Source organism: Paracidovorax wautersii (genome assembly GCF_900113035.1).
GTDB classification, from domain to species: domain Bacteria; phylum Pseudomonadota; class Gammaproteobacteria; order Burkholderiales; family Burkholderiaceae_C; genus Paracidovorax; species Paracidovorax wautersii.
Window position 1 is genome coordinate 36,978 of the sequence record NZ_FONX01000013.1, and the last position, 55,928, is coordinate 92,905.

Consider the following 55,928-nt stretch of genomic DNA (forward strand, 5'->3'; position numbering starts at 1 on the left):
AAGGCTGCTGCAACGACCAAGAAGGCCGCTGCCGCTCCGGTGAAGAAGGCTGCTGCCGCTCCGGCCAAGGCCGCCGCTGCGCCCGCCAAGAAGGCCGCTCCTGCCAAGAAGGCCGCAGCCGCTCCCGCGAAGAAGGCCGCCGCTCCTGCAGCGAAAAAGGCCGCTCCGGCCAAGAAGGCCGCCAAGGCACCGGCTGCATCCGCATCCGCATCCGCGCCCACCCCGCACACCACGCTGAACCCGCAGGCAGCCTGGCCCTTTCCCACCGGCGGCAAGCCGTAACTCCACCTTTCAAGACGTTCGCGTCTTTGGTGACCAACCCGGTGCAGTGCCTGCACCGGGTTTTTTTATGCCTGCGCCTCGACGGCCCCACACAGGCCGACTGCAGCGCGCACCGGCCTTCCGATCAGCGCTCGATCAGGCGGGCGACCATTCCGACACGTTGAAATCGAGCACGTAGTTCTGCGGGCCGCGCTGCGCGATCTTCAAGGCGCCCAGGCGGTTGCCAAGGGCCGCGCATTGGGCCAGCGGCCAGCCGCGCTCCAGCCCGAACAGCAGGGCGCCGCGCCATGCATCGCCGCAGCCCGTGGGATCGACGACGGCGGCAGGCTGCACCGGAGCCACTGCGGTGCGCTCGCCCTGCTCCCAGACCTCGCAGCCCTGGTCGCCCAGCGTGACGATCAGGCCACGCACCTTGCGGGAAATCTCCGCCAGGCTCCAGCCCGTGCGGTCGCAGAGCATCTTGCCTTCGTAGTCGTTGACGGCCACCCAGCTGGCCTGCTCGACGAAGCGACGCAGCTCTTCGCCATTGAACATGGGCAAGCCCTGGCCCGGATCGAACACGAAGGGGATGCCGGCCTGCACCAGTTGCTCGGCATGCTGCAGCATGGCGTCACGGCCGTCGGGCGCGATGATGGCGAGCTTCACGGACGGATCGGCCTCGATGCGCTGGCCGTGCGCCTGCATCATGGCGCCCGGATGGAAGGCCGTGATCTGGTTGTTGTCGCGGTCGGTCATGATCAGGGCCTGCGCGGTGTAGATGTCGCCCGTCTGGCCGACATGGCGCGTGTCGATGCCCAGGCCGCGCAGCCGCTCCAGGTAGTCGGCACCGTCGGTGCCCAGCATGGCCATGGGGCGGGCCTCGCCGCCCAGCAGCTGCAGCGCATAGGCGATGTTGCCGGCGCAGCCGCCGAAATCGCGGCGCAGCGAGGGCACGAGGAAAGAGACGTTCAGGATGTGCAGCTGCTCCGGCAGGATCTGCTCGGCAAAGCGGCCCTCGAAAGTCATGATGGTGTCGAACGCCAGGGAACCGCAGATCAGGGCAGCCATAGGGGGTGAATTCCAGTCAGAAAAGAAGAAGAAGAGGAAGGAAGAAGGAAGGAAGGGAAGGAAAGCGGGCGGCGCAAGGCTCAGGGATAGAAGGCCAGCACACGGTAGCCCGTGACGCGGTCCGCGCCAGTGCTCACGCTCAGCGGCACCGTGCCGCTCCACTCGCCCTGGGAAGGCAATGTCTCGGGCGCGCCGACCTCATCAGGCCGCAGCACGCGGCGCACGACGGGCTGGTCCTTGGCGTCGGTCAGCGTCAACTCCACGGCGGGCATGGCGAGCACCGTGGAGCCACGGTTCTTGAGCGTCAATTGCAGCTGGAAGCCCCCCTCCCGCGCCTTGGCGAAAGACGACCCGTCGATGACCACGTCGGCGATGTGCCGCAGGGGCGCCACCTCGCAGCCGAGCGCGCGGCACACGGCCTGCAACGCAGGCCGCATGGCCGGATGCTGGGCCGCGATCAGATCGCGCTCGCGCCAGGCGACCTGCACCACGAGGCCGGCCAGCAGGACCAGGGACGCCACCGCCAGCACGGCCTGCACGGTGCGGCTCTGCCAGAAGGCCTGCCGCCGGGCCGCGCGCACGAAACCAGGTTCCTCGGTATCCGCCGCAGCGAAAGCGCCGCGGGAAAAAGCCGTTCGCGCCTCGCCACCGCGCTCTGCATGTCGCAAGGAATCCGGGCCCTGCGCCTCCCACCCCCGATCGCCTGCGGAAAACTCCGGCAAAGCATCGTGCTCGCTGCTCTCATCGGCCTTGCGCAGCAGGCCGCCAGGCACCTCCGGGGACCAGGAGACGGCCGGCGCCGGCCCAGCTTCGGCGATGGCGTGTGCCTCCAGGCCGACCATGGCATCCAGCGGATCGGCCGCCCAGGACGCCTCGCCGCCCTCCAGGGCCGATGCGAGATCCGCATCGTCATCCTCAGCATCCTGCGCCGCCGCCTCGCCGCGGCCGGCATCGCCCTCATCAGGCGGGGCGTCGTCTTCCAGGCCCTCGATATCGTCGGGCCAGCCGGAATCGCGCAGCTCCGCGAAGGGCAGTTCGTAGCCGCCGGAGTCCGGGGCCGGTTCGCGCTCGAGGTATGGCTCTGCGACGGCCGGTGCCGAGGGGGCGGAATGCGATGGCTGCGCATCGTCGTCGAACGATGCGGTGCGCGCCCCATCGCCCTCATCATCGTCTCCGTCCTGGAGTGGCGGAGCCTGCAGCGTTGACGCCGCAGCCGCAGCCTGCCGCGGGCTGCTCCATACATCCGCGACATTGCGCGAGGCGATCGCCGGCTCGGCCGCAGGTTCAGGTGTGGGCGCAAGATCGGCCGCAGCGGATGCGAGCGGCTCCGGTACAGGCGGCTCCGGCGCCAGAGGCTGCGCAAGGCCCGGCTCCATGCCTGCAGCTTCGGCCGCCGGCGATGCATCGGCCACCGGCGCGGGCGCCGGGCGCGGCGCCGGCATCTCCAGCAGGTTGGAGGCGGCGTGGAAGACTTCCTTGCATTGGCCGCAGCGCACCCAGCCATCGGAAATGCGCAGCTGGTCCGCCACGACCTTGAAGGTGGTTGCGCAGGCGGGGCAGCGGGTGATCTGGCTCATCGGCTGGGCATTGTAGGTGCGCCCTGCCGGCGCGCCGCCGGGCTCGCGTCACGGCGGCGGCGCGGGGCGCGTCAGCGCCGTGCGGTCATCAGGATCCAGCCGTCTTCCTGGTCGGAGACTTCCAGCGCGAGATACGGCGCATAGGCGGCCTTGAGCTCGTCGGCCTGGCGCTCCAGGATGCCGGCCAGCACCAGGTGGCCGCCCTCGGCCACGTGGCCGCACAGCAGCGGCGCCAGCACCTTGAGCGGCGTGGCCAGGATGTTGGCCAGCACGGTCTGGTAGCTGCCCTGGGCCCGGTCGGGCAGGCCGGCCGTCAGCTGCACGCCGTTGGCCTCGGCGTTCTGCAGGGTCGAATCGACGGCGGCCTGGTCGATGTCCACCGCATCGACGCTGCCGGCGCCGAACTTGGCCGCGCCGATGGCCAGGATGCCGGAGCCGCAGCCGTAGTCGAGCACGCGGCCCAGGCCGGCGCCGCCCGCCGTCTCGGCGGCCGCGCCGTGCCGCGCGATCCAGCGCAGGCACATGCGGGTGGTGGGGTGCGTGCCGGTACCGAAGGCCAGGCCCGGGTCCAGCCGGATGTGGCGCACGGCGGCGGCGGGCAGCTCATGCCAGGTGGGCACGATCCAGAAATCCGGCGTGATATCGACCGGCGCGAACTGCGACTGCGTCAGGCGCACCCAGTCCTGGTCCTGCACGGCCGTGATGCCCAGCACGCGGCAGCCGTCGAAGAAGTCCTGCACCTGCAGCAGTTCGCGCGCCTCTTCGGCCAGGGCTTCGGTCGAGAACAGCGCCACCATGCGGCTGCGCTGCCAGCCGTCCTTCGGGGGCGGCATGCCGGGCTCGCCGAAGAGCGCCTGCTCCGCATCGGTCTGCGCGTCGGCGTCTTCCACGGAGACGCTGAGCGCCTCCAGCGCATCGAAGGCATCGCTCAAGGCTTCGACCCGGTCTTCCGGGCACATCAGGCTCAGTTCAAACATCTCGGCTCTCCAGGTTCCGGCGCCGCGGCGCACCGGCCGCCCACCCAACAAAAAACAATGCTGGCCTCCGTCGCCGGAGGCCAGCATGCAGACTCTTCAACAGCGCATCAGCGCCCGGGCATCAGCGCTTGTGATGCGTCAGCCACTCTTCCAGGTAGTGGATGTTGGTGCCGCCGGCCATGAACTTGGCGTCCACCATCAGCTCGCGGTGCAGCGGGATGTTGGTGTTGATGCCTTCGATCACGGTCTCGGACAGCGCCGTGCGCATGCGCGCCAGCGCCTCTTCGCGCGTGTCGCCGTGGACGATGATCTTGCCGATCATGGAGTCGTAGTTCGGCGGCACGTAGTAGTTGGTGTAGGCGTGGGAATCCACCCGCACGCCCGGGCCACCCGGCGCGTGCCACATGGTGATGCGGCCCGGCGAGGGCGTGAACTTGTACGGATCTTCGGCGTTCACGCGGCATTCGATGGCATGGCCGCGGATCTCGATCTGGCGCTGGGTGAACGGCAGCTTCTCGCCGGCGGCCACCATGATCTGCGTCTTGACGATGTCCACGCCCGTGATCCACTCGGTCACCGGGTGTTCCACCTGCACGCGGGTGTTCATCTCGATGAAGTAGAACTCGCCGTTTTCGTACAGGAACTCGAACGTGCCCGCACCGCGGTAGCCGATCTTCTTGCAGGCGGCGACGCAGCGTTCGCCGATGCGCTCGATCAGCTTGCGCGGAATGCCCGGAGCCGGCGCCTCTTCGATCACCTTCTGGTGGCGACGCTGCATGGAGCAGTCGCGCTCGCCCAGATACACGGCGTTGCGGTGCTTGTCGGCCAGCACCTGGATCTCGATGTGGCGCGGGTTCTGGAGGAACTTCTCCATGTAGACGGCCGGATTGCCGAACGCGGCGCCCGCCTCGGCCTTGGTCATCTGCACGGCGTTGATCAGGGCCGCTTCGGTATGCACCACGCGCATGCCGCGGCCACCGCCACCGCCTGCCGCCTTGATGATGACGGGGTAGCCGATGGTCTTGGCGATGCGGCGGATCTGCACCGGATCGTCGGGCAGCTCGCCCTCGGAGCCGGGCACGCAGGGCACGCCCGCGCGGATCATGGCCTGCTTGGCCGAGACCTTGTCGCCCATGATGCGGATCGACTCGGGCGAGGGGCCGATGAACTGGAAGCCGCTCTTTTCCACGCGCTCGGCGAAGTCGGCGTTCTCGGACAGGAAGCCGTAGCCGGGGTGGATGGCTTCGGCGTCGGTCACCTCGGCGGCCGAGATGATGGCCGGCATGTTGAGGTAGGACAGCGGCGAGGGCGCCGGGCCGATGCAGACGGCCTCTTCGGCCAGCTTGACGTACTTGGCGTCGCGGTCGGCCTCGGAATACACCATGACGGCCTTGACGCCCAGTTCACGGCACGCGCGCTGAATGCGCAGAGCGATCTCTCCGCGATTCGCAACCAGAATCTTCTTGAACATGCGGCGCTTACTCGATGACGAAGAGCGGCTGACCGTATTCGACTGCCTGGCCGTTCTCGCCCAGGATGCGCGTGATCGTGCCGGACTTGTCGGCTTCGATCTCGTTGAGGATCTTCATCGCTTCGATGATGCAGATGGTCTCGCCTTCCTTGACCTGGCTGCCGACTTCGACGAATGCCTTGGCGCCGGGGCTGGAGGCACGGTAGAAGGTGCCGACCATGGGCGACTTGACCACGTGGCCGGTCTGGGCGGGTGCGGCTTCCGGCGCAGGCGCGGCAGCGGCGGGCGCAGCGGCCACGGGGGCGGCGGCCTGCATGGGGGCGGCCACGTATTGCTGGACGACGGCGCCGCCGCTCTTGACGATGCGGACCTTGCCCTCGGCTTCGGTGATCTCCAGTTCAGACACGTTCGACTCGGATACGAGGTCGATCAGGGTCTTGAGTTTTCGCAAATCCATGAGGGCTCCAGCGGCTAAAAACGAAAGAGGCGCGAATTTACCCGAATTTCAGCCTAATTCCGCGAATCTTCCGCAAATGTCATCTTCTGAAGTTGGGAAATGACTTGCGTCAGCCCAGTTGCGCCCAGGCCTTGAGGTCGTCCGCCGTCACCTGGCCCATTTTACGGTGCAAGATGTTGCCATCTGCACCGAACACCACGGTAAAAGGCAGCCCGCCGGCGAGGTTGCCGAGCGAGCGGGCCATGTCGGTCCCGCCCAGCCCACCCAGCGCGATCGGAAAATCGAGCGGCAGGCGCTGCAGGAACTGCCGCACCGCCGTCGGCTGGTCGATGGCCAGACCCACCACTTGCCAGCCGCGAGCCTTCTGTTCGCGGTAGAAGCCGTTGAGCAAGGGCAGCTCTTCCACGCAGGGCGGGCACCAGGTGGCCCAGAAGTTCAGCACCAGCGGCTTGCCGCGAAAGCTCTGCATGGCGACCGCATCGCCGGCCGGCGCATTGAAGCCCGAGGCCCAGAAGGCGGTTTCGGTTTCGGAGAGCGCCGCAGGCGCGGCATGCGGCTGCAGCCGCTGCCATGCCAGCCCGGCGCCGGCCACGGCAGCCGCTGCGCCCACGCCGGCCGCGAGCCAGCGGCGGCGCGACGTCGTCGCAGAGGGAACGGGAGCGGGCGAAGGGGATGGGGTTGGAGAGTTCATGCGGCGGTATCGGTATCCGTATGGGATGAAGGGGCGGCGGAGGCCGCCAGCAGCTGACGCACGGCCTGGGCGTCGCCCCGGGGCGTGCGCCCGCGCGCGTCGGGCTTGAGGGCGCCGCGCAGGTCGTCCAGGTCATAAACCATGAGATGCACGCCCACGTTCTCGCCCAGCTGGGGCGCGAGGCTGCTGAGGCTCAGCGCCTCCACGGGCTCGCCGCGGAAGCCGGTGACGGTGCGCGGTTCGTAATCGACATGGTGGTCGATCAGCGCGATCTCGGCCGATTTGCAGTCATCGCAGAAGAGCTGCAGATAGATGTCGGAGAGCCGCGTCGCCGTGCCGTGCCAGACCGCGCCCGCCAAGTAGGGGCGGAACTGCGCCATGCGCTCCATCCAGACCAGGGCCAGCTCGCGCAGGGCGCGCAGCTCGGCGGGCTGGGTGTCGGCGCAGAAGAGGCCGATGTATTCGCGCACGGCGTCTTCGACCAGGTCGTTGTCGGGCAGCGGCGTGCGGGTGGGCAGGCCCAGGTCGCGCACGGCGCGGCGCTTGGCGGGGCCCCATTCCAGCCCCTCTTCGACGACCAGTCGGGCGGCGGCGCTGGCGATCTCGGTGGCGAGTGCGTTTTCCATGGCGTGCATCCGGTTGAAGAAGAAGAAAGAAGAAGCGGGAAGCTGTGGAAGGCGATTGTCGCGCCAAGCCTCGCGCCGGGCCCTGACGCCGGCATGACGGCCGGACAGACCTGGGGGATTTGCGCAGCGGCCAGCCCGCCTTCGCTACGCTTTCGATAGCTGCCAGCGCTTGCCAGGCAAGCGCCAGCGGCCTGCAGGGCGGCAAACGTAGAATCGGCGCCCATGCATATTCACATACTGGGCATCTGCGGCACGTTCATGGGCGGGCTGGCCGCGCTGGCACGCGAGGCGGGCCACAAGGTCACGGGCTGCGATGCGGGCGTCTATCCGCCGATGAGCGACCAGCTACGCGCCCTGGGCATCGAGCTGATCGAGGGCTACGGCGCCGACCAGATGGCCCTCGGCCCTGACCTCTACGTCATCGGCAACGTGGTAAGCCGCGCCCGGCTGGCGGACGGCAGCCCCAAGTTTCCGCTGATGGAGGCCATTCTGGATGCAGGCGCCCCCTACACCAGCGGCCCGCAGTGGCTGTCCGAACATGTGCTGCAGGGCCGGCACGTGCTGGCCGTGGCCGGCACGCACGGCAAGACGACCACCACGTCGATGCTGGCCTGGGTGCTGGAATGCGCCGGGCTGCAGCCGGGCTTTCTGGTGGGCGGCGTACCGCTGGATTTCGGCGTCTCGGCCCGGCTGGGCGCGGCCCGGCGGCCGGTGGCCGGATCGGGCCCGGCGGGCGAAGCGCCCGTCTTCGTGATCGAGGCGGACGAGTACGACACCGCCTTTTTCGACAAGCGCAGCAAGTTCGTCCACTACCGGCCGCGCACCGCCGTGCTGAACAACCTCGAGTTCGACCACGCGGACATCTTCGACGACCTAGCGGCCATCGAGCGCCAGTTCCACCATCTGGTGCGCACGGTGCCGCCTTCGGGCCGCGTGGTGGTCAACGGCCTCGAAGAGAGCCTGGCGCGCGTGCTGCACGCGGGTTGCTGGAGCGAGGTGGCGAGCTTCGGCGCGGCGGTGAGCGACTTCACCGCGCAGGGCGAGCCGCATGCCTTCGACGTGCTGCACCGCGGCCAGACGGTGGGCCGCGTGGAATGGGAACTGGGCGGCCTGCACAACCAGCTCAACGCGCTGGCCGCGATCGCCGCAGCGCAGCATGTGGGCGTGGCGCCGGCCGATGCCGCCGCGGCCCTCGCGCGCTTTCGCAACGTCAAGCGGCGCATGGAGCTGCGCGGCACGGCGGGCGGCGTCGCCGTCTATGACGACTTCGCCCACCACCCGACCGCGCTGCGCACCACGCTGGACGGCCTGCGCCGCCGCGCGGGGCCGGGCGCGCGCATCCTCGCAGCCTTCGAGCCGCGCAGCAACACCATGAAGCTGGGCACCATGAAGGCGCAGCTGCCCTGGGCGCTGGAGGCGGCCGACCTGTCGTTCTGCCACACGGCCGGCCTGGACTGGGACGCGCGAGCCGCGCTGGCGCCGCTGGGCGAGCGGGCCACCACCGCCGCCAGCGTGCCCGAACTGGTCGCGCAGATCACCCAGGCGGCGCGCCCGGGCGACCATGTGGTCTGCATGAGCAACGGCAGCTTCGGCGGCATCCACGCGCTGCTGCTCGAATCGCTATCGAAAAAATAGCGCCATACCCAGGCGGGACCTGGGCTACAGCCACTTTCGACTCAGAAACTGACGGCCATCGCGGTCAGATCGACATGCACGATGGGCCGGGCCAGCGCAGCGCTGGCGGCGCGGGCGAAGGTGGTGAACCACTCCCGATCGCCCAGCAGCATGGGGCCGGCGGCCTGGGCCACGACGAGCACCTTGTCGGCCAGCAGCACCTTGCCGCTGGCGCGCAGGGGCTCGCATTCCAGGCGGATGAATTCGTCGTCCAGCCACCGGCGCGCGGCCTCGTGGGCCATGGGCTCGGCGCTCTTGAGGTCGCAGCGGAACTGCTGCCGGGGCGTCAGGGTGACCAGGACTTCGCTGTGCATGGGTGGCTCTTTCAGGGGCGGGGAACGGAAAAGGGGCAGGTTACACCGCCCCTTCCCATCGGCAACCCGGGTTTTCAGCGAGCGCGCCGCGCCGCCACGGAGGCCGACAGCTCGGCCAGCGTTTCCAGGGAATCGTCCCAGCCCAGGCAGGCGTCGGTGATGCTCTTGCCGTATTCGAGTGCGCCGGGCTGGTCCTTGCCGGGCGTGAACTTCTGCGCGCCGCCGGTGAGGTGGCTCTCGATCATCACGCCGAAGACGCTGCGCGAGCCGCCCGCGATCTGCGCGCCGATGTCGCGCGCCACGTCGCGCTGCTTCTCGTGCTGCTTGCTGCTGTTGGCGTGGCTGCAGTCCACCATCAGCGTGGGCGGCAGGCCGGACTTCTCCAGGTCGGCGCAGGCGGCCTGCACGCTGGCGGCGTCGTAGTTGGGCGCCTTGCCGCCGCGCAGGATGACGTGGCAGTCCTGGTTGCCGCTGGTGTGGACGATGGCGACCTGGCCGTTCTTGTGCACGGACAGGAAGTGGTGGCCCCGGCTGGCGGACTGGATGGCGTCGGTGGCGATGCGGATGTTGCCGTCGGTGCCGTTCTTGAAGCCGATGGGCGCCGACAGGCCCGAGGCCAGCTCGCGGTGGACCTGGCTCTCGGTGGTGCGCGCGCCGATGGCGCCCCAGCTGATGAGGTCGCCGATGTACTGGGGCGAGATCACGTCGAGGAATTCGCTGCCGGCCGGCACGCCCAGGCGGTTGATGTCGATGAGCAGCTGGCGCGCGATGCGCAGGCCTTCGTCGATGCGGTAGCTCTCGTCGAGGTAGGGGTCGTTGATGAGGCCCTTCCAGCCCACGGTGGTGCGGGGCTTCTCGAAATAGACGCGCATCACGATCTCCAGCGTGTCCTTGTACTGCTCGCGCACGGCCTTCAGGCGGCGGGCGTAGTCCAGCGCGGCGGCCGGGTCATGGATGGAGCAGGGGCCGATCACCACCAGCAGGCGGTCGTCCTGGCCGGCCATGATGCGGTGGATGGTCTGGCGCGTGCCGCTGATGAGCGATTCCACCGCCGTCCCGTGGATCGGGAAGAAGCGGATCAGATGGTCCGGAGGGGGCAACACGGTGATGTCCTTGATACGTTCGTCGTCGGTCTGGCTGGTTTTCTCGACGTCGCGGTACCAGGTATCGCTGGCGGTGTGGGCAGGAGCCGTCATGGTTGCTTCCTCGTGGATCTGTGAAATGGAACGAAAGGGTGAAAGGAAAAAGGGAGAGGGAAAAAACGGTCGCGGAAAACAAAAAACCGCCGGGCTTTTCAGCTTCGGCGGTTGTCTGGGAGTGGAGCTCGGTCGGGGTGCGCGCTTACCTCTCATCCGCCTGGGATAAGAACCAAAACCAAAAGTAAAACGCGCTTCGGACTTGCATGCGGATCAATGTAACACGTCTTTTCCCGCCGCACGCCGCACCGTTGCCGGCGAGCGACAGGCACGCATTCCGCAGGCACAGCCCCTGCGCCGGGCAGCCGCGGCACCCGGGCGCCCTTGTCCTACGGTTACTTGCTGCATCGGCAGACGCGCCCGGTTACATGATGTTCTTAGGCTACGAAGGCATCCGGCCATCGCGCCCGCGGCGGTCCGGACCGCCCGGACCCGTGTCCGGTCAATCGCGGGAGTGCAGCCCTTGCGGCGAGCCCCGAGCACCGATCCACCCAGAGAGAGAGAGCCGACCATGTCCATCCACACCACCGCCACTGCCTATGAAGAGCGCTCCTGGCTGCCACCCGTTTCCTGGGGTGCCGTCTTCGCGGGCCTCGTCCTTTCGCTGATCGTCTATCTGGTGCTCTCCGTGCTGGGCACGGCCATCGGCGCGTCGGCCATCGACCCGCTGGGCGACCGCAATCCGTTCAGCGGCTTCGGCGTGGGTGCCAGCATCTGGGCCGGCGTGACCACGCTGGTGGCGATCGCCGTCGGCGGCTTCACGGCCGGCTACCTGGCGCGCCGCTCGGGCGGGCTGCACGGCCTGCTGGCCTGGGGCCTGACCACGCTGTTCACGGTCTATCTGCTGCTGAGCGCCACGGGCAGCGCGCTGAACGCCGCCGGCGGCGCGGCCAAGGCCGGCCTGAGCGCCGCGGGCGCGGTGGCGGGTGCGGGCGTTTCCGCCGCCGCTCCGGCCGTGGGCGACGCGGTGCAGCGCCAGCTGGACCAGAACGGCATCTCGCTGGACATGAACAGCCTGCAGTCGGAACTCGAAAAGCTGCTGCGCCAGACCGGCAAGCCCGAACTGCAGCCCGAGAACATCAAGAACGAAGCCCAGGCCGCCGCCAATGACGGCCAGGCCCGCGCCGAAAGCGCCGCCCAGACGCCGCAGACCGCCGATGCCGACGCCAAAGGCTGGCTGGCCAATGTGATCCAGCGCGGCGAGCGCGTGCTGAACGCGGCCGACAAGGAAGCCCTGGTCAACATCATCGTGGCCCGCACCGGCAAGAGCCGCGCCGAGGCCGAGCAGATCGCCAACAACTACGAGCAGACCTACAACCAGGCCCGCGCCAAGCTGGAACAAGCCAAGCAGCAGGCCGAGCAGAAGGCCCGCGAAGCCGGTGCCGAAGCCGCCAAGAACGTGGCGCGCGGCTCCTGGGGCACCCTGGTGGTGCTGCTGATCGGCGCGGGCGTGGCCGCTGGCGCCGGCATCCTGGGTTTCCGCCGCCAGCGTCCGGCCGGCGTGGTCGTCACGCACTGAGCGCTGGGGCCGGCAAGGCCTGAAGCGGCGCGCTGCCGCTTCGGCCCCGCACCCCTGACAACAAAAAAGCCCCGGCGGGTGCACCCGCCGGGGCTTTTTTTCTTTGGGGCTCAGCCCGTCAGCCGCAGCGGATCAGGCCGTGCCGCCCACGGTCAGCCCGTCGATGCGCAGCGTGGGCTGGCCCACGCCCACGGGCACGCTCTGGCCTTCCTTGCCGCAGGTGCCCACGCCGCTGTCGAGCGCCATGTCGTTGCCGATCAGGGTGACCTTCTTGAGCGATTCGGGGCCGCTGCCGACGATGGTCGCGCCCTTGACCGGGTACTGGATCTTGCCGTCCTCCACCCAGAAGGCCTGGCTGGCCGAGAACACGAACTTGCCGCTGGTGATGTCCACCTGCCCGCCGCCGAAGTTGGTGGCGTAGAGGCCGCGCTTCATGCTGGCCACGATCTCGGCCGGGTCCTTGTCGCCGCCCAGCATGTAGGTGTTGGTCATGCGCGGCATGGGGATGTGCGCATAGCTCTCGCGCCGGCCGTTGCCGGTGGGCGCCACGCCCATCAGGCGGGCGTTGAGCGAATCCTGGATGTAGCCCTTGAGGATACCGTCCTCGATCAGCACGTTGCGCTGGCTGGCCTGGCCCTCGTCGTCCACGTTGAGCGAGCCGCGCCGGTCGGCGATGGTGCCGTCGTCGAGCACCGTCACGCCCTTGGCCGCCACGCGCTGGCCGATGCGGCCGCTGAAGGCGCTGGCGCCCTTGCGGTTGAAGTCGCCCTCCAGGCCGTGGCCGATGGCTTCGTGCAGCAGGATGCCGGGCCAGCCCGGGCCGAGCACTACGGTCATCTCGCCGGCCGGCGCGGGGCGCGATTCGAGGTTGACCAGCGCGGCATCGACCGCCTCGTCCACATAGCGGGTGATCTGCGCGTCGTCGAAATACGCGAGGCCGAAGCGCCCGCCGCCGCCGGAGGAGCCCACCTCGCGCCGGCCGTTCTGCTCGGCGATGACGGTGATCGACAGGCGCACCAGCGGGCGCACGTCGGCCGCCAGCGTGCCGTCGGCACGGGCCACCAGCACCACGTCGTATTCGCTGGCCAGGCCCGCCATGACCTGCGCCACGCGCGGGTCCTTGGCGCGGGCCTGCCGCTCGGCCTTTTCCAGCAGCGCCACCTTGGCCGTGCTGTCCATCGAGGCGATGGGGTCGATGCCCGGATAGAGCGAACGGCTGCTTGCTATCTTCTTGGGAGCAACCTTCACGCGCCCCGCCTGGGCTGCCGAGGCAATCGAGCGCACGGTGCGGGCCGCGTCCAGCAGCGATGCCTGGGAGATGTCGTCGGAGTAGGCGAAGGCCGTCTTCTCGCCGCTCACCGCGCGCACGCCCACGCCCTGGTCGATGCTGAACGAGCCCGTCTTCACGATGCCCTCCTCCAGGCTCCAGCCCTCGCTGCGCGTGTACTGGAAGTACAGGTCGGCGTCGTCCACGCGGTGGGCGCGGATCTCGGCCAGCGCGCGCGCCAGATGGGTTTCGTCCAGGCCGAAGGGCTCCAGCAGCAGCTGGCGGGCGATGGACAGGCATTCGATGGTGGGTTCGCGGGAGATCATGGGCGGATTCTAGAAGCCCGGGCCCGCCCCCTCGGGCCGGACACGCAGCACCCAGGCTGCCAGCACGGCCATCGCCCGCGCGCTCCGTGCGATATTCACGCCATGTCCCAGACGCCAGCCCCCAGCCCCTCCCCCACCCTGCGCGCCCAGGCCGCGGCCCTGGCCAGCGGCGCCACCACCAGCGAACGGCTGGTGCAGGCCGCGCTCGAACGCATCGCCGCGCACCAGGCCGCCGGCGGCCACGCCTACGTGGGCACCGTGGATGCCGCGGCCGCCCTGCAGGCCGCCCGCACGGCGGATGCGGAGCGCGCCGCCGGCCGCGTGCCCTCGCTGCTCGCCGGCCTGCCGGTTTCCATCAAGGATTTGTTCGACGTGCAGGGCCAGGTCACCCAGGCCGGATCGGCCGGCCCGGTGCCGGGCACGCAGCCGGCGGCGGCCGACGCCCCCGCCGTGGCCCGGCTGCGGGCGGCGGGCGCGGTGCTGGTGGGGCGCACCAACATGAGCGAATTCGCCTTCTCGGGCCTGGGGCTGAACCCGCACCACGGCACGCCGGCCCATCCGCACGATGCGGCGCGCATCACGGGCGGCTCGTCCTCCGGCGCGGCGGTGAGCGTGGCGCTGAGCATGGCCGACGTGGCGCTGGGCACCGACACGGGCGGCTCCATCCGCATCCCTTCGGCCTTCTGCGGGCTGACCGGCTTCAAGCCCACGGCGCGGCGCGTGCCGCTGGCGGGCGCCTACCCGCTCTCGCGCAGCCTGGATTCCGCCGGGCCGCTGGCGCGCAGCGTGGACTGCTGCGCCATCGTCGATGCGGTGCTGAGCGGCGAGCCGCTGCAGGCCGCAGAGGCCACCCCGCCGCTGGCCGGCCTGCGCCTGGGCGTGACGCACGATCTGGTGCTGGACGGACTCGATGCCGAGGTGGCCGCCGCGTTCGAGGCGGCGCTGGCGCGGCTGTCCGCCGCCGGCGCCGAGATCGTGGACTTCGGCTTCGCCGAGTTGCGGGAGCTACCCGCCATCAATGCCGCCGGCGGGCTGGTGACGGCCGAGGCCTGGCAGCTGCACCGCGCCCGGCTGGAAGACCCGGCGCAGGCCGCCCGCTACGACCCGCGCGTGGCGCAGCGCACGCGGCGCGGCGCGGCGATCTCGGCCGCCGACTACATCGACCTGCTGGACGCTCGCGCCCGGCTGCAGGCCGCCGCACGCGAGCGCCTGCACGGCCTGGATGCCTGGCTGATGCCCACCGTGCCCCTGCTCGCGCCCCGGCTGGCCGATGTGGCAGCGGACGACGAGCGCTTCTTCGCCGCCAACGCCCGCGCCCTGCGCAACCCGTCGGCCATCAACTTTCTGGATGGCTGCGCGCTCAGCCTGCCCTGCGGCGCGCCTGGCGCGCTGCCCGTGGGCCTGTCGATCGCCGGCCTGAGCGGCAGCGATGCGCGGGTGCTGCAGGTGGGCCGCGCCGTGGAAGCCGGCCTGCACGCCGGCTGACGCCGGGGCGGCCGGGCCCCTGCCCGGCTACTGCACGATGCGCTGGGCCAGCGGCTGGTTCTGCGCCCGCGCGATGGACATCAGCACGCCCAGGGCCAGCCCCAGCGTGACCATGGCCGTGCCGCCATAGCTCACGAAGGGCAGCGGCACGCCCACCACGGGCAGGATGCCGCTGACCATGCCCATGTTCACGAAGGCGTAGGTGAAGAAGATCATCGACACCGCCCCCGCCATCAGCCGGCCGAAGAGCGTGGTCGCTCCCATGGCGATGGACAGGCCCCGCCAGACCAGCAGCAGGAAGCAGACCACGAGGAACAGGTTGCCGACCAGGCCGAACTCTTCGGAATAGGCGGCGAAGATGAAGTCGGTGGTGCGTTCGGGGATGAATTCCAGGTGGGTCTGCGTGCCCGCCATGAAGCCCTTGCCCCAGAAGCCGCCCGAGCCGATGGCGATCATGCCCTGGATGATGTGGAAGCCCTTGCCCAGCGGATCGCGCGTGGGGTCCAGCAGGGTGCAGATGCGCTGCTGCTGGTAGTCGTGCAGCACCGGCCAGCGCACGCCGTCGGCGCAGAGCTGGGGCTCGAACCACACGATCAGGCCGATGCCGATGGCGCCCAGCAGCACCGGCGGCAGCACCAGCTTCCAGGGCAGGCCGGCGAAGAAGATCACCGACAGGCCCGCGGCCAGCACCAGCAGCGAGGTGCCCAGGTCGGGCTGCTTCATGATGAGGCCCACGGGCACGGCCAGCAGCAGGCCGGCGGCCAGGAAGTCGAGCGGCCGCAGCTGGCCCTCGCGCTTCTGGAACCACCAGGCCAGCGTGAGCGGCATGGCGATCTTCAGGATCTCGCTGGGCTGGATCACCACGCCCACGTTGATCCAGCGCTGCGCGCCCTTCTTGGTGATGCCGAAGAGCGCCACGGCCACCAGCAGGGCCACGCCCACGGTGTAGAGCGGCACGGCCAGCGTCATCAGCCGCTGCGGCGGGATCTGCGCGACCAGGAACAGGATGCCGGTGGCCAGCAGCATGTTGCGGCCATGGTCGTAGAAGCGCGTGCCGTGGTCGTAGCCCGACGAGTACATGGCGACCAGCCCCGCCGAGGCGAGCAGCATCAGGAGGCCGATGAGAATCCAGTCGAATCCGCGAAAGAGGGGCAGCACGCGCTGCAGGAGGGAAGGTTTGTCGAAGACGGCGGACATGGGGCGCGATTATCGGGCGCAGCGAACAGGCCCACCGCCCGGCGCACAATCCCGCGCACGCACCCCGCCACTCCCTGCCCGCCGCCGCCATGCCCCGCACCGCCCTCACCCATCTGCTCTACCTGCACGGTTTCCGCTCCTCGCCCCAGTCGGCCAAGGCCCGGCTGATGGCCGAGCACATCGGGCGCAGCGCACCCGGCGTGCACTTCTGGTGCCCGCAGCTGCCGCCCTCGCCGCGCGAGGCCATGGCGCTGGTGGCTGACGGCGTGGCCGGCTGGCCGCGCGCGGGGATGGCGGTGGTGGGCTCGTCGCTGGGCGGCTTCTATGCCAGCTGGGTGGCCGAGCGGTGCGGCTGCCCCAGCGTGCTGCTGAACCCGGCCGTGAACCCGGCGCGCGACCTGGAGCGCTACATCGGCGAGCAGACCGCCTGGCACGACCCGGCCGAATCGTTCTACTTCCGCCCCGAATACATCGCCGAGCTGCGCGCGCTGGACGTGAGCGCCCGCCCACCGGCCGCGCCCCAGCTGGCCATCATCGCCAAGGGCGACGAGGTGCTGGACTGGCGCGAGATGGCGGCCCGCTACCCGCAGGCCGAACTGCGCCTGCTGGAAGGCGGCGACCACGCCCTGAGCGACTTCGCGTTCCACCTGCCCGAGGTGGACCGCTTTCTGGGCCTTTGAACCTGAACCGCGCGGCGGATCAGCTCGGCGTGCCGGCCGGCACGGCCTCGGCCTCGGCCGCATGCGGCGCGGCCACCGGGGGACGGTTGCGGGCCCGGAAGAACGCCACAACCTGCCACAGGATGAAGGCCGAGATCAGCGCCAGCAGCGTGCCGCTGATGGGCCGGCTGACGAAGATGCGGAAGTCGCCCCGGCTCAGCAGCATGGCGCGGCGGAAGTTCTCCTCCAGCATGGGGCCGAGGATGAAGCCCAGCATCAGCGGCGAGGCATCCAGCTCCAGGCGCATCAGCAGGTAGCCCAGGCCACCGAAGGCGGAGGTGACGAACACGTCGTCCAGGTTGTTGTTGATGCTGTAGGTGCCGATGCAGCAGAAGAAGAGGATCGCCGGGAACAGCACGTTGTAGGGCACCTTGAACACCGACAGCCAGTAGCGCACCAGCGGCACGTTCAGCACCAGCAGGAAGCAGTTGCCGATCCACATGCTGGCCACCAGGCCCCAGAACAGCTCGGGGTGGCCGGAGATCATCTCGGGCCCGGGCTGGATGCCCTTGATGATGAAGGCGGCCATCATCAGCGCCATCACCGCGTTCTCGGGAATGCCGATGCTCATCAGCGGGATGAAGCTGGTGCGCGCGGCGGCCTCGTCGGCGGCGGCCTGGCCGGCCACGCCCTCGATGCAGCCGGTGCCGATCTCGTGCTTGTACTTGCTGACCTTCTTGTCCAGCGCGTAGGCCGCGAACTGCGCGATCACCGGCCCGCCACCGGGCAGGATGCCCAGGAAGGAGCCCACGGCGCTGCCGCGCAGCGCGCTCGGGATGATGCGCTTGAACTCGGGCCAGGTCGGCAGGAGCTTGATCTTGCCGTTGAAGGGCGAGCGCTCTTCCTTGGAGTCGAGGTTCTTGGTGATCTCCGCGATGCCGAAGCAGCCCAGCGCGATGCTGACGATGCCCACGCCGTCGGCCAGCAGGGGCAGGTCGAACGTGAAGCGCGTCATGCCGCTGTTGACGTCGGTGCCCACGCAGCCGAGCAGCACGCCCACCATGCACATCGCCATGCCGTTGAGCAGGCTGCCGGTGGTCACGAAGCTCACGCACACGAAGCCGACCAGCATCAGCGCGCAGTAGTCGGTCGGGCCGAAGAGGAAGGCCACCTCGCCCAGGCTGGGCGCGAGGAAGGCCAGCACCACGATGGCCACCGAGCCACCGATGAAGCTCGACACCCCGGCCGTGAAGAGGGCCAGCCCGGTCTTGCCCTTGAGCGTCATCGCGTAGCCGTCGATGCAGGCCACGATGCTGCTGGCATGCGGGATCTTCATCGTGATCGCGCTCACGCTGTCGCCGTACTGCGCGCCGTAGTAGATGCCCGCCAGCATGATGAGCGCGCCGGTGGTGGGGATGGAATAGGTCAGCGGCAGCAGCAGGCTGATGGTGGCCAGCGGCCCCAGGCCCGGCAGCAGGCCGACCAGCGTGCCCACCGTGCAGCCGAGGGCGCAGAACAGCAGGTTCTGCAGGGTCAGCGCATGGCTGAACCCGAAGGAGAGGTTGTGCAGGACTTCCATGTCAGTACAGCGGCAGGTTGAGGCCCAGCAGATACTGGAAGCCGAAAGCGATCGCCACCAGCGCCAGCGCGATCTTCACGTTGCGCGACACCGAATAGGTGTTGGCGGCGAAACCCGAGGCGAACACCAGGAACACGATGCCCACCGTCATGTTGATCAGGTGCGACAGCAGCGCGAAGCCGCACAGGCTGCCCAGGATGATCCCGATGTTGCGCAGCTGGAAACCCAGCGGCACGGGCGCCACCAGCCGCGCCTGGACCACCGTGATCGCCCCGATCACGAAGAGCATGCAGCTCACCAGGAACGGGAACATGCCCGGACCGGCCCGGCTGAACGAGCCCAGCGAGTAGTGGATGGACGGCAGGCCGAAGCCCAGCGCCAGCAGCATGAGGACGATGCCTCGGATGACGTTGCGGTTGTTCACGGGATCTGTCTCCTTCTGGGTCGCGGCCGGCCTGCCTGGGTGCCTCAGCGGGCGCAGTGCCTTAAGCTCGCCGCTGCACTATTGCCAGCCAACCTGATCGCGGGCTGACCTGGGACATGCGTAATTCCACGTATCCCCGCACCCGCCCCTCCCATGCGCCTGCTTCTCGTGGAAGATGACCCCGTCCTGAGCCGAACCATGGCCCAGGGCCTGGAGCGCGCCGGCCACCGGGTGGAATCCGCCAGCACGGTGGAAGACGCCCTGCACTGGTGGACGGTGCAGCCCTTCGACGCCGTGCTGCTCGACCTGAACCTGCCGCATGCCGCCCATGCGCGCAGCGGCCTGGGCAGCGGCCTCACCGCCCTGCGCGCCGCCCGGGCGCGCGGCGACCGCACCCCCGTGCTCATCCTGAGCGCCCGCGACAGCACCGAAGAGCGCATCGCCGGGCTGGACGCCGGCGCCGACGACTACCTGGGCAAACCCTACGAACTCACCGAGGTCCAGGCCCGGCTGCGCGCCCTGGTGCGCCGCACCAGCGGCACGGCCGACCTGGTGTTCGTCGGCCGCCTGGCGCTGGACCGCGTGGCGCGCCGCTGCAGCGTGGACGGCCACGCCATCGACCTGCCGGCGCGCGAATTCGAGCTGCTCTGGGAACTGATGACCCCGCCGGGCCGCGTGCTGAGCAAGAGCGACCTCTCGCAGCGCCTCTCCGACAGCGGCGAGGCGCTGGGCGACAACGCGCTCGAATCCTTCGTCTCGCGCCTGCGCCGCAAGCTGGCCGGCAGCGGCGCGGCCATCCGCACGCTGCGCGGCCTGGGCTACGTGCTGGAAGAGGAAAAAGACCCGCAGCCGGCCGCTGGCGGCAGCAACCATGCCCCGGGCGCCTGACACCGCCGCCGCCGAAGCGGGCACGACGGCCACGGCCCCGCCCCGCGCGCGCCGCAGCAAGGGCACGCGCCCCGCGCTGCGCCAGCGCATCGGGCGGCATGCCCTGCTGTCGCTGGTGCTGACCTGGGCGCTGGGCAGCGCGGTGGTGCTGAGCATGGGCAACCATTTCGTGGTCGAAGCCTTCGACCGGGCGCTGCTGGACGACGCCCACGCGCTGGCCGCCCATGTGCGCGGCAGCGGCGACACCGAGGGCGGCGCCGCCGAAGCCCTGCGCCTGGACCTGACGCCCCGCGAGGTCGGCATGCTGCGCTTCGACCCGCGGGAGACCATCTGGTTCGCCGTGTTCGGCGGGGACGGCCGCTTCGTGGCCGGCGACCGGCACATGCCCTTCATCGCGCCGCCGCCCGGCCATGTCCACGTCTTCGCCAACGTCACCTATGGCGACCACGATCTGCGCCGCGTCAGCCTGCGCATCGACGGACCCGCGCCCTTCGTGGTGGTCATGGCCCAGACCACCTCGGGCCGCACCCAGCTGCTGCGCCGCCTGCTGCTGTATTCCGGGCTGGTGCAACTCTGGCTGCTGGTGGCCCTGGGTTCCTGGCTGCTGCGCGACATCGAGCGCGACCTCAAACCCCTGGCCGATCTGCAGGACGCGGTGGAACACCGCGACGCGGCCGACCTGCAGCCCCTGCCACCCGCCCTCACGCACGAGGCCACCACCAGCGACGTGCAGCGCCTGGGCGACGCGGTGGACCACCTGCTGGGCCGGCTGCGCAAGGGCCTGCAGGACCAGCGCGAGTTCGCCGGCACCGTGGCGCACGAGCTGCGCACGCCGCTCGCGGGCATCCGCGCCCAGGTGGAGCACGCACTGGCGCAGGACGACCCGGCCGTCTGGCGCAGCGAGCTGCAAGGCATCGGCCAGGCCGAGCAGCGCGCCAGCCGCACCGTCGATCAGCTGCTGGCCCTGGCGCGGGTCACCGAAGGCGGCCTGCCGCTGCCCATGCAGACCGTGGCGCTCGATGCGCTGGCGCGCAGCCTGCTGCTGCGCTTTCTGCCGCGCGCCGACGAGCGCGGCGTGGACCTGGGCGCCGAAGGGCTGGACCAGCCCCTTCCCGTGCGCGGCGATGCCGGCCTGATCGAAGGCATCGTCGGCAACCTGCTGGACAACGCGCTGCGCTACGGCGTGAAGGCTGCGGCAGGGGACGGCCCGGCGCCGCAGATCACCCTCTCGCTGGCGCGCGAAGGCGGCTTCGCCGTGCTGCGCGTGGCCGACAACGGCCCCGGGCTGGACGCCGCCCTGGTGGCCGGCCCCGCGCACCAGCGCTGGACGCAGGGCGCGGCGGGCCAGCAGCTGGGCCTGGGCGCAGGCCTGGGGCTGGCCATCGTCGAGCGCCACGCCGCCGCCATGGGCGGGCGCTTCGCCCTCGCAGCCGGGCCGGGCCGGGTGGGAGCGGTCGCCAGCGTGTGGCTGCCGCTGGCCGCCCCCGCCGCCGTCAGTTGACGGGAGCGCTGGACCGCTCGGCCGCGGCGCCGCCCTGCCGCTGGGGCGGCTGCAGCTTCTGCCAGCGCGCGAATTCCTCCGGGAAGGCCACGCGGTAGCGCTCGGTGTAGAAGGCCGCCTCCTGCGGCAGGTCCAGCAGCCGGGCGCTGGCGATCAAGGGCTCGATCACGCGGGGCTCGGGCGAATAGTGCAGCAGGCGCCGCGCCATCGGGTAGATCTGCGGGGCATTGCTTTCGGTGACGGGCGTGGTCGTGACGGCGGCGAATTCGGCACCGTCGCGGAAGAAGGTGGTCTCGCGGGCCACGGCCATGGGCGTGTCGCCCTGGAACATCGCCAGCCGCTGCGCCGCCGGCCGGTAGAGCTGGGCGACGCGCACGTAGTCGGCGATCAGCCAGCCGCAGAACCCGAGCGCCGCCAGCCAGGCCAGCGCCCCCCAGAAGCGCAGCCAGCTCCGCACGCCCGGGCGCGAGAGCGCGGCCGGCCAGGGGCACAGCAGCAGCACGGCCAGCGCCGCCGCCAGCTGGAAGGGGCCGTACCAGAGCGGGAATTCGAGCATGCTGTGCAGCCCGATCAGCGCCAGCACGCCCCAGGCCAGCTGGCGCTCAGGGCCCGCCTCGGCCCAGGGCCGGCCGCGCCAGAGGCACACCAGCGCCAGCGCGCAGGCCAGCAGGGAGAAGGGCACGCCCAGCGTGAAGGCCAGATGCAGCGGAAGGTTGTGGGCGTTGTCCACCAGGTCGCAGAAGCGCTCGCCGGAGAACAGGTTGACGAAGTGGGCGTAGTTCAGCTCGCCCCAGCCCCAGCCCGTCCAGGGCTGCTGCGCGATGAGCTGGGCGACGTTGGCCCAGAGCGTGCGGCGGCTGATGCACAGCGGGATCTCCCCGGTGAACCGGCCGAAGACGCTTTCGGGCTGCGTGCCCGTGCTCCATTCCAGCAGCCAGGGCAGCACGAAGCTGGCCGCGGCGTAGGCCAGCAGGCCCGGCACCAGCGCCCGCAGCATGCCGCCCGTGCCCCGCTTGCGCCAGAGCAGCGCCAGCAGGGCGATCGCCAGCCAGTGCAGCGCGCCGGTGCGCGAAACGGTGGCCACGGCCGAAACGGCCATGAGCACCACGGCGCCCTGCAGCGCGCTCCGGCGCCAGTCGCCCTGCGGCAGGCGCACATACCACCAGAGCGCCGCCCAGGCGCCCAGGCCCATCAGCGTGGACTGCTGGTTGCGCTGGCGCAGGTTGCCCAGCGCCTGCCCCAGGCTGGCCGGGAACACCCAGGGCGACCAGCCCGGGTCGCCATAGAAATACTGCAGCAGGTCCACCACCGAGCCCAGCACGCCGGCCAGCACCAGCCCGGCGCCCAGGATGGCGGCCAGCTGGCTGCGCGTGACGGCGGGGTCGCCTTCGGGCTTGCAGCGCAGCCAGGCCAGGGCGGCCAGCAGGCCGGCGCAGCCGGCCGAGGCCATGAGCGGCCAGAAGTTCGACAGGGGCGGCTGCGTCCAGGCGAAGAGAAAGGGCAGCGCCACGGCCACGGCGGCGAGCCAGGCGGCGGCGGGGGGATTCGCGCGGGAAGAGGCCATGGGAGAAAGGAAGCGGTGGAGAGGTCCAGGCCCGGGCGAAGCCCAGGCAGCCGGCGATCATAGGCCGGCGCGGACGGCCGGGGCCGGCGGCGGCCGCAGCGCATGGGACAATCCGGCCCATGCACGCACTGTTCGAAGAAGCCGGCAAGTTCATGGCTGGCCGCATCCTTTCCGAGGCCGAAAGCTCCGCCCAGGTCGAACTCGACTCCGGCAAGCGGGTGAAGGTCAAGGCCGCCCACATCCTGCTGAAGTTCGAGAAGCCCGCGCCGGCCGAGCTGCTGCGCGAGGGCCAGGCCGTCGCCGCCACCATCGAGTTGCCGCTGGCCTGGGAATTCGCCCCGGAGGACGAATTCGGCTTCGCCGACCTCGCGCGCGACTACTTTTCCGCCAACGCCACGCTGGCCGAGCAGGCCGGCGCGCTGTTCGCGCTCTACGAGGCCCCGCACTACTTCCGCCGCGCGGGCAAGGGCCGCTTCAAGAAAGCGCCGGCCGAGATCCTGCAGCAGGCGCTGGCCGCCATCGAGAAGAAGCGCCTGATCCAGGAGCAGATCGTGGCCTGGGCCGAAGAGCTGGGCCGGGGCGAATGCCCGCAGCCCATCCGCGAGCAGCTCTACAAGATCCTCTTCAAGCCCGACAAGAACGCGCCCGAATACAAGGCCGTGGTCGAGGCCAGCCGCGCCACGCACAAGGCGCCGCTCGACCTGCTGACGCAGGCCGGCGCCATCGACTCGCCCTACCAGTTCCACTGGAAGCGCTTCCTGTTCGACAACTTCCCCAAGGGCACGGGCTTCGCGCCGGTCACCGCGCCGCAGCCGCCGGCCGACCTGCCGCTCGCGCCCGTGCAGGCCTATTCGATCGACGATTCGCAGACCACCGAGATCGACGATGCACTCTCCGTGCAGGGCCTGGGCACCGGCACCGTCACGCTGGGCATCCACATCGCCGCGCCGGGCCTGGCCATCACGCCGGGCTCGGCCATCGACCAGCTCGGGCGCAACCGGCTCTCCACGGTCTACATGCCGGGCTACAAGATCACCATGCTGCCCGACGAGGTGGTGCAGATCTACACGCTCGACGAAGGCCGCGCCAACCCGGCCGTGTCGCTCTACGTGACCATCGACGAGGCCACGCTGGAGATTTCCGGCACCGAAACCAAGCTCGAACGCGTGCCGGTGGCCGTGAACCTGCGCCACGACCAGCTCGACCACATCGTGACCGAAGCCTGGCTGGCCGACCCGTCGATCGAGGTCGAGAACACGCCCCAGGCCCTGCTGGAGCGGCGCGAGCAGCTCTCCTTCCTGTATCGCCTCGCGCAAAAGCTCAAGGCCCAGCGCGAAGTGGTGCGCGGCAAGCCCGAAACCTTCAACCGGCCGGACTACAACTTCCGCCTCTCCGGGAATGACGGAGCGGAGCCCACGGGCAGCGAAACGGTCAGCATCAGCACCCGCCGCCGCGGCGCGCCGCTGGACCTGATCGTGGCCGAGGCCGCCATCGTCGCCAACAGCACCTGGGGCGGCCTGCTGGCCGACCACGGAGTGCCCGGCATCTACCGCAGCCAGGCGAGCCTCGCGCCCGGCATGAAGGTGCGCATGGGCACCAAGGCGCTGCCGCATGCGGGCATCGGCGTGAAGAGCTACGCCTGGGCCACCTCGCCGCTGCGCCGCTACGTCGATCTGGTCAACCAGTGGCAGATCATCGCCTGCGTGCGCCACGGCAAGACGGCCGCGCTGGCCGCGCCCTTCAAGCCCAAGGACGCCGACCTCTTCTCCATCATCAGCAGCTTCGATGCGGCCTACAGCGCCTACAACGGCTACCAGGCCGGCATGGAACGCTTCTGGACGCTGCAGTACCTGCGCCAGAACGCCATCACCGAGCTGGACGCCACCGTGCTCAAGGAAGGCCCGGGCGGCAGCTTCCTGGTGCGTGCCGACTCCCTGCCGCTGGTGCTGCCCGTGCTGGGCGCGCAGGGCCTGCCGCGCGGCGCGCGCGTGCGCGTCAAGCTCGGCGAGATCGACGACATCACCCTGGACGTGAACGGCACCCTGCTGGCCCGCCTGGACGATGCCGCGCAGGAAGCCGCGCCCGACGCCGAGGGCGAGGACGACGAGGAAGCCACGGCCGGCCCCATCGCCATCGCGGTCGATGTGAACGAGGCCGAAGCGCCCGCACCGGCCGCTGCCGGCCACTGAAGACGCCACGAGCCCGGAGCGACCTGCCCGCCATGCCCGCCTTCCTCGCCCGTTTCAGCACGCTGCAGATCGCGCTGGGCGTGTCGCTGGCGGTGCATGCCGTGCTGCTGTCGGTGCGCTTCATCGACCCGGACCGCTTCGACCGCGTGTTCCAGGACACGCCGCTGGAAGTGATCCTGGTCAACGCGAAATCCACCGAGCGCCCCGACAAGGCGCACGCCATCGCCCAGTCGTCGCTGGCCGGCGGCGGCGAGGCGGCCCAGGGCCGCGCCACCAGCCCCATGCCCTATTCGGCGCTCACGGCCACGGGCGACGACTTCGAGGACGCGCAGCGCAAGATGGACGCGATGCAGGCGCAGCAGAACCAGCTGCTGGCCCAGTTGCGCCAGCAGCTCGCCACCCTGCCCCCGCCCGACCTGAGCCAGCCCAGCGCCCGCACCGACTCGCAGGCCGAGGAAGACAAGCGCCGCCAGCTGGTGCAGCTGCTGGCCGAGATCGAAAAGCGCGTCAACGAAGAGAACGCGCGCCCGAAGAAGCGCTACATCAGCCCGGCCACGCGCGAAGCGGTCTATGCCGTCTATTACGACGCGCTGCGCCGCAAGGTCGAGGACCGGGGCACCGAGAACTTTCCCGAGCAGGCCGGCAAGAAGCTCTACGGCGCGCTGACCATGATCATCACGGTGAACCACGATGGCCGCGTGCTGGGCACCGAGGTCGTGCAGAGTTCGGGCAACCCGCAGCTGGACCGCCGCGCCGAAGCCATCGCGCGATCGTCCGGCCCGTTCGAGCCCTTCAGCCCCACCATGCGCGCCAAGGCCGACCAGCTGGCCGTGGTCTCGCGCTTCAAGTTCACGCGCGAGCAGACGCTGGAGACCAGCGTGCGCGACGGCAACGCTCCCGCCAACCCGGCCCCCTGACCGATCCTCCTCCTCCGATGACCACCGCCAACTCAGCCCCGAGCCCGGACGCCTACTGCGTGATGGGCAACCCCATCGCCCACAGCCGCTCGCCCTGGATCCACGCCCGCTTCGCCGAACTGACCGGCGAGCGCATCGCCTACGACCGCCGGCTGGTGCCGCTGGAGGGCTTTGCCGACGCGCTGCGCGACTTCGCGGCCGGCGGCGGACGCGGCTGCAACGTCACCGTGCCGTTCAAGATCGAAGCGGCCGAGCGCGCCACCGAGCGCACCGAGCGCGTGCAGCTGGGCGGCGCCGCCAACACCCTGGTGTTCGCGGCCGACGGCGCCGTCACCGCCGACAACACCGACGGCCTGGGCCTGGTGGCCGACATCGTGCGCAATGCCGGCGTGCCGCTGGCCGGGCGCGACGTGCTGCTGGTGGGCGCGGGCGGCGCGGCGGCCGGCGTGCTGGGCCCGCTGCTGCGCGAGGGGCCGCGCCGCATCGTCGTCACCAACCGCACGCTGTCGCGCGCCGAGCAGCTGGTGCAGCGCCACGCCGCCCCCGAATTGCTACAGAAAGCAGAGCTGATCGCCCAGGACATGCAAGCGCTGCAGGGCGATTTCGACATCGTCATCAACGCCACGGCCAGCAGCCTGGCGGGCGAGGCCCTGCCGGTGCCGGCCCAGGTGCTGCGCCCCGGCAGCCTGGCCTACGACATGATGTACGGCCCCGCCGCCCAGGGCTTTCTGGACTGGGCCGCGCAGCACGGCGCCGTGCCGCGCGACGGCCTGGGCATGCTGGTGGAGCAGGCCGCCGAAGCCTTCGCGCTCTGGCGCGGCGTGCGCCCGCCCTCGGCCCAGGTGCTGGCCGAGCTGCGCGCCGCCATCGCCGCCGGGCACTGAGCCACGCCTGCCTTTTCCTCCGGTCTTCCGTTTCCGTTTCCGTTTTCGTTTCCGTTGCCTCTCCTGATGAAAGCCCTGCTTCGCTGGCTCGGGCTGGTCCTGCTCGCGGGACTGGCGCTGCAGCTCTTCTTCATCGGCCGCATCGCCGTCATGGCGGTGGTGGCCCCCGAATCCACTGCCTTCCAGCGCTCCGAAGCCTGGGAGCAGCTGGCGACGCGCCACACCCTGCTCTGGCGCCAGCAGTGGGTGCCCTACGAAGAGATCGCCGAGCCGCTCAAGCGCGCGGTGATCGCCTCGGAGGACGACGGCTTCGTCAACCATGACGGCGTGGACTGGGACGCAGTGGAAAAGGCCTGGGAGAAGAACGCCCGTGCCGAGGAGCGCGCCAGCCAGCGCCCGCAGGCCGCAGCGGCCAGGCCGGTGAAGATCGTGGGCGGCTCCACCATCACGCAGCAGCTGGCCAAGAACCTGCTGCTGTCGGGCGAACGCACGCTGGTGCGCAAGGGCCAGGAGTTCGTGCTCACGATGGCGCTGGAGCACCTGCTGAGCAAACGGCGCATCCTGGAGATCTATCTCAACAGCGTGGAATGGGGCGACGGCGTCTTCGGCGCGGAAGCCGCCGCGCAGCACTATTTCCGCAAGAGCGCCGCCCGCCTCACGGCGCCCGAAGCGGCCCGGCTGGCGGTGATGCTGCCGCAGCCCAAGCGCTTCGAGAAGCAGCCCCAGTCGGCCTACCTCATGGGGCGCTCGCGCGTCATCCTGGGGCGCATGGGCAGCGCGGAGCTGCCCTGAGGGCCGCGCCCTTCAACGCTCGGTCAGCCGGTCGCGCGGCGTGCTCACGGCCTGGCCGATGCGGTCGGCCGTGGCGCGCACCAGCGGCAGAAAGCGCTCCAGCATGCGCTCGTTCATCTGCCCGGCGAAGGTCGAATACACCAGCGCGCCGCGCAACTGCCCGTCGCTGAACACCGGCACCGCGAAGGCGGTGTTTTCGGAGTTGTCCTGCGCGTAGTGGATGGCATAGCCCTGGCGCCGCACCCGGCGCACCAGGGCGCGCAGGGCCCACAGGTCGTCGAAACGCGGGCCGCCGTCCTCGCGGCGGTTCACCGACTCGACCAGGATGCGCCGCTCCGCCGGCTCGCAGAACGCCACATAGGCCTGGCCCAGCGCGGACACCGGCATCTCGTAGCGCTGGCCCACGCTGGAGGGGCGGATCGCGTAGGGGCTGTAGGGCATGGTGCAGAACACCACGCGGATGTGGTGGCGGTCCACCACGCCCAGCGACAGCGGCCACTTGATGTCGCGCGTGGTGGCGATCATCAGCGGCCCGGCCACCTGGATCAGGCGGGACTGGTCGGTCACGCCGCTGCTGAGGTTGCCCACCACGGGCGTGATCTGGTACTGGCCGTAGGCGTGCGGATCGGTGCGCACGTATTTCTCGGCTTCGAGCGTGCTCAGCAGGCGGTGCAGCGTGGACTTGGCCAGGCCCGTGCGCTGGTGCAGCTCCTGCAGGCTCCAGCTCGTGCGTTCGTTCATCACGCGCAGGATCAGCAGCGCGCGCTGCACCGACCGGACTTCGGTGCTCATGGCTGCGTCCTCTGGATGTCGCACGGGAGATACCCGGCGGCCGGATCGCATCTGCGTGAGTCAGGGAATGTGGGAGCCAAGAGCATGTCAGACCAAGGTTTTTGCGACAAATGCAAATTGCGGTGTAGGCGGAAATCTGTTCTTTTCGCGGCAGCCGGGGAGCCCTTGAGGGCCAGGAGGTGAGGGAGGAATGCGCCTGCGCTCATGGCGCGCCGATACACGGCGGGCGGCCCGGGGCATGGCGCCACCGCAGCCACCGCAGCCGCCGCGGGCCGGGTAGCGAGGTCGCTTGCTGCGCCGAGCCCGCGCACGCCCACGCAGCAGCGCATGCGCAGGGCGAAACGCGCATTGCCGGCAAGCGGCAGCGCGATGCATTGGTGGACGGCCCCATGAGGAAAGGGTTCAGGCGAGGCAAGCAGGTTGGAGGAATCGGAAAGGCAGGCGGGAAACGCCCGCCCAAGGAAGACCATGGCATGTGCCGAAGGGACATACCGGGGCGCAGTCTAGGCGGGCGCTTTCAGCTTGACATCAGATTGATCCGCATTTCCGCGCCACGGAAAAAAACGACTCGTAACGTGATGCGCCACGCATTGCCCTGGCCCGCCCGCCGGGCCCGCGCCGCTCGGCGGGCCCGTCCGGGGCTGCCCGTATCATCCCGCGCATGCTGCTGTCCAAGCTGATGAGTCTTTTCCTGCTGACCCTGGTGCGTTTCCTCACCGGGGCGCAGGCGCGCTGGTACGGCTGCCCGCCCAAGGCCGAGCAGCGCATCTACTTCGCCAACCACCAGAGCCATGCGGATCTGGTGATGATCTGGGCCGCGCTGCCGCAGGAGCTGCGCAGCATCACCCGCCCCATCGCCGCGCGCGACTACTGGACCAAGACGCCTTTTCGCCAGTGGATCACCACGGCCGTGTTCAACGCCGTCTATGTGACGCGCCAGACCGCGCCGGCCCAGCCCGCAGCAGCAGCCACGGCGGCCGATGAGGGCGCTGCTGCCGCGCCGCCGGCCACCGGGGCGATGGCGGGCCTCTCGGCGCTCTCCGCTGCCGTGGCCGACGCGGCCCTGGCGACCGCCGGCGGCCCCGACCCGGTGCCCGACGCCCTGCCCCCCGAACCCACTCCCGAGGCGCTGCGCGCCGCCGTGCGGCCCGACGATCCGCTCGCGCCGCTGGTGCAGGCGCTGGAAAGCGGCGACTCCATCGTGATCTTCCCCGAGGGCACGCGCGGCCACGGCGACGAGCCGCAGCCCTTCAAGTCGGGCCTCTACATGCTGGCGCGCATGTTCCCGCAGGTGGTGCTGGTGCCGGCCTGGATCAACAACGTGCAGCGCGTCATGCCCAAGGGCGAAGTGGTGCCCGTGCCCATCCTGTGCTCGGTGACCTTCGGCGCGCCCATCGCGCTCGCGCCGGGCGAAGAGCGCCGCCCCTTCCTCGACCGGGCCCGCGCGGCCGTCATCGCGCTGCGCGACATCTGAACGAACGCCCGCCATGGACTTCCTGCGCAACCTCTCCACCACGCAGCAGATCGGCGCGCTCTTCGTCGTGTTGTTCGGGCTGCTCTCGCTGGTGACTGCCTACGCCTTCGCCCAGACCCTGCGCGAGGGCAACGGCACCGACGACGCCGCCGAACAGGCACGCCACGAAGCCCACCAGCAGGAGTGGCGCCGCTTCTGGAGCCTGCTGAAGACCTCGTGGTTCATGGCCACCATCTTCTGGGTGGGCTGGGCGCTGGGCGACACGGTGGCGACGCTGCTCTTCGCGCTGGTGGCCTTCGTGGCGCTGCGCGAATTCATCACCCTCTCGCCCACGCGGCGCGGCGACCACCGCAGCCTGGTGCTGGCCTTCTTCGTGGTGCTGCCGCTGCAGTTCCTGCTCGTGGGCCTGCGCAAGTTCGACCTCTTCACGGTGTTCATCCCGGTCTATGTCTTCCTCGCGCTGCCGGCGGTGAGCGCGTTGGCCAACGACCCGCAGCGCTTTCTGGAGCGCAACGCCAAGCTGCAGTGGGGCATCATGGTCTGCGTCTATGGCATGAGCCATGTGCCGGCCCTGCTGCTGCTGGACTTCCCGGGCCACGAGGGCCGGGGCGCCTTCCTCGTCTTCTATCTGGTCGTGGTGGTGCAGGCCGGCGTGATCGCGCAGCACCTGCTGGGACAGCGCTTTCCGCACAAGCCGGTGGCGCCGCAGGTCAGCCAGAGCTTCCAGTGGCTGAGCTGGCTGGCCGGCATCGCGGCCGGGGGCGTGGCCGGCGTGCTGCTGTCGTTCATCACGCCCTTCAAGCTGGGGCAGGCGCTGGGCATGTCGCTGCTGGCCTGCGTGGCCGGCAGCCTGGGCCACCTGGTGATGAAGGCCATCAAGCGCGACCGGGGCATCACCAGCTGGGGCATGCAGGGCCAGTCGGTCACCGGCGCGGGCGGGCTGCTGGACCGCGTGGACGCGCTGTGCTTCGCCGCGCCGGTCTTCTTCCACTCCGCGCGCTGGTATTTCGGCTTATAGCCCTGTCGGCTTCCGGCGCTTGACTTGCCTGCGCCGGCAGCTATTGAATTGGTAGCACATGAGAATCCTGGGAATCGACCCCGGCCTGCAGACCACCGGCTTCGGGGTGATCGACGTGGATGGCCACACGCTGAGCTACGTGGCCAGCGGCACCATCCGCACCACGGCGCTGGCGTTGGGCGACCTGCCCGGCCGGCTGAAGGTGCTGTTCGACGGCATCACCGAAGTCACGGCGCGCTATGCACCCGACATGGCGGCGGTGGAGATCATCTTCGTCAACGTCAACCCGCAGTCCACCCTGCTGCTGGGCCAGGCGCGCGGCGCCTGCATCACGGCGCTGGTGGCGGGCAACCTGCCGGTGGCCGAATACACCGCGCTGCAGATGAAGAAGGCCGTGGTGGGCCATGGCCGCGCCGCCAAGCCGCAGGTGCAGGAGATGGTGCGCCGCCTGCTGCGCCTGCCGGGCCTGCCCGGCACCGACGCGGCCGACGCGCTGGGCATCGCCATCACCCACGCGCATGCGGGTGCGGCCATGGCGCGGCTGGCCGAAGCCGGCGGCACGCTCGCGCGCCGCCAGCACGCCATGTACAAGGGCGGGCGCAGCTACTGAGCGCCCGGCCAGGCGGCGTGCGGGCGCCGGCTCAGCGCCCGCTCAGCACCAGCTGGGCGATGACGCCGGTGGCGATGGCCACCAGCAGGTAGTCGCCGCCGTACTGCACCCAGTGGTAGCCGCGCGGCGGCGCCGCGAGATGGTGGCCGCGCCAGTCGCTCACCACGTAATGCGGCGTGCGGTACATGGCCGGCACGCGGCCGCCGCGGTACCAGTCGTGGTGCGGCCCTGCGCCATGGCGCAGGCCGTGCGCGGGCGCATGCGGCGGCGGGCCCCAGCCGCGCTCGTGGTGCGGGCCGCGGGCATGGTGGGGCGGGCCCTTCTTGCCATGCTTGCCGTGGTGCGGGTGGCCTGCGCGCGGGCCGGGGCCATGCCGGTCGTCGTCGCCGGGCCGGGCCTCGGCGCCCGGGGCACCGGCCAGGCCCAGCACCAGGGCCGTGCAGGTGGCGGCCAGGCCGTGCAGGACGCGATGGGGCGTGCGAAGCGTGGATGAGGTCGAGGGCATGGAAAGTCTCCTTGAAGCGGTCGATGAGGGGACGCCGCAGCGTCTTGCCACATTCTGGCGCCCATGGCCGGTCGCCGCTTATCCGCCTGTAACCGGCCTGCGCGTCGGCCAGCGCCGCATCGCAGGGTGGCTGCAGCCCATCGTTTTCACCATGAAAATGGCTTATAGCGCTTGCAGATCAAGCGCCTTTAGCTATATAAACCATAGCAAAAGGCGCCACAGCTGCGGCGCGCTCAGGCCGCCAGGGCACCGCCGGCCGGCAGCGCCAGCCGCTGCACATCGGCCCGGCCGGCAGCGCCATCGCCCAGCTGGAAGCGCGACACCGACTGCGTCAGGTTGCGGGCCTGCTCGCGCAGCGATTCGGCGGCGGCGGCGGACTCTTCCACCAGCGCGGCGTTCTGCTGCGTCATCTGGTCGAGCTGGCTGACCGACTGGCTGATCTGGCCGATGTTGTCGCTCTGCTCGGACGAAGCGGCGGTGATCTCGGCAATGATGTCGTGCACGCGCCGCACGCTGCCCACGATCTCGGTCATGGTGGAGCCGGCCTGGCCCACCAGGCGCGAGCCGCCCTCCACCCGCTCGACCGACGCGGCGATCAGCGCCTTGATCTCGCGCGCGGCCTCGGCCGAGCGCTGGGCCAGCATGCGCACCTCGCTGGCCACCACGGCGAAACCGCGGCCCTGCTCGCCCGCACGGGCCGCTTCCACGGCCGCGTTGAGCGCGAGGATATTGGTCTGGAAGGCGATCGAATCGATGACGCCGGTGATGTCGCCGATCTTGCGCGAGCTCTCGGTGATCTCGCCCATGGTGTCCACCACCTGGGCCACCACCTCGCCGCCGCGCCCTGCCACCTGGGCGGCGGAGGCCGCGAACTGGCTGGCCTGGCGCGAGGCCTGCGCGCTTTGCTGCACGGTGCTGGTGAGCAGCTCCATGGACGATGCCGCCTCTTCCAGGTTGGCGGCGGTCTGCTCGGTGCGCTGGCTCAGGTCGTGGTTGCCGCTGGCGATCTCGGTGCTGGCGGTGGAGATGCTGGAAGCCGCCTGCTGCAGCTGCGCCACGAGGCTGCGCAGGGATTGCTGCATGACGCCCATGGCCGTCACCAGCTGGCCCACCTCGTCCTGCTGCAGCGCCTGCACGGGCTGCGAGAGGTCGCCGCTGGCGATGCGTTCGGCCAGGTCGCGCGCCTGGCCCAGCGAGCGCGTGATGGAGCGCACGCTGAAGAAGGTGAGCGGTATCAGCACGGCAAGGCCCAGCAGCAGGCCGGCGCCGATCAGCGTGGCCATGGTGCCCATGCGGCTTTCCATGCCGGAGCGGGCCTCGTCCATGCGCTGGCGGGCGGTGGCGGCGAGGCTGGCGAAGAGGCGGTCGGTCGCTTCCATGTGGCTCTTGAGCCGGTCGGCGTAGGCACCGCCCGCGGCGCCGTCGATCTGCGCGCGCTCGATCTGCTCGAAGACGGGCGAGATGCCGTCCTCGTACTGCTTGATCTCGGCCAACGAGCGGTCGATGGCCTGCGTGAACTCGGCATCGCCCGCCTGGGCCTGCCGCACCTCGGCCAGGCTCTTGTGCAGGCCGGCCAGCGTCTTGGCCCAGCCGGCACGCAACGCGGACACCTCGTCCGAGTTGTTGAAGTTGATGATGATGTCCTTCTCGGCCCGGCGCAGCTCGCCCAGGCTGGTGCGCAGCTCGGCCATATCGGTGAGTGTCTGCACCCGTTGGGAGAAGAGCTCCTGCAAGGTCTCCTGCGTCCGGTGCAATGCGGCATAGCCCATGGCTCCGATGACGATGAGCAGCAGCAGCGAAAAGGCCGTGCCGAAGTAAAGGCGGGCACGGATGGACAGGCGACCCAAGGCGTTCATGGCGCTCCTCTGAAAATCAATGTCCGTGCGCACGCAATAAGCGAGCCACGGCACAGGCGGCGTCCACCGGCTCGTGGCCAGCGGACAGGGCGTCACGGTATGCGAATTCGGCGCGGCGCTGCAGAGGGTTGCCCCGGATGCTGCGGCGCCGCGTCGCCTGCGTCACTCGCCTGGTGGAATGCGCGGCCGCACCCAGGCCGCGCCCCGGCTGCGCGCTGGGCTTCAGCCGGCCGGCTGGATCGGCACGTAGAGCTGCCCGCCCGTGCCGCGGAACTCCTCGGCCTTCTCCTGCATGCCCTGGGCGGCGAATTCGCGCACCTCCTGCGTGATCTTCATCGAGCAGAACTTCGGCCCGCACATCGAGCAGAAGTGCGCCACCTTGGCCGAGTCCTTGGGCAGGGTCTCGTCGTGGTACTGCTGCGCCGTCTCCGGGTCCAGGCCCAGGTTGAACTGGTCCTGCCAGCGGAAGTCGAAGCGCGCCTGGGAGAGCGCGTCGTCGCGCGCGCGGGCGCCCGGGTGGCCCTTGGCCACGTCGGCCGCGTGCGCGGCGATCTTGTACGCGATGATCCCCTGCTTCACGTCGTCGCGGTCGGGCAGGCCCAGATGCTCCTTGGGCGTCACGTAGCAGAGCATGGCCGTGCCCATCCAGCCGATCATGGCCGCGCCGATGGCCGACGCGATGTGGTCGTAGCCCGGAGCGATGTCGATGGTCAGAGGCCCCAGGGTGTAGAACGGCGCCTCGTGGCAGGTCTTGAGCTGCTCGGTCATGTTGGCCTGGATCATGTGCATGGGCACGTGGCCGGGGCCTTCGATCATGGTCTGCACATCGTGCTTCCAGGCGATCTGCGTGAGCTCGCCCAGCGTGTGCAGTTCGGCGAACTGGGCCTCGTCGTTGGCGTCACTCGCGCAGCCCGGCCGCAGGCCGTCGCCCAGGCTGAAGCTGACGTCGTACTGCTTCATGATGTCGCAGATGTCCTCGAAATGCTCGTAGAGGAAGCTCTCGCGGTGGTGCGCCATGCACCACTTGGCCATGATGGAGCCGCCGCGCGAGACGATGCCCGTGCGCCGCCCGGCCGTGAGGTGGATGAAGGCCAGGCGCACGCCGGCATGGATGGTGAAGTAGTCCACGCCCTGCTCGGCCTGCTCGATCAGCGTGTCGCGGAAGATCGCCCAGGTCAGGTCCTCGGCGATGCCGCCCACCTTCTCCAGCGCCTGGTAGATCGGCACGGTGCCGATGGGAACCGGGCTGTTGCGCACGATCCAGTCGCGCGTGGTGTGGATGTTCTTGCCCGTGGAGAGGTCCATCACGTTGTCCGCGCCCCAGCGGATGGCCCAGACCAGCTTCTCCACCTCTTCCTCAATGCTGGAGGTGACGGCCGAGTTGCCGATGTTGGCGTTGATCTTGACCTTGAAGTTGCGCCCGATGGCCATGGGCTCGACCTCGGGGTGGTTGATGTTGGCCGGGATGATGGCGCGGCCGCGCGCCACTTCGTCACGCACGAACTCGGGCGTGATGATCTTCGGGATGCTCGCGCCCATCGGGTTGCCGGCCAGGCGCTGCTCGCGTGCGGCGTCCTGCTGGTACTGCGCCATCCACTCGCGGCGGCCGTTCTCGCGCAGGGCCACGTACTCCATCTCGGGCGTGACGATGCCCTTCCTGGCGTAGTGCATCTGCGTCACGTTGGCGCCGCTCCTGGCGCGCAGGGGCGCGCGCTGCAGGGCGGCGGCCTCGGCGCGCAGCACGGCCAGGCGGGCGGCGTCTTCGGACTTGCTGCCGTCGTCCAGCGCCTGCTGCGGGCGGCCCTGGTAGCGCTCGGTATCGCCGCGGCCCTCGATCCAGCCGCCGCGCACGCTGGGCAGGCCCCGGCGCACGTCGATCACCGCGGCCGGGTCGGTGTAGGGGCCGGAGGTGTCATAGACGCTGACCTGCTCGCCGTTGGTGAGCGCGATGTCGCGCACCGGCACGCGCAGGTCCGGGCGGCTGCCCGTGATGTAGTTCTTGGTGGAGGCGGGAAAGGGTTCGCGGGTCAGCGAGAGCAGCTGGGCGAACTTGTCGGGGGCATTCATGGCGGGCAATCTCCTCGGTTGGATGGAAATGTGCTCCGCATGAGGCCAGGTGTGGCCGCCCCCGGCCCCCTTGCGGAGGCGCCCGCTGCGCGGCCCTCGGCCCCGGGAACGGGGCGACGGCGCGTGGCGGCCAGGCGAATGCCGGCTGGGGCATTCGCTTGCAGGTGCGGGAATCCCGGCTGCAGCTCTTCTTACGCTGGTACTAACCAGATCAAGTTCGCGGTTCCGGCGGTCAGGTCCGCCATCTCAGCACGCCATACGTGCACCCCGGAGCAGGCGCGAGTATAGGCCGCTGCGGGCCATCAAGCGAACCGCGGGCCGCGGCCCGCTTCAGAGAATGCGCTGCACGAACAGCACCGCGAAGAAGAACAGCGCCGCGATCACCGTCCACTTGACGATCACCAGCCCGATGCGCCGGTAGCGCAGCTGCCCCGTGCCCATGTAGAACATGAACGACACGGCCGCCAGAAGCAGCAGCAGGGACACGGCCCAGCGAAAGAGCAGCATGGCGTCTGCCTGCCTGGGACGCCGCTTACCAGGCCCGCACCGGCTGCGCGAAGCCGGTGGGCGCCTGGCGCTCGTTCTCGAACGTGGCGATCTCCCAGGCATCTTCCTGCGCCAGCAGCTCGCGCAGCAGCAGGTTGTTCATCGCATGGCCCGAGCGGAAGGCGCTGTAGGCCGCCAGCAGCGGGCGGCCGACGATGTAGAGGTCGCCGATGGCGTCGAGGATCTTGTGCTTCACGAACTCGTCGTCGTAGCGCAGGCCGTCGGCATTGAGCACCTTGTAGTCGTCCATGACGATGGCATTGTCCAGCCCGCCGCCCAGGGCCAGGCCGCTGGCGCGCATCATCTCCACGTCCTTGGTGAAGCCGAAGGTGCGGGCACGGGCGATGTCGCGCGTGTAGCTGCCCAGGCCCAGGTCGAATTCCACGCTCTGGCCGGTGGAATCGACCGCCGGGTGGGAAAAGTCGATCTCGAAGCGCAGCTTGAAGCCGTGGTACGGGTCGAGCCGCGCCCACTTGAGGTTGGCGCCCTCGCCCTGGCGCACCTCGACCGGACGCTTCACGCGGATGAAGCGCTTGGGTGCGTTCTGCAGCTCCACGCCGGCGCTTTGCAGCAGGAAGACGAACGAAGCCGACGAGCCGTCGAGGATGGGCACCTCTTCGGCGGTGATGTCGATGTAGAGGTTGTCCAGCCCCAGCCCGGCGCAGGCGGACATCAGATGCTCCACCGTATGCACCTTGGCGCCGCCCACGCCGATGGTGGAGGCCATGCGCGTGTCCACCACGGCTTCGGCCGTGATGGGGATGTCCACCGGCTCGGGCAGATCGACCCGCCGGAAGACGATGCCCGTATCGGGCTGCGCCGGCCGCAGCGTCAGTTCGACCCGCTGTCCGCTGTGCAGGCCCACGCCGACGGCGCGGGTGAGGGTCTTGATCGTGCGTTGCTGGAGCATCCCGCGATTTTAGGCGGCACTGCACCGCTGCGGTGCGCGCCACTGCCTATGTCAACGATAGGTTTCCGTTTTCACCGAAGGGACACACGCCAACGACGAAGCCGCCGCCCCGATGAGGGAGCGGCGGCTTCGCAAAGGGATCGGCGCGGCCCCGGCGGCCGCTGCCGGATCAGTCAGCCTGCTTGCGCAGGAAGGCCGGGATTTCCAGATCGTCCATGCCGCCCGAAGACAGCGCGTCCACGCGGGCTGCGGCCTGGGTACGGTTGGTGCGCCACACGCTGGGCACGGACATGTTGCCGTAGTCGGCCTGGGGCGCTGCGCCGCCCACCAGGCCACCGGCCATGCCCACGGCAGCGCCGGCCACCGGCATCTGGTAGGCGATGTTGTCGGTGCCGGTGCGCAGGCCGCCCTGCACCACCGAGATGGGCTGGCGGCGGGCGTTGGCGCGCGACAGGCCCGTGGCCACCACGGTCACGCGGATCTCGTCGCCCAGGCTGTCGTCGTAGGCGGCGCCGTAGATGACGTGCGCGTCGGGCGAGGCGTAGGCGTTGATGGTGCTCATCGCCAGGCGCGACTCGGACAGCTTGAGGCTGCCCTTGGCGGCCGTGACCAGCACCAGCACGCCCTTGGCGCCCGAGAGGTCGATGCCTTCGAGCAGCGGGCAGGCCACGGCCTGCTCGGCGGCGATGCGGGCGCGGTCCGGGCCGCTGGCCGTGGCCGTGCCCATCATGGCCTTGCCGGGCTCGCCCATCACGGTGCGCACGTCTTCGAAGTCGACGTTCACGTGGCCGTATTCATTGATGATCTCGGCGATGCCGCCCACGGCGTTCTTGAGCACGTCGTTGGCATGGGCGAAGGCTTCGTCCTGGCTGATGTCGTCGCCCAGCACTTCGAGCAGCTTCTCGTTGAGCACGACGATCAGCGAGTCGACGTTGGCTTCGAGCTCGGTCAGGCCGTCGTCGGCGTTCTTCATGCGGCGGCCGCCTTCCCAGTCGAAGGGCTTGGTGACCACGCCGACGGTGAGGATGCCCATTTCCTTGGCCACGCGGGCGATGACGGGCGCAGCGCCCGTGCCCGTGCCGCCGCCCATGCCGGCGGTGATGAACAGCATGTGCGCGCCGGCGATGGCCTGGCGGATGTCTTCCTGCGCGCCTTCGGCGGCTTCACGTGCCTTCTCGGGCTTGCTGCCGGCGCCCAGGCCGCTGTGGCCCAGCTGGATGATGCGGTGGGCAGAGCTGCGGGTGAGCGCCTGCGCGTCCGTGTTGGCGCACACGAACTCCACGCCCTGCACGTTGCGCGAGATCATGTGTTCCACGGCGTTGCCGCCGCCGCCGCCGACGCCGATCACCTTGATCTGCGTGCCTTGGTTGAACTCTTCGGCTTCGATCATTTCGATGGACATGTGGTGCTCCTAGTCTTTCACGTGATGGTTCGGGTGGCTCGGGCCACACCTGGGGTTCTTGGATGGTTCAGAAATCGGATTCGGGAAACAACAGGCTGGCGAGGGAGGCGGGCCGGTGCTTCGCCATCGCTCGCGCGCACGCGCATGCGGACTTCCGCGGGCAAGCCAGAGTGGGTAGCCGGCCATGTCAGAAGTTCCCCACGATGAAGTCCTTGAAGCGGCCGAACGCCGTCTTCACCGAACCGCTTTTTTGCGCCACCTTGAAGCCGCGCATGCGGGCCAGCCGAGCCTCCTCGAGCAAACCCATGACGGTAGCAGCGCGAGGCTGGGCCACCATGTCGGACAAGGCGCTGGAATACTTGGGAATGCCGCGGCGCACGGGCTTGAGGAAGATGTCCTCAGCCAGCTCGACCATGCCGGGCATGACGGCACTGCCGCCGGTCAGCACGATGCCGGAGGAGAGCACCTCTTCGTAGCCCGACTCGCGCACGACCTGCTGCACCAGCGAGAAGATCTCTTCCACGCGCGGCTCGATCACACCGGCCAGCGCCTGCTTGCTGAGCATGCGCGGGCTGCGGTCACCCAGGCCGGGCACCTCGACCTGCGCCTCGGGGTCGGCCAGCAACTGCTTGGCGTAGCCGCTCTCGACCTTGATGTCCTCCGCGTCCTTGGTGGGCGTGCGCAGGGCCATGGCGATGTCGCTGGTGATGAGGTCGCCGGCGATCGGGATCACGGCCGTGTGGCGGATCGCGCCGCCGGTGAAGATCGCCACGTCGGTCGTGCCGGCGCCGATGTCCACCACCGCCACGCCCAGCTCGCGTTCGTCGTCGGTCAGCACGGCCTGGCTGGAAGCCAGCGGGTTGAGCATGAGCTGCTCGACTTCCAGGCCGCAGCGGCGCACGCACTTGATGATGTTCTCGGCCGCGCTCTGCGCGCCGGTCACGATGTGGATCTTGGCTTCGAGGCGGATGCCGCTCATGCCGATGGGCTCGCGCACGTCCTGCCCGTCGATGACGAATTCCTGCGGCTCCACCAGCAAGAGGCGCTGGTCGCTGGAGATGTTGATGGCCTTGGCCGTCTCCACCACGCGGGCCACGTCGGCGGGGGTGACTTCACGGTCCTTCACCGCCACCATGCCGCTCGAATTCAGGCCGCGGATATGGCTGCCGGTGATGCCGGTATAGACGCGCTGGATCTTGCAGTCGGCCATCAGCTCGGCCTCTTTCAGTGCCTGCTGGATGCTCTGCACCGTGGCGTCGATGTTGACCACCACGCCGCGCTTCAAGCCGTTGCTGGGCGCCACGCCCAGGCCGGCCAGCTTGAGCTCGCCGCTGGGCATGACCTCGGCCACCACCGCCATCACCTTGGCGGTGCCGATGTCCAGCCCCACGACCACGTCTTTGTATTCTCTTGCCATAGTTGTGTCTTTCCCTCAGCGGGTCTGCCCTGTTGTTCTTGCGGCCGGCGCCGTGCGCGCACGCCGTACGGCCGGGCGCGCGGCGGCGCGCTGCTTGGCCACATCGGCCGTCACCGTGGTCACGCCGCGCAGGCGCAGCGCGTAGCCGCCGTCGTGGCGCAGGTCGGCAGACTCCAGCGCCTCCACGCGCCGGCCCTGCTGCGCGGCCACCTGCGGCAGCGTCTTCACGAAGCGCTCGGTGCGCTGCAGCACCTCGGCGGTGGTGCCGCCGCCCAGCTCCACGGTGGCGCCGCCATCGAGCACCACGCGCCAGCCGCCGCGGCCGCTCAGCTCCAGCGTGTCGATGGCGGAGCCCAGCGGCTTGATGACCGGCACGAGGGCGCGGTACATCTGCAGCACTTCCTGCGAGCGGCCCGCCGGGCCCTTGAGGCTGGGCAGGTCTTCGCCGTCCAGGCCGTCGCTGCCGGCCTCGAACACCTCGCCCGTGCTGTCCACCAGCGTGGGGCTGCCTTCGGCACCCCAGTAGGCGGCGGCCTGGTGCTCCTGCAGATCCACGACCAGGCTGTTGGGGAATTCGCGGCGCACCATGGCGCTGCGCACCCAGGGCACCTGCTCGAAGGCCTCGCGCACGGCCTGCAGGTCCACCGTGAAGAAGTTGCCGGCCAGGCGCGGGCCCACGTCGGCGCGCAGCGTGACGGCGTTGTTGTGGACCAGTTCGCCCTGCACCACGATGCGGCCGATGGAGAACACCGGCAGGCGCAGCAGCCAGGAGCCACCCGCCGCCAGCACGAACGCGGCGCAGCCCACGAACAGGACCGTGGCGGTCCAGTTCATGAGCTTGACGTCGAGCGGTGCGGGCAGCGCGGGGTTCATGCGGCTCACGTGGCGTTGGGTTGTGCGGCCTGGCCCTGGGCGCTGTCCAGCGACGCGCTGGCCAGGATGCGCAGGCACAGGGCTTCGTAGCTGAGGCCCATGGAGCGTGCCGACATGGGCACGAGCGAGTGGCCGGTCATGCCCGGGGAGGTGTTGATCTCCAGCAGGAAGGGCTTGCGGTCGCTCGCGCGGATCATGATGTCGGCGCGCGCCCAGCCGCGGCACTGCAGCGTGCGGAAGGCCTCGACCACCAGGCGCTGGATCTCGCGCTCCTCGTGCTCGGGCAGGCCGCTCGGGCAGTGGTACTGCGTGCTGTCGGTGAAGTACTTGTTCTGGTAGTCGTAGTTGCCATCGGGCGCCACGATGCGGATCACCGGCAGGGCGCGGGCGCCCGCGCCCTGGCCCAGCACGGGGCAGGTGGTTTCCTCGCCCTCGATGAACTCCTCGCACAGCACCTCGGGGTCGTAGCGCGAGGCCAGCAGATAGGCCTGTTCGCACTGGCCGGGCGAGCTCACCTTGGTCAGCCCCAGCGTGGAGCCTTCGCGGGCGGGCTTGACGATCATCGGCGTGCCCAGCTCCTTCAGCGCCTGCGCCGTTTCGGCGGCGCTGGAGACCAGCCGCCAGTCCGGCGTGGGCAGGCCCTCGAAGCGCCAGATGCGCTTGGTCATGATCTTGTCCATGGCGATGCTCGACGCCATCACGCCCGGGCCGGTATAGGGAATGCCCAGCAGCTCCAGCGCGCCCTGCACCGTGCCGTCTTCGCCATGGCGGCCGTGCAGCGCGATGAAGCAGCGCGTGTAGCCGTGGCTCTTGAGCTCCGACAGGTCGGTCTGCGACGGGTCGAAGGCGTGGGCATCGACGCCGTTGGAGCGCAGGGCCTGCAGCACGCCGCCGCCGGACATCAGCGAGACCTCGCGTTCGGCGGAGCTGCCGCCCATCAGCACGGCCACCTTGCCCAGGGCGCGCACGTCGATCTTGGCTTGTTCGTTCTGGCTCATGCTGCCCGCGCCTCCTGCGCTGCCTGCTCATTGTTTTGTAGCATCGCCACCACCTTGGCAGGCACGCTGCCGATGGAGCCCGCGCCCATGCACATCACCACGTCGCCTGCGCGCACGGTGTCCACGATGCGCTGGGGCAGGTCGGCCACGGCCTCGACGAACACCGGCTCGACCTGGCCGGCCACGCGCACCGCGCGCACCAGCGCCCGGCCGTCGGCGGCCACGATGGGCGATTCGCCGGCGGCATAGACCTCGGTCAGCAGGGCCGCGTCGGCGCTGCCGATCACCTTGACGAAATCCTCGAAGCAGTCGCGCGTGCGGCTGTAGCGGTGCGGCTGGAAGGCCAGCACCAGCCGGCGGCCGGGGAAGGCGCCGCGCGCGGCGGCCAGCGTGGCGGTCATCTCTACGGGGTGGTGGCCGTAGTCCTCGATCAGCGTGAAGCGGCCGCCGTCCTTGGCCGGCAGGTCGCCATGGCTCTGGAAGCGCCGGCCCACGCCGCGGAAGCCCGCCAGCGCGCGCAGCAGGGCTTCGTCGGGCACGTTCAGCTCCACCGCCACGGCCACCGCCGCCAGCGCGTTGAGCACGTTGTGCTCGCCCGCAAGGTTCAGCACCACGTCCAGGTCGGGCAGCACCACGCCATTGCGGCGCAGCACGCGGAAGTGCATCTGCGCGCCCACGGCGCGCACGTCCACCGCGCGCACCTGGGCGTCTTCGCCGAAGCCGTAGCTGGTTATGGGGCAGGTGACCTGCGGCACGATCTCGCGGATGGCAGCGTTGTCGGTGCACAGGATGGCCGTGCCGTAGAACGGCATGCGGTGCAGGAAGTCCACGAACGCGCCCTTGAGGCGGTTGAAGTCGTGGCCGTAGGTTTCCATGTGGTCCGCGTCGATGTTGGTCACGACCGACATCACGGGCAGCAGGTTGAGGAACGAGGCGTCGGACTCGTCGGCCTCGACCACGATGTAGTCGCCCTGCCCCAGCTTGGCGTTGGCGCCCGCGCTGTTCAGGCGCCCGCCGATCACGAAGGTCGGGTCCAGCCCGGCCTCGGCCAGCACGCTGGTCACCAGGCTGGTGGTGGTGGTCTTGCCGTGGGCACCGGCGATGGCGATGCCGCGCTTGAGGCGCATCAGCTCGGCCAGCATCAGGGCGCGGGGCACCACGGGGATCTTCTTGTCGCGCGCGGCCAGCACCTCGGGGTTGTCCGCCTGCACGGCGGTGGAGGTGACGACGGCGTCGGCGCCGTCGATGTGGGCCGCGGCATGGCCCACGTGCGTGCGGATGCCCAGGCCGGCCAGCCGGCGCAGCGTGGCGCTGTCGGACAGGTCGGAGCCGGAGATCTCGTAGTCCAGGTTGAACAGCACCTCGGCGATGCCGCACATGCCGGCGCCGCCCAGGCCGACGAAATGGATATGGCGAATGGCGTGTTTCATGCGGTCAGTTCCTCACACGCTTGCACCACGGCTTGGGTGGCTTCTGTCTTTTGCATCTTCTTGGCTTCCAGCGCACGCTCCATCAACGTCGTGCGCTCTGTATTTTGTAGCATACCGGCCAGCCAGGCGGGCGTGAGCTCGCGCTGCTGCACCAGCCAGCCGCCGCCCGCATCCACCAGGAAGCGGGCATTGGCGCTCTGGTGGTCGTCCACCGCGTGCGGAAAGGGCACGAACAGCGCGGCCGCGCCCACGGCGGCGATCTCGGTGACCGTGCTGGCCCCGGCGCGGCAGATGACCAGATCGGCCTCGGCGAAGGCCGTGGCCGTGTCGTCGATGAAGGGCGTGAGCGTGGCCTGCACGCCCGCCGCCTCGTAGTTGGCGCGCAGCGCGTCGATCTGCGCAGCGCCGCTCTGGTGCGTGACCTGCGGGCGGAACTGCACGGGGATCAGGCCCACGGCCTGGGGAACGATCTCGTTGAGCGCCTTGGCGCCCAGGCTGCCGCCCACCACCAGCACATTGAGCGGGCCGGTGCGCTGCGCGAAGCGCTCGGCCGGGCCGGGCTGGCGCAGGAAGGGCTCGCGCAGCGGGTTGCCCACCCACCGGCCCTTGCGCAGCACGTCCGGGAACGCGGTGAACACCCGGTCGGCCACGCCGGCCAGCACCTTGTTGACCAGGCCGGCGACGGAGTTCTGCTCGTGCAGCACCAGCGGCTTGCCCAGCAGCGAGGCCATCATGCCGCCCGGGAAGGTGACGTAGCCGCCCAGGCCGATCACCACGTCGGGCCGCACGCGGCGCAGCACCGCAAGCGATTGCCAGAAGGCGCGCAGCAGGCGCAGCGGCAGCAGCGCCAGGGTCAGCAGGCCCTTGCCGCGCACGCCGGAAAAGTCGATCGCCTCGAAGGCGAAGCCGCGAGGCGGGACGAGGCGCGACTCCATGCTGCCGGGCGTGCCCAGCCAGTGCACCTGCCAGCCGCGCGCGCGCAGCTCCTCGGCCACGGCGAGGCCCGGGAAGATATGGCCGCCGGTGCCGCCGGCCATCACGAGCGCGGTCCTGGAGCGGCCCGTCATATCCGGCCTCCGCGCATCATGTGCTTGTTCTCGTAATCGACCCGCAGCACCACCGCGATGGCCACCAGGTTCATCAGGATGGCCGAGCCGCCGAAGCTCATCAGCGGCAGCGTCAGGCCCTTGGTGGGCAGCGCGCCCAAATTCACGCCCATGTTGATGAAGGACTGGAAACCCATCCACATGGCAACGCCCTGCGCCACCAGGCCGGAGAAGACGCGGTCCAGCGCGATGGCCTGGCGGCCGATGTGCATGATGCGGCGGGTGAGCCAGAGGAAGAGCACGATGAGCACCATCACGCCGACCAGGCCGAATTCCTCGCCGATCACGGCCAGCAGGAAGTCGGTGTGGGCCTCGGGCAGCCAGTGCAGCTTCTCGACGCTGCCCCCCAGGCCCACGCCGAAGATCTCGCCGCGGCCGATGGCGATCAGCGAGTGCGAGAGCTGGTAGCCCTTGCCCAGCGCATGCTCTTCGCTGAAGGGGTCGAGGTAGGCGAAGATCCGCTCGCGCCGCCAGGGGCTGGCCATCACCATCACGGAGAAGGCGCCCACCAGCACGGCGGCGATCAGGAAGAACATGCGCGCGTTCACGCCGCCCAGGAACAGGATGCCCATGGCGATCACGGCGATCACCATGAAGGCGCCCATGTCGGGCTCGGCCAGCAGCAGCGCGCCCACCAGCGCCACGGCCACACCCATGGGCAGCACGGCGCGGAAGAAGCGCTCCTTCACCTCCATCTTGCGCACCATGTAGTCCGATGCGTAGATGACCACCGCGAACTTGGCCAGCTCGGATGGCTGGAAGTTCATGATGCCCAGCGACAGCCAGCGCCGCGCGCCGTTGACCACCGAGCCCACGTGCGGGATGAGCACCGCGATCAGGAGGCCGATGGAGCACACGAAGAGCCAGGGCGCCACGCGCTCCCAGGTGGACATGGAGATCTGGAAGGCCAGCAGCGCCGCGACGAAGCCGATCACCAGCGCCATGATGTGGCGCACCAGAAAGTGCGACTGCGCGATCTTGCCGAAGCGCGGGTTGTCCGGCATGGCGATGGAGGCCGAATACACCATGACCAGGCCCCAGGCCAGCAGCGCGATGACGACCCAGACCAGCGCCTGGTCGAAGCCCAGCACGCTCGCGGGGGTGGTGGTGGTCTGGCGGTATTCGGTGCCGCCCACGCGCACGGGCAGCACGTCGGCGCTGGCCGGGGGCTTGCCGCCGGCCCAGGCGCGCAGGCGCTGCAGCAGGCCGGGCTGGCCGGAAGACGAGGTCGCGTAGCCGTTCACAGGCTGCCCTCCAGTTCCTGGCCGGCGTCGTGCGCCAGCGTGCGCACCGCGTCGCAGAAGACGCGGGCGCGGTGCTCGTAGCCGCTGAACATGTCGAAGCTGGCGCAGGCCGGCGACATCAGCACCGCATCGCCCGGACGGGCCAGGCGGGTGGCGGCCTGCACGGCCTCCGGCAGCGTCGCGGCGGATTCGACCGGCACGCCCGCACCCTGCAGCGCGGCGCCGATCTGCGGGCCGTCGCGGCCGATCAGCACCACGGCGCGGGCATGGCGGGCCACGGGGTCGGCCAGCGGGGAGAAGTCCTGCCCCTTGCCGTCGCCGCCCAGGATGACGACCACGCGCCGGTCGGCGCCCAGGCCCGTCAGCGCGGCCACGGTGGCGCCCACGTTGGTGCCCTTGCTGTCGTCGAAGTATTCGATCTCGCCCACCATGCCGATAGGCTCCACCCGGTGCGGCTCGCCCCGGTATTCGCGCAGCCCGTAGAGCATGGGCGCGAGCGAGCAGCCGGCCGCATGGGCCAGCGCCAGCGCGGCCAGCGCGTTGATGGCGTTGTGCCGGCCGCGGATGCGCAGCGCATCGGCGGGCATCAGCCGCTGGATGTGCAGGTCTTCGGCCGCTGCCGCAGCGGCGCGCGGGCGGCGCGCCGTCTCGTCGGCTTCCTGCGCGCGCACCAGCCAGGCCATGCCGGACACGACCTCGATGCCGAAGTCGCCGGGCCGCCGGGGCATGTCGCCGCCGAAGGTGACGTGGTTGCGCAGCACCGGCTTGGCGGCCTTGGCGCGCGATGCGGCGGGCTTTTTCGCGGGGGCGGCCTCGCCCGCAGGCGTGGCGGGCGCAGCGGGTGCGGCCGGCGTGAGCATGGCCATCACCTCGGCATCGTCGCGGTTGAGCACCATCAGGCCGGTCTGGCCGAAGATGCGCGACTTGGCGCGGGCGTAGGCAGGCAGGTCGCCGTGCCAGTCCAGATGGTCCTGGCTGATGTTGAGCACGGTGGCGGCGGTGGGCTCGAAGCCCACGGCGTCGTCGAGCTGGAAGCTGGAGAGTTCCAGCACCCAGGTCTCGGGCAGCGTGCCGGCGTCGATGTGCTGGGCCAGCGTGTCCATCAGCGTGGGACCGATGTTGCCGGCCACGGCCACGCTGCGGCCGGCGCAGTCCGCCAGCAGGCCGGTGAGCGAGGTGACGGTGGTCTTGCCGTTGGTGCCGGTGATGGCCAGCACGGCGGGCGCGTAGCCGTGCGAGGCGCGCATTTCGGCCAGCGCCTGTGCGTAGAGGCTCAATTCGCCCGTGACGCGCACGCCTTCCGCGCCGGCTGCTACGAAAACAGGAGCAAGCGTGGCAGGACTCAGGCCCGGCGATCGGTAGATGGCATGCAGGCCGCGGCCTTGCACCAGGCGCTCGTCGAACGCGCCGGCGATGAAGCGCACCTGCGGCAATTCCGCCTCCAGCACGGCGCGCTGGGGCGGTGCCTCGCGCGTGTCGGCCACGGTGACGTCGGCGCCGCAGCGCACGCACCAGCGCGCCATGGCGAGGCCCGAGGCACCCAGGCCCAAGATCAGCACGCGGCGGCCTTGGAGGCCGGCCAGATGCTCGCCAGGGCGGCCTTCGGGCACGGGGGCCTGGGGCGCGGCGGCTTCGCTGGAGGCATCGGCCTGCGCATCGCCAGCGGCAGCCGGTGCGGATGCGGGGGCGCCGGCTTCGGGCGCGGCCACGTCGGCGAAGATGCGGGCGACGAACTCGGCCGCGGCCTGCGCGGCGGAGCCGGGCTGGTAGGCCTCGTCGGCCGCTGCAGGCGCGGGAGCAGCCACGGGCACGGAATCCGGCTCAGGCACGGATGCGGCAGCGCCGGCGCTGTGGCCGGCGTCTTCGCCAGGCAGTTCCTGGTCGTCGGGGCGGGGTTGCGGATCGTGCGGGTTCATCGCAGTTTCAGCGTGGACAGGCTGAGCAGGCACAGCAGCAGCGTGATGATCCAGAAGCGCACGACCACCTGCGTCTCGGTCCAGCCGCTCTTCTCGAAGTGGTGGTGCAGCGGCGCCATCTTGAGCAGGCGGCGCCCGGTGCCGTAGCGGCGCTTGGTGAACTTGAACCAGGAGACCTGCAGCATCACCGACAGGGCCTCCACCACGAAGATGCCGCCCATCACGGCCAGCACGATTTCCTGGCGCACGATCACCGCGACCGTGCCCAGCGCAGCGCCCAGCGCCAGCGCGCCCACGTCGCCCATGAAGACCTGCGCCGGATTGGCGTTGAACCAGAGGAAGGCCAGCCCCGCGCCGGACATGGCCGAGCAGAACACCAGCAACTCGCCCGCGCCCGCGATGTGCGGGAACAGCAGGTACTTGGAGAACACCACGTTGCCCGCCACGTAGGCGAAGAGGCCCAGCGTGGCGCCCACCAGCACCACCGGCATGATCGCCAGGCCGTCCAGGCCGTCGGTCAGGTTGACGGCGTTGCTCGCGCCGACGATGACCAGATAGGTCAGGATGACGAAGCCCAGCACGCCGAGCGGATAGGTCACTTCCTTGAAGAACGGCACCAGCAGCCCGGCCTTGGGCGGCAGGCTGAGCGAGAAGCCGGACTGCACCCAGGCCAGGAACAGCTCGAACACGCGGGCATTGGAATTCTCGGAAATGCTGAACACCAGGTAGAGCGCCGCGACCAGCCCGATGACGGACTGCCAGAAATACTTCTCGCGCGAGCGCATGCCTTCCGGGTCCTTGTTGACCACCTTGCGCCAGTCGTCCACCCAGCCGATCGCGCCGAAGCCCAGCATCACGGCCAGCACGATCCACACGAAGCGGTTGGAGAGGTCGGCCCAGAGCAGCGTGGACAGCGTGATGGCGCCCAGGATGAGCACGCCGCCCATGGTGGGCGTGCCGCTCTTGGCCAGGTGCGATTGCATGGCATAGCCGCGGATGGGCTGGCCGATCTTCAGCGCCGTGAGCATGCGGATCACCTTCGGCCCGGCGACCAGCCCGATGAGCAGGGCCGTCACCGCGGCCATCACGGCACGGAACGTGAGGTACTGGAACACCCGGAACGAGCTGAGCTCGGGATTGCCGGTTTCCTGCAGCCATTGCGCGAGCAGCATCAGCATGCGGACACCTCCCGTGCGGGGCCGTAGCCCGCGCCTGTCTGTTCCTCTGTGCCGGCTTCCAGCGCCTGCACCACTTGCTCCATCTTCATGAACCGGGATCCCTTCACCAGCACGCTGCCCACCGCGGGCAGCGCCTTGCGCACCGCTGCCTGCAGCGATGCCATATCGTCGAAATGCGTCGCCGCCGGCCCGAAGGCTTCGGCGGCGTGCGTGCTTTGGGCACCGAGGGCGAACAGCAGGTCGATGCCGCTGCGCCGCGCGTGCTCCCCAGCCTCCGAATGGAAACGGGGCCCTTCGTTCCCTACTTCGCCCATATCGCCCAGCACCAGCAGGCGCGGGCCGGGTAGTTCGGCCAGCACGTCGATGGCGGCCTGCACGGAGTCGGGGTTGGCGTTGTAGGTGTCGTCCACCACGGCCAGGCTGCGCCCGCCGTGGGCCAGCGCGAAGGCGCGCGAGCGGCCCTTGACCGGCACGAAGGCCGAGAGGCCCTGGGCGATGGCTGCGAGCGGCACGCCGGCGGCCACGGCGCAGGCCGCCACGGCCAGGGCGTTGTCCACGTTGTGGCGGCCGGCGATGTGCAGGGCCGCGTCGAAGCTGCCCTGCGGGGTGGCGATGCGCACCTGCCAGGCGCCGCCCTGCCAGCGGGCGGCGGGGCAGTACACGTCGGCGCCGCTGTCTTCGCGGCCGAAGGTGAGGCAGGCGCGGCCGGCCGCCAGTTCGCGCCAGAGCGGCGTATAGGCGTCGCCCGCGGGGAACACGGCCGTGCCGTCCGGCGGCAGCGCGGACAGCACCGAGCCGTTCTCGCGCGCCACGGCCTGCACGGTGTGCATGAATTCGAGGTGCTCGCGCTGGGCGTTGTTGACCAACGCCACCGTGGGCCGGGCCATATCCGCCAGGCAGGCGATCTCGCCCGGATGGTTCATGCCCATCTCGATCACGGCGGCGCGGTGCGCGGCGGTGAGGCGCAGCAGCATCAGCGGCACGCCGATGTCGTTGTTGAAGTTGCCCTGCGTGGCGAAGGCGCGTTCCTCGTCCGGGCCCTGCCAGGCGCGCAGCACGGCGGCGCACATCTGGGTGACGGTGGTCTTGCCGTTGCTGCCCGTCACGCCGATCAGCGGCAGCGAGAACTGCGCGCGCCAGCCGGCCGCGAGCGCGCCCAGGGCCTGGAGCGTGTCGGGCACCTCGATGCCGGCGAGGCCTGCGGCTTCGAGCCCGCCATGCGCCAGCGCGGCGGCGGCGCCAGAGGCGCGGGCATCGGCCAGGAAGGCGTTGGCGTCGAAGCGCTCGCCCTTGAGCGCCACGAACAGGTCGCCCGCTTGCAGCGTGCGCGTGTCGGTATGCACGCGCAGCAGCGGCGTGGCACCGTCGCCGACCAGGCGTGCGCCGGACACGCGCGCGGCCAGCAGCGCATGGGCCTGCCGCAGGGTCAGCATGGGGGCGGAAGACGGGGTGTGCGCAGTCGTCATGCGGCGCTCCCTGCTCGGCGGGCCAGTGCGGCGCGGGCGTGCTCCATGTCGGAGAACGGGCGGCGCTCGCCGGCCGTTTCCTGATAGTCCTCATGGCCCTTGCCGGCCAGGAGCACCACGTCTTCGGCGGCGGCCTCGCGCAGCGCCAGGGCGATGGCCGCGGCGCGGTCGGGCTCGGCCTGCACAGTCAGGCCGGCGATGGTGCCCTGCAGGATCTGGCGGATGATCTCGGCCGGCTCTTCGCCGCGCGGGTTGTCGCTGGTCACGACCACGCGGTCGGCCCGCTGCTGCGCGGCGGCGCCCATCAGCGGGCGCTTGGCCGCATCGCGGTTGCCGCCGCAGCCGAACACGCACCAGAGGCGCCCGCCCCGCGCCTGGGCGACGGGCTTGAGCGCCTGCAGCGCCTGGTCGAGCGCGTCGGGCGTGTGGGCATAGTCCACGGCCACCAGCGGCTGGCCGGGGGCGGCGATCTGCTCCATGCGGCCGGGCACGGGCGTGAGCTGCGCGCAGGCGTAGAGGGCATGCTCCAGCGGCACGCCGATGGCGCGCAGCGCGGCGATCACGCCCAGCAGGTTGGAGACGTTGTAGAGGCCGATCAGCCGCGTCTGCAGCACATGCGACTGCGCGCCTTCGGCCACGGTGAAGACGAGGCCCTCGTCGCCGTGCACGATGTCGCGCGCCTGCAGACGGGCCGGCTCGCGCAGGGAAACGCTCCAGACATCCAGCGGCCGCTCGGCCAGCGTGGCATGCAGTTCGGCGCCGCGCGGATCGTCGATGTTGATCACCGCCGACTGCAGGCCGGGCGCATCGAACAGCATGGCCTTGGCCTGCCAGTAGGCGGCCATGGTGGGGTGGTAGTCCAGGTGGTCCTGGGTGAAATTGGTGAAGAGCGCCACGCGCACGCGGGTGCCCGCGAGGCGGTGCTCCGCCATGCCGATGGACGAAGCCTCGATGGCGCAGGCCGTCTGGCCCGCGTCGGCGAAGCGCTGGAACACGCGCTGCAGCCGCACCGGATCGGGCGTGGTCATGCCGGTGGCCTCCAGCGCGGGCGGCACGCCCACGCCCAGGGTGCCCACCACGGCGCAGCCGCCGGGCGCGGCCAGCCCTTCGCGGGCGAGCACGTTGAGCGCGTCGGCCAGCCACCAGGCGGTGCTGGTCTTGCCGTTGGTGCCGGTCACGGCCAGCACGTCGAGCCGGTGGGTGGGCAGGCCGAACCATTCGGCGGCGATCAGGCCCAGCGCCGCCTTCAGGCCGCGCAGCGCGGCGACCTGCGGGATCACGAAGCCGTAGAGCTCGATGCCCTCCTGCTCCACCAGGCAGGCCGTGGCGCCGCGCGCCAGCGCCTCGCCCACATGGGCGCGGCCGTCGGTGGCGGCGCCGGGCCAGGCGATGAAGCCGTCGCCGGGCGCGACGAGGCGGCTGTCGGTCTGCAGCGTGCCGGTGACGCGCTCGCGCAGCCACTGCACAGCGGCCTGCACGGAGGTGAGGGACATGACCTGGGTCATAGCGGCTCCTTCACCGTATCGGCCACGATCTGCGGCTTGACCGCCATGTCGGGCTGCACGCCCATCATGCGCAGGGTCTGCTGCACCACCACGCTGAACACCGGCGCGGCCACGGCGCCGCCGTAGAAGACGCCGTCGCTGGGCTCGTCGATCATCACGGCGACGATGATGCGGGGCTTGTCGATGGGCGCCAGGCCCGTGAACCAGCCGCGGTACTTGCCGGCCGCGTAGTGCTTGCCCACCTGCTTGCGGGCCGTGCCGGACTTGCCGCCCACCGAGTAGCCCACGGTCTGCGCCTGCTGGCCGGTGCCGCCCGGGCCGGCGGCCATCTGCAGCATCTTGCGGATCTGTGCGGCCGTGCGTTCGGAGAACACGGGCACGCCCACCGCGGGCTCGTTGGTCTTGAGGATGGTGGCGGGAATGATCTTGCCGTCGTTGGCGAACACGGTATAGGAGCGCGCCATCTGCAGCAGGCTGGCCGAGAGGCCGTAGCCGTAGGACATGGTGGCCTGCTCGATCGGCCGCCAGGTCTTGTAGGGGCGCAGGCGCCCCGTCACCACGCCGGGGAAGTGGATCTGCGGCTTCTGGCCGAAGCCCGCAGCCGTGAAGGTCTCCCACATCTCCTTGGCGGGCAGCGTCATCGCGATCTTGGTCGTGCCCACGTTGCTGGACTTCTGGATCACGCCTTCCACGGTCAGCACGCCGTGGTTGCTGGTGTCGGAGATGGTGGAGCCGGTGACGGTGACGCGGCCCGGGTTGGTGTCGATGATGGTGTCGGGCCGCACGCGGCCGGTCTCCAGCGCCAGGCCGATGGTGAAGGGCTTCATGGTCGAGCCGGGCTCGAACACGTCGGTGATGGCGCGGTTGCGCAGCTGCTCGCCGGTCAGGTTCTGGCGCTTGTCGGGCACGTAGCTCGGGTAGTTGGCCAGCGCCAGCAGCTCGCCCGTGTGCGCGTCGATCACCACCACGCTGCCGGCCTTGGCCTTGTGCAGCGCCACCTGGTCGCGCAGCTTCTGGTAGGCGAAGAACTGCACCTTGCTGTCGATGGACAGCTGCACGTCCTGGCCGTCCACGGGCGGAATGTCGGCGCCCACGCCTTCGACCACGCGGCCCAGCCGGTCCTTGATGACGCGGCGCGAGCCGGGCTTGCCGCCCAGCTCCTTGTTGAAGGCCAGCTCGATGCCTTCCTGGCCCTGGTCTTCCACGTTGGTGAAGCCCACGACGTGCGCTGCGGCCTCGCCTTCGGGGTACTGGCGCTTGTATTCCTTGCGCTGGTAGATGCCCTTGATGTTCAGCGCGGCGATCTGCTGGCCCACTTCCCAGTCGAGCTGGCGCTTGATCCAGACGAAGGTCTTGTCCTCGTCGGCCAGCTTGGCCTGCAGCGCGGGCAGCGGCATGTCCAGCAGCTTGGCCAGCTGGCGCAGCTTGGCCTTGACCTCGGGGTCGTCCTGCTCCACGTCTTCGGGAATGGCCCAGATGCTGGCGGCCGGCACGCTGGAGGCGAGGATCAGGCCGTTGCGGTCGAGGATGCGGCCGCGGTTGGCCGGCAGCTCCAGCGTGCGGGCGAAGCGCACCTCGCCCTGGCGCCGGAAGAAGGCGTTGTCGAACACCTGCACGTAGGCGGCCCGGGCGGCCAGGGCCACGAAACCCAGCGCCACCAGGGCGACGATGAACTTGCTGCGCCAGAGCGGCGTGCGCGACGCCAGCAACGGGCTGGAGGTGTAGTTGACGCTGCGGCTGTTTCTCATGGCCGCCTCCCGCTGGGGCGCTGTGCCGCGGCCGCCGTGCCGGTGGCCGGGGCCGGCTCGGCCACGGGCGGCACGATGGCGCCGCCGTCGGTCACGTACTGGGTGATCGCCGGGGTCGTGGTGCGCATCTGCAGGCGGTCGCGCGCGAGCTTCTCGATGCGCAGCGGCGTGGCCTGGGCCCGCTTTTCGACCTGCAGGCGCTGGTGTTCGGTTTCGAGCCGGCGCGACTCGGCCACGGCGCGGTCGAGTTCGGTGAAGAGCAGGCGCGATTCGTACTGCGTGCGCACCACGAACATCGCGCTGACCATCACGGCCACCAGCAGCACCAGGTTGAGCCGCGTCATGCCGGGACTTCCGTGCGTTCGGCCACGCGCATGACCGCGCTGCGTGCCCGCGGGTTGGCTGCCACTTCGCCAGCGCTGGGCTTGATGCGGTCCAGCGCGTTCAGCCGCATGGGCTGCGGCGCCGCGAACGGCGCACGGCGGTCATAGACCTCCTTGGAATGCTGGGCGATGAACTGCTTGACGATACGGTCTTCGAGCGAATGGAAGCTGATGACCACCAGCCGCCCGCCGGGCGCCAGCACGCGCAGGCTGGCCTCTAGCGCCTGCTGCAGCTCTTCCAGTTCGGCATTGATGAAAATCCGAAGAGCCTGGAAGGTGCGTGTGGCAGGGTTCTGGCCCTGTTCGCGGGTGCGGACCGCACCAGCCACGAGTTCGGCCAGCTCGGCAGTGGTGCCGATCGGGCCGCGCTCCTGCCGGCGAGCAACAATCGCCTTTGCAATGGGGCCAGCAAACCGCTCTTCGCCGTATTCACGTATCACCTCCGCAATCTGTCCGACCTCGGCATCGGCGAGCCATTCGGCCACGCTCTGGCCGCGCGTGGTGTCCATGCGCATGTCCAGGGGGCCGTCGAACCGGAAACTGAAACCCCGTCCGGGGCTGTCGATCTGGGGCGAGCTGACGCCCAGGTCCAGCAGCACGCCTGCGGCGCTGCCTGCGGGCATCTCGCCGAGATTGCGAAAGCCCTCGTGCCGAATGGAAAAACGCGCATCGGTGATGCGCGTTGCCTCTGCGATGGCTTCGGGGTCCTTGTCGAACGCCACGAGGCGCCCCTCAGGTCCGAGCCGCAGCAGGATGCGGCGCGAATGCCCCCCTCGCCCGAAGGTGCCATCGATGAATGTGCCGGACGGCGACTCTCCGGCCGCGCCCAGCAGGGCGTCGACCGCTTCGTCGAGCAGTACGGTGGTGTGTTGCAGGGTGGATTGCACCGTAGGACCTAGAAAGAAAAGTCCTGGAAGACTTCGGGCATGGCGGCTTGCATGGCTTCGGCTTCCTTGGCTTCGTACGTGGCCTTGTCCCACAGCTCGAAGTGGTTGCCCATGCCCAGCAGCATGGTGTCGCGGGTGATGCCGGCGGCCTGGCGCAGCTCGGGCGACACCAGCACGCGGCCCGTGCCGTCCATCTCGACGTCCTGCGCATTGCCCAGGAAGATGCGCTTCCACCATTGGGCGGACATGGGCAGCTCGGCGATGCGTTCGCGGAATTTTTCCCATTCGGGGCGCGGGAACACCATCAGGCAGCCATGCGGATGCTTGGTGATGGTGAGCTGGCCTGCCGCCGTCGCCGAGAGGACGTCGCGATGCCGGGTCGGCACAGACAGCCGCCCCTTGGCATCGAGACTCAGCGATGACGCCCCTTGAAACACGAATGGAACCCCAGGTTGGTGGCGACCTTTTCGACCCCGGAATGGAGCAAAAAGGCACTTCTCACCACTTAATTGCACTTTTTCCCACTGTAGCAGGAAAAGCACACCTTTCAAGGGGGGTTACACAAAACTTTGCAATGAAATCAAGGACTTAGAAGCGAATCCCAAAGCGGGAATCCGCTGAAAATCCTTATCGCGCAAGCACTTAGGTGGTGGTATGCAAGTGGAACCTGAAGCCTCGGGCCGAACGGCCCAGAAGGATCACAAGATGTATCGGGACAGGTCCTCGTCCTGGCTCAGGGTCTGCAGCCGCGCATCGACATAGGCCGCGTCGATGGACACCGTCTGGCCCGATAGCCGGACCGCATCGAAGCTCACCTCGTCCAGCAGGCGCTCCATCACGGTGGACAGGCGCCGCGCGCCGATGTTCTCGGTGCGCTCGTTCACCTCGAAGGCGATGCGGGCCAGCCGGGTGATGCCTTCGGGGGTGAATTCCAGCGTCACGCCCTCGGTGGCCAGCAGCGCCTGGTACTGCTTGACCAGCGAGGCGTGCGTGCTGGTGAGGATGGCCTCGAAGTCCTGCACCGACAGCGATTCCAGCTCCACGCGGATCGGGAAGCGCCCCTGCAGCTCGGGGATCAGGTCGCTGGGCTTGGA

50 protein-coding genes and 1 riboswitch (1 of these 51 only partly in view) are annotated in these 55,928 nt (G+C 70.0%); of the genes, 14 read left to right on the forward strand and 36 right to left on the reverse strand.

Annotation, left to right across the window (positions count from 1 at the left end; all coding sequences use genetic code 11):
- The coding region (locus tag BM070_RS17305; protein WP_139222866.1) for a histone at window positions 1–282 on the forward strand (282 nt) is incomplete at its 5' end.
- Between the two features lie 135 nt (window positions 283–417).
- Here the strand turns inward: BM070_RS17305 and BM070_RS17310 are convergent.
- The 7 genes from BM070_RS17310 to BM070_RS17340 all read right to left on the reverse strand — a co-directional run bounded on the left by BM070_RS17310 (window position 418) and on the right by BM070_RS17340 (window position 7,128).
- Window positions 418–1,329, reverse strand: coding sequence for a carbohydrate kinase family protein (locus BM070_RS17310; protein ID WP_092940596.1), 912 nt, complete (start codon window positions 1,327–1,329; stop codon window positions 418–420).
- 80 nt (window positions 1,330–1,409) lie between these two features.
- On the reverse strand, window positions 1,410–2,906 hold the full coding sequence (locus BM070_RS17315; protein ID WP_092940597.1) for a DUF3426 domain-containing protein: 1,497 nt from the start codon (window positions 2,904–2,906) through the stop codon (window positions 1,410–1,412).
- 71 nt (window positions 2,907–2,977) lie between these two features.
- Window positions 2,978–3,883, reverse strand: coding sequence for a 50S ribosomal protein L11 methyltransferase (prmA, locus tag BM070_RS17320; protein ID WP_092940598.1), 906 nt, complete (start codon window positions 3,881–3,883; stop codon window positions 2,978–2,980).
- Between the two features lie 121 nt (window positions 3,884–4,004).
- Entirely contained in the window at window positions 4,005–5,354 is a 1,350-nt protein-coding gene (gene accC / locus BM070_RS17325; protein ID WP_092940599.1) for an acetyl-CoA carboxylase biotin carboxylase subunit, read from the reverse strand.
- 7 nt (window positions 5,355–5,361) lie between these two features.
- Window positions 5,362–5,811 carry an acetyl-CoA carboxylase biotin carboxyl carrier protein gene (gene accB, locus BM070_RS17330; RefSeq protein WP_092940600.1) on the reverse strand — a complete coding sequence of 150 codons (450 nt, stop codon included), beginning with the start codon at window positions 5,809–5,811 and terminating at the stop codon, window positions 5,362–5,364.
- A 109-nt stretch (window positions 5,812–5,920) separates the two neighbouring features.
- On the reverse strand, window positions 5,921–6,502 hold the full coding sequence (locus BM070_RS17335) for a TlpA family protein disulfide reductase (RefSeq protein WP_092940601.1): 582 nt from the start codon (window positions 6,500–6,502) through the stop codon (window positions 5,921–5,923).
- Window positions 6,499–7,128 (reverse strand): hypothetical protein, encoded by a 630-nt coding sequence (locus BM070_RS17340; protein WP_092940707.1) that lies wholly within the window; start codon window positions 7,126–7,128, stop codon window positions 6,499–6,501. The genes BM070_RS17335 and BM070_RS17340 overlap by 4 nt, the downstream gene beginning before the upstream one ends.
- Before the next feature lie 222 nt (window positions 7,129–7,350).
- Between BM070_RS17340 and mpl the strand changes: the two genes are divergently transcribed.
- Window positions 7,351–8,763, forward strand: a complete 1,413-nt coding sequence (gene mpl / locus BM070_RS17345) for a UDP-N-acetylmuramate:L-alanyl-gamma-D-glutamyl-meso-diaminopimelate ligase (RefSeq protein ID WP_092940602.1) — start codon at window positions 7,351–7,353, stop codon at window positions 8,761–8,763.
- 41 nt (window positions 8,764–8,804) lie between these two features.
- Here the strand turns inward: mpl and BM070_RS17350 are convergent, their stop codons facing one another.
- The gene (locus BM070_RS17350) at window positions 8,805–9,116 is read right to left on the reverse strand and encodes a hypothetical protein (protein ID WP_092940603.1); all 312 of its coding nucleotides are present in this window, start codon (window positions 9,114–9,116) and stop codon (window positions 8,805–8,807) included.
- Window positions 9,117–9,190: 74 nt separating this feature from the next.
- Window positions 9,191–10,312, reverse strand: a complete 1,122-nt coding sequence (locus BM070_RS17355) for a 3-deoxy-7-phosphoheptulonate synthase (protein WP_092940604.1) — start codon at window positions 10,310–10,312, stop codon at window positions 9,191–9,193.
- A 511-nt stretch (window positions 10,313–10,823) separates the two neighbouring features.
- Here BM070_RS17355 and BM070_RS17360 point away from each other — a divergent pair.
- Window positions 10,824–11,831: a YrzE family protein gene (locus BM070_RS17360; RefSeq protein WP_092940605.1), complete on the forward strand. Its 1,008-nt coding sequence runs from the start codon at window positions 10,824–10,826 to the stop codon at window positions 11,829–11,831.
- Window positions 11,832–11,963: 132 nt separating this feature from the next.
- Here BM070_RS17360 and tldD read toward each other — a convergent pair whose 3' ends face one another.
- Window positions 11,964–13,424, reverse strand: coding sequence for a metalloprotease TldD (tldD, locus tag BM070_RS17365; RefSeq protein WP_092940606.1), 1,461 nt, complete (start codon window positions 13,422–13,424; stop codon window positions 11,964–11,966).
- A gap of 102 nt (window positions 13,425–13,526) precedes the next feature.
- On the opposite strand from tldD, the gene BM070_RS17370 reads away from it, so the two are divergent.
- Window positions 13,527–14,909 (forward strand): amidase, encoded by a 1,383-nt coding sequence (locus BM070_RS17370; RefSeq protein WP_092940607.1) that lies wholly within the window; start codon window positions 13,527–13,529, stop codon window positions 14,907–14,909.
- Between the two features lie 27 nt (window positions 14,910–14,936).
- Here BM070_RS17370 and rodA read toward each other — a convergent pair whose 3' ends face one another.
- Entirely contained in the window at window positions 14,937–16,106 is a 1,170-nt protein-coding gene (rodA, locus tag BM070_RS17375) for a rod shape-determining protein RodA (RefSeq protein ID WP_092940608.1), read from the reverse strand.
- Window positions 16,107–16,195: 89 nt separating this feature from the next.
- Here rodA and BM070_RS17380 point away from each other — a divergent pair, with 89 nt between their 5' ends.
- Window positions 16,196–16,786, forward strand: coding sequence for a YqiA/YcfP family alpha/beta fold hydrolase (locus BM070_RS17380; RefSeq protein ID WP_092940609.1), 591 nt, complete (start codon window positions 16,196–16,198; stop codon window positions 16,784–16,786).
- Between the two features lie 19 nt (window positions 16,787–16,805).
- Here the strand turns inward: BM070_RS17380 and BM070_RS17385 are convergent, their stop codons facing one another.
- Together BM070_RS17385 and BM070_RS17390 are read right to left on the reverse strand one after the other, a co-directional pair.
- Window positions 16,806–18,344, reverse strand: a complete 1,539-nt coding sequence (locus tag BM070_RS17385) for a tripartite tricarboxylate transporter permease (RefSeq protein WP_092940610.1) — start codon at window positions 18,342–18,344, stop codon at window positions 16,806–16,808.
- A 1-nt stretch (window position 18,345) separates the two neighbouring features.
- Window positions 18,346–18,768 carry a tripartite tricarboxylate transporter TctB family protein gene (locus BM070_RS17390; RefSeq protein ID WP_092940611.1) on the reverse strand — a complete coding sequence of 141 codons (423 nt, stop codon included), beginning with the start codon at window positions 18,766–18,768 and terminating at the stop codon, window positions 18,346–18,348.
- A gap of 153 nt (window positions 18,769–18,921) precedes the next feature.
- On the opposite strand from BM070_RS17390, the gene BM070_RS17395 reads away from it, so the two are divergent.
- Window positions 18,922–19,656, forward strand: coding sequence for a response regulator transcription factor (locus tag BM070_RS17395; RefSeq protein WP_092940612.1), 735 nt, complete (start codon window positions 18,922–18,924; stop codon window positions 19,654–19,656).
- Window positions 19,640–21,157: a sensor histidine kinase gene (locus BM070_RS17400; protein ID WP_092940613.1), complete on the forward strand. Its 1,518-nt coding sequence runs from the start codon at window positions 19,640–19,642 to the stop codon at window positions 21,155–21,157. Before BM070_RS17395 ends, BM070_RS17400 begins: the two co-directional genes overlap by 17 nt.
- Here the strand turns inward: BM070_RS17400 and BM070_RS17405 are convergent.
- The gene (locus tag BM070_RS17405; protein ID WP_092940614.1) at window positions 21,150–22,721 is read right to left on the reverse strand and encodes a PglL family O-oligosaccharyltransferase; all 1,572 of its coding nucleotides are present in this window, start codon (window positions 22,719–22,721) and stop codon (window positions 21,150–21,152) included. The two genes, BM070_RS17400 and BM070_RS17405, sit on opposite strands and share 8 nt — an antisense overlap.
- A 119-nt stretch (window positions 22,722–22,840) precedes the next feature.
- Between BM070_RS17405 and BM070_RS17410 the strand changes: the two genes are divergently transcribed.
- The 4 genes from BM070_RS17410 to mtgA all read left to right on the forward strand — a co-directional run bounded on the left by BM070_RS17410 (window position 22,841) and on the right by mtgA (window position 27,503).
- A complete protein-coding gene (locus BM070_RS17410; protein WP_092940615.1) occupies window positions 22,841–24,910 on the forward strand; it encodes a ribonuclease catalytic domain-containing protein in 2,070 nt (689 codons plus the stop codon).
- A 32-nt stretch (window positions 24,911–24,942) separates the two neighbouring features.
- Window positions 24,943–25,827, forward strand: a complete 885-nt coding sequence (locus BM070_RS17415) for an energy transducer TonB (protein ID WP_092940616.1) — start codon at window positions 24,943–24,945, stop codon at window positions 25,825–25,827.
- Window positions 25,828–25,844: 17 nt separating this feature from the next.
- The gene (aroE, locus tag BM070_RS17420) at window positions 25,845–26,711 is read left to right on the forward strand and encodes a shikimate dehydrogenase (RefSeq protein ID WP_092940617.1); all 867 of its coding nucleotides are present in this window, start codon (window positions 25,845–25,847) and stop codon (window positions 26,709–26,711) included.
- A gap of 66 nt (window positions 26,712–26,777) precedes the next feature.
- Window positions 26,778–27,503, forward strand: coding sequence for a monofunctional biosynthetic peptidoglycan transglycosylase (gene mtgA, locus BM070_RS17425; RefSeq protein ID WP_092940618.1), 726 nt, complete (start codon window positions 26,778–26,780; stop codon window positions 27,501–27,503).
- A gap of 12 nt (window positions 27,504–27,515) precedes the next feature.
- Here mtgA and BM070_RS17430 read toward each other — a convergent pair whose 3' ends face one another.
- Window positions 27,516–28,295, reverse strand: a complete 780-nt coding sequence (locus tag BM070_RS17430; protein WP_092940619.1) for a helix-turn-helix domain-containing protein — start codon at window positions 28,293–28,295, stop codon at window positions 27,516–27,518.
- 664 nt (window positions 28,296–28,959) lie between these two features.
- Here BM070_RS17430 and BM070_RS17435 point away from each other — a divergent pair.
- From BM070_RS17435 to ruvC, 3 genes are read left to right on the forward strand one after another with little or no spacing between them, the layout of a single operon-like run.
- Window positions 28,960–29,769 carry a lysophospholipid acyltransferase family protein gene (locus BM070_RS17435; RefSeq protein ID WP_092940708.1) on the forward strand — a complete coding sequence of 270 codons (810 nt, stop codon included), beginning with the start codon at window positions 28,960–28,962 and terminating at the stop codon, window positions 29,767–29,769.
- A gap of 13 nt (window positions 29,770–29,782) precedes the next feature.
- Window positions 29,783–30,787 carry a phosphatidate cytidylyltransferase gene (locus BM070_RS17440; protein ID WP_092940620.1) on the forward strand — a complete coding sequence of 335 codons (1,005 nt, stop codon included), beginning with the start codon at window positions 29,783–29,785 and terminating at the stop codon, window positions 30,785–30,787.
- Window positions 30,788–30,845: 58 nt separating this feature from the next.
- Window positions 30,846–31,397 (forward strand): crossover junction endodeoxyribonuclease RuvC, encoded by a 552-nt coding sequence (gene ruvC, locus BM070_RS17445; RefSeq protein ID WP_092940621.1) that lies wholly within the window; start codon window positions 30,846–30,848, stop codon window positions 31,395–31,397.
- A 31-nt stretch (window positions 31,398–31,428) separates the two neighbouring features.
- Here the strand turns inward: ruvC and BM070_RS17450 are convergent, their stop codons facing one another.
- The 21 genes from BM070_RS17450 to hslU form a co-directional block, all read right to left on the reverse strand.
- Window positions 31,429–31,902 carry an RcnB family protein gene (locus BM070_RS17450; protein ID WP_092940622.1) on the reverse strand — a complete coding sequence of 158 codons (474 nt, stop codon included), beginning with the start codon at window positions 31,900–31,902 and terminating at the stop codon, window positions 31,429–31,431.
- A gap of 233 nt (window positions 31,903–32,135) precedes the next feature.
- Entirely contained in the window at window positions 32,136–33,758 is a 1,623-nt protein-coding gene (locus BM070_RS17455; RefSeq protein WP_092940623.1) for a methyl-accepting chemotaxis protein, read from the reverse strand.
- Between the two features lie 222 nt (window positions 33,759–33,980).
- On the reverse strand, window positions 33,981–35,825 hold the full coding sequence (gene thiC, locus BM070_RS17460; protein ID WP_092940624.1) for a phosphomethylpyrimidine synthase ThiC: 1,845 nt from the start codon (window positions 35,823–35,825) through the stop codon (window positions 33,981–33,983).
- A 171-nt stretch (window positions 35,826–35,996) separates the two neighbouring features.
- Window positions 35,997–36,105, reverse strand: a riboswitch (TPP riboswitch).
- A gap of 50 nt (window positions 36,106–36,155) precedes the next feature.
- Complete coding sequence (locus tag BM070_RS24840) at window positions 36,156–36,332, reverse strand: hypothetical protein (RefSeq protein ID WP_175518535.1); 177 nt, start codon at window positions 36,330–36,332, stop codon at window positions 36,156–36,158.
- A 25-nt stretch (window positions 36,333–36,357) separates the two neighbouring features.
- The gene (gene lpxC, locus BM070_RS17465; protein WP_092940625.1) at window positions 36,358–37,281 is read right to left on the reverse strand and encodes a UDP-3-O-acyl-N-acetylglucosamine deacetylase; all 924 of its coding nucleotides are present in this window, start codon (window positions 37,279–37,281) and stop codon (window positions 36,358–36,360) included.
- 169 nt (window positions 37,282–37,450) lie between these two features.
- Window positions 37,451–38,683: a cell division protein FtsZ gene (gene ftsZ / locus BM070_RS17470; protein ID WP_092940626.1), complete on the reverse strand. Its 1,233-nt coding sequence runs from the start codon at window positions 38,681–38,683 to the stop codon at window positions 37,451–37,453.
- 187 nt (window positions 38,684–38,870) lie between these two features.
- Window positions 38,871–40,100 (reverse strand): cell division protein FtsA, encoded by a 1,230-nt coding sequence (ftsA, locus tag BM070_RS17475; RefSeq protein ID WP_092940627.1) that lies wholly within the window; start codon window positions 40,098–40,100, stop codon window positions 38,871–38,873.
- A gap of 15 nt (window positions 40,101–40,115) precedes the next feature.
- Complete coding sequence (locus BM070_RS17480) at window positions 40,116–40,973, reverse strand: cell division protein FtsQ/DivIB (RefSeq protein WP_092940628.1); 858 nt, start codon at window positions 40,971–40,973, stop codon at window positions 40,116–40,118.
- 5 nt (window positions 40,974–40,978) lie between these two features.
- Complete coding sequence (locus BM070_RS17485; RefSeq protein WP_092940629.1) at window positions 40,979–41,971, reverse strand: D-alanine--D-alanine ligase; 993 nt, start codon at window positions 41,969–41,971, stop codon at window positions 40,979–40,981.
- Window positions 41,968–43,401, reverse strand: a complete 1,434-nt coding sequence (gene murC, locus BM070_RS17490) for a UDP-N-acetylmuramate--L-alanine ligase (protein WP_092940630.1) — start codon at window positions 43,399–43,401, stop codon at window positions 41,968–41,970. The genes BM070_RS17485 and murC overlap by 4 nt, the downstream gene beginning before the upstream one ends.
- Entirely contained in the window at window positions 43,398–44,468 is a 1,071-nt protein-coding gene (murG, locus tag BM070_RS17495) for an undecaprenyldiphospho-muramoylpentapeptide beta-N-acetylglucosaminyltransferase (RefSeq protein ID WP_092940631.1), read from the reverse strand. Before murG ends, murC begins: the two co-directional genes overlap by 4 nt.
- The gene (gene ftsW, locus BM070_RS17500; protein ID WP_092940632.1) at window positions 44,465–45,751 is read right to left on the reverse strand and encodes a putative lipid II flippase FtsW; all 1,287 of its coding nucleotides are present in this window, start codon (window positions 45,749–45,751) and stop codon (window positions 44,465–44,467) included. The genes murG and ftsW overlap by 4 nt, the downstream gene beginning before the upstream one ends.
- Window positions 45,748–47,667 carry a Mur ligase family protein gene (locus BM070_RS17505; protein ID WP_092940633.1) on the reverse strand — a complete coding sequence of 640 codons (1,920 nt, stop codon included), beginning with the start codon at window positions 47,665–47,667 and terminating at the stop codon, window positions 45,748–45,750. The genes ftsW and BM070_RS17505 overlap by 4 nt, the downstream gene beginning before the upstream one ends.
- Entirely contained in the window at window positions 47,664–48,845 is a 1,182-nt protein-coding gene (mraY, locus tag BM070_RS17510) for a phospho-N-acetylmuramoyl-pentapeptide-transferase (RefSeq protein ID WP_092940634.1), read from the reverse strand. Before mraY ends, BM070_RS17505 begins: the two co-directional genes overlap by 4 nt.
- Entirely contained in the window at window positions 48,839–50,278 is a 1,440-nt protein-coding gene (locus BM070_RS17515; RefSeq protein ID WP_092940635.1) for a UDP-N-acetylmuramoyl-tripeptide--D-alanyl-D-alanine ligase, read from the reverse strand. Before BM070_RS17515 ends, mraY begins: the two co-directional genes overlap by 7 nt.
- A gap of 29 nt (window positions 50,279–50,307) precedes the next feature.
- Complete coding sequence (locus BM070_RS17520; RefSeq protein ID WP_434803197.1) at window positions 50,308–51,804, reverse strand: UDP-N-acetylmuramoyl-L-alanyl-D-glutamate--2,6-diaminopimelate ligase; 1,497 nt, start codon at window positions 51,802–51,804, stop codon at window positions 50,308–50,310.
- Window positions 51,805–51,812: 8 nt separating this feature from the next.
- The gene (locus BM070_RS17525; protein ID WP_092940637.1) at window positions 51,813–53,564 is read right to left on the reverse strand and encodes a peptidoglycan D,D-transpeptidase FtsI family protein; all 1,752 of its coding nucleotides are present in this window, start codon (window positions 53,562–53,564) and stop codon (window positions 51,813–51,815) included.
- Window positions 53,561–53,908, reverse strand: coding sequence for a cell division protein FtsL (ftsL, locus tag BM070_RS17530; protein WP_092940638.1), 348 nt, complete (start codon window positions 53,906–53,908; stop codon window positions 53,561–53,563). Before ftsL ends, BM070_RS17525 begins: the two co-directional genes overlap by 4 nt.
- Window positions 53,905–54,834, reverse strand: coding sequence for a 16S rRNA (cytosine(1402)-N(4))-methyltransferase RsmH (gene rsmH / locus BM070_RS17535; RefSeq protein ID WP_092940639.1), 930 nt, complete (start codon window positions 54,832–54,834; stop codon window positions 53,905–53,907). Before rsmH ends, ftsL begins: the two co-directional genes overlap by 4 nt.
- Window positions 54,835–54,842: 8 nt before the next feature.
- Window positions 54,843–55,271, reverse strand: coding sequence for a division/cell wall cluster transcriptional repressor MraZ (gene mraZ, locus BM070_RS17540; protein ID WP_092940640.1), 429 nt, complete (start codon window positions 55,269–55,271; stop codon window positions 54,843–54,845).
- Between the two features lie 261 nt (window positions 55,272–55,532).
- Window positions 55,533–55,928: the final stretch of an ATP-dependent protease ATPase subunit HslU gene (gene hslU / locus BM070_RS17545; RefSeq protein ID WP_092940641.1), read on the reverse strand. The gene runs 927 nt beyond the window's last position; 396 of the gene's 1,323 nt are visible here — the last part of the coding sequence; its start codon lies beyond the right edge, outside the window; its stop codon occupies window positions 55,533–55,535.

Coding starts and splice junctions, on each gene's coding strand:
- BM070_RS17310 (WP_092940596.1), bottom strand. CDS start 1,329: ATGGCTGCCCTGATCTGCGGTTCCCTGGCGTTCGACACCATCATGACT.
- BM070_RS17315 (WP_092940597.1), bottom strand. CDS start 2,906: ATGAGCCAGATCACCCGCTGCCCCGCCTGCGCAACCACCTTCAAGGTC.
- prmA (WP_092940598.1), bottom strand. CDS start 3,883: ATGTTTGAACTGAGCCTGATGTGCCCGGAAGACCGGGTCGAAGCCTTG.
- accC (WP_092940599.1), bottom strand. CDS start 5,354: ATGTTCAAGAAGATTCTGGTTGCGAATCGCGGAGAGATCGCTCTGCGC.
- accB (WP_092940600.1), bottom strand. CDS start 5,811: ATGGATTTGCGAAAACTCAAGACCCTGATCGACCTCGTATCCGAGTCG.
- BM070_RS17335 (WP_092940601.1), bottom strand. CDS start 6,502: ATGAACTCTCCAACCCCATCCCCTTCGCCCGCTCCCGTTCCCTCTGCG.
- BM070_RS17340 (WP_092940707.1), bottom strand. CDS start 7,128: ATGGAAAACGCACTCGCCACCGAGATCGCCAGCGCCGCCGCCCGACTG.
- mpl (WP_092940602.1), top strand. CDS start 7,351: ATGCATATTCACATACTGGGCATCTGCGGCACGTTCATGGGCGGGCTG.
- BM070_RS17350 (WP_092940603.1), bottom strand. CDS start 9,116: ATGCACAGCGAAGTCCTGGTCACCCTGACGCCCCGGCAGCAGTTCCGC.
- BM070_RS17355 (WP_092940604.1), bottom strand. CDS start 10,312: ATGACGGCTCCTGCCCACACCGCCAGCGATACCTGGTACCGCGACGTC.
- BM070_RS17360 (WP_092940605.1), top strand. CDS start 10,824: ATGTCCATCCACACCACCGCCACTGCCTATGAAGAGCGCTCCTGGCTG.
- tldD (WP_092940606.1), bottom strand. CDS start 13,424: ATGATCTCCCGCGAACCCACCATCGAATGCCTGTCCATCGCCCGCCAG.
- BM070_RS17370 (WP_092940607.1), top strand. CDS start 13,527: ATGTCCCAGACGCCAGCCCCCAGCCCCTCCCCCACCCTGCGCGCCCAG.
- rodA (WP_092940608.1), bottom strand. CDS start 16,106: ATGTCCGCCGTCTTCGACAAACCTTCCCTCCTGCAGCGCGTGCTGCCC.
- BM070_RS17380 (WP_092940609.1), top strand. CDS start 16,196: ATGCCCCGCACCGCCCTCACCCATCTGCTCTACCTGCACGGTTTCCGC.
- BM070_RS17385 (WP_092940610.1), bottom strand. CDS start 18,344: ATGGAAGTCCTGCACAACCTCTCCTTCGGGTTCAGCCATGCGCTGACC.
- BM070_RS17395 (WP_092940612.1), top strand. CDS start 18,922: ATGCGCCTGCTTCTCGTGGAAGATGACCCCGTCCTGAGCCGAACCATG.
- BM070_RS17400 (WP_092940613.1), top strand. CDS start 19,640: ATGCCCCGGGCGCCTGACACCGCCGCCGCCGAAGCGGGCACGACGGCC.
- BM070_RS17405 (WP_092940614.1), bottom strand. CDS start 22,721: ATGGCCTCTTCCCGCGCGAATCCCCCCGCCGCCGCCTGGCTCGCCGCC.
- BM070_RS17410 (WP_092940615.1), top strand. CDS start 22,841: ATGCACGCACTGTTCGAAGAAGCCGGCAAGTTCATGGCTGGCCGCATC.
- BM070_RS17415 (WP_092940616.1), top strand. CDS start 24,943: ATGCCCGCCTTCCTCGCCCGTTTCAGCACGCTGCAGATCGCGCTGGGC.
- aroE (WP_092940617.1), top strand. CDS start 25,845: ATGACCACCGCCAACTCAGCCCCGAGCCCGGACGCCTACTGCGTGATG.
- mtgA (WP_092940618.1), top strand. CDS start 26,778: ATGAAAGCCCTGCTTCGCTGGCTCGGGCTGGTCCTGCTCGCGGGACTG.
- BM070_RS17430 (WP_092940619.1), bottom strand. CDS start 28,295: ATGAGCACCGAAGTCCGGTCGGTGCAGCGCGCGCTGCTGATCCTGCGC.
- BM070_RS17440 (WP_092940620.1), top strand. CDS start 29,783: ATGGACTTCCTGCGCAACCTCTCCACCACGCAGCAGATCGGCGCGCTC.
- ruvC (WP_092940621.1), top strand. CDS start 30,846: ATGAGAATCCTGGGAATCGACCCCGGCCTGCAGACCACCGGCTTCGGG.
- BM070_RS17450 (WP_092940622.1), bottom strand. CDS start 31,902: ATGCCCTCGACCTCATCCACGCTTCGCACGCCCCATCGCGTCCTGCAC.
- BM070_RS17455 (WP_092940623.1), bottom strand. CDS start 33,758: ATGAACGCCTTGGGTCGCCTGTCCATCCGTGCCCGCCTTTACTTCGGC.
- thiC (WP_092940624.1), bottom strand. CDS start 35,825: ATGAATGCCCCCGACAAGTTCGCCCAGCTGCTCTCGCTGACCCGCGAA.
- BM070_RS24840 (WP_175518535.1), bottom strand. CDS start 36,332: ATGCTGCTCTTTCGCTGGGCCGTGTCCCTGCTGCTGCTTCTGGCGGCC.
- lpxC (WP_092940625.1), bottom strand. CDS start 37,281: ATGCTCCAGCAACGCACGATCAAGACCCTCACCCGCGCCGTCGGCGTG.
- ftsZ (WP_092940626.1), bottom strand. CDS start 38,683: ATGTCCATCGAAATGATCGAAGCCGAAGAGTTCAACCAAGGCACGCAG.
- ftsA (WP_092940627.1), bottom strand. CDS start 40,100: ATGGCAAGAGAATACAAAGACGTGGTCGTGGGGCTGGACATCGGCACC.
- BM070_RS17480 (WP_092940628.1), bottom strand. CDS start 40,973: ATGAACCCCGCGCTGCCCGCACCGCTCGACGTCAAGCTCATGAACTGG.
- BM070_RS17485 (WP_092940629.1), bottom strand. CDS start 41,971: ATGAGCCAGAACGAACAAGCCAAGATCGACGTGCGCGCCCTGGGCAAG.
- murC (WP_092940630.1), bottom strand. CDS start 43,401: ATGAAACACGCCATTCGCCATATCCATTTCGTCGGCCTGGGCGGCGCC.
- murG (WP_092940631.1), bottom strand. CDS start 44,468: ATGACGGGCCGCTCCAGGACCGCGCTCGTGATGGCCGGCGGCACCGGC.
- BM070_RS17505 (WP_092940633.1), bottom strand. CDS start 47,667: ATGAACCCGCACGATCCGCAACCCCGCCCCGACGACCAGGAACTGCCT.
- mraY (WP_092940634.1), bottom strand. CDS start 48,845: ATGCTGATGCTGCTCGCGCAATGGCTGCAGGAAACCGGCAATCCCGAG.
- BM070_RS17515 (WP_092940635.1), bottom strand. CDS start 50,278: ATGCTGACCCTGCGGCAGGCCCATGCGCTGCTGGCCGCGCGCGTGTCC.
- BM070_RS17520 (WP_434803197.1), bottom strand. CDS start 51,804: ATGTCCCTCACCTCCGTGCAGGCCGCTGTGCAGTGGCTGCGCGAGCGC.
- BM070_RS17525 (WP_092940637.1), bottom strand. CDS start 53,564: ATGAGAAACAGCCGCAGCGTCAACTACACCTCCAGCCCGTTGCTGGCG.
- ftsL (WP_092940638.1), bottom strand. CDS start 53,908: ATGACGCGGCTCAACCTGGTGCTGCTGGTGGCCGTGATGGTCAGCGCG.